Here is a 57,671-nt window from a genome sequence, read left to right on the forward strand (position 1 = left end):
TTGGCCGCCCATCCCGGTGTGACCTTGTGCTACGAGCGCAACCCGGTCGAAGGCGTCTGGCCCTATCGTCTTTATTCCATGATCCACGCACGTTCGCGCACCGAAGCTCTGGACATTCTGGCCGGGGCTTCAGCGTTACCCGAACTGTCGGGAACCAAGCACAAAGTTCTGTTCTCAACCCGTTGTTTCAAACAGACCGGCGCATTGATCCAAGCCAAGAGGTGGCCGCATGATGCTGGATGACACCGACCGCGCGATCCTGAACCGGATGCAGGATGACTTGCCGCTGACCTCGCACCCCTATGCGGCGATTTCTGATGAGTTGGGGATCGAGGAATCCGACCTTCTGAGTCGGTTGAGCCGCATGAAAGAGGATCGCGTCATAACCCGATTCGGCCCTTTCTTTGACGCGGCCGCAATGGGTGGTGCCTTTTGCCTCTGCGCCATGGCCGTGCCACCGCAGGAATTCGAAACCGTCCTGACCAAAGTCAATGCACATCCAGAGGTGGCGCACAATTATGAGCGCACACACCGGCTGAACATGTGGTTCGTTCTTGCGACCGAGACGCCCGAGGGGATCGCAACGGCAGCCGAGACCATTGAACGGGATACCGGGATCACAGTCCTGCAATTTCCCAAACTTCAGGAATTTTTCATCGGCTTCCGGGTAGCAGCATGATTGACGTAAAAGACCGAGAGATTATCGAAGCGCTGCAAGGCGGTTTGCCTTTGGTTCCCGCTCCTTATAGGCAAGTTGCCGACAATTTAGGGTTGGACGAAGACGATCTTCTGTTCCGCCTGGCCGATATGAAATCGCGTGGCGTGATCCGGCGCATTGCGGCGGCGCCCAATCACTACAAGTTGGGCATGACATCGAACGGGATGACCGTCTGGGATGTCGCGGATACGCGAGTTGCCGAACTGGGCCCGCAGATCGGACTGCTGCCTTTTGTGACCCATTGCTATGAACGCCCCCGCGCCCTGCCCGACTGGCCCTATAACCTGTTCGCCATGGTCCATGGATCGGACCCGATCGAGGTCGAGGAAAAGCGCGCGGAGATTGCCGCCATCCTGGGTGATGCCTGCCGGGCGCAGGATATCCTCTATTCCACGCGCATCCTGAAAAAGACTGGACTGCGTCTGAAACAGAAAGGCTGAGGACCATGTTCCGCCTGACCGAATACATGCATCAACTGGTCGCCCCGATCCCGGTACGCCCGCGTCGCCCCGGCCCGGTGAAGCCTGTGGTGATCTGGAACCTAACCCGGCGCTGCAATCTGAAATGCCGCCATTGTTATACCGTCTCGGCGGATGTGGCCTTCCCTGGCGAGCTCAGTCACGAGCAAGCCATGGTCACCCTTGAGGATCTGGGCCAGTTTCGCGTCCCGGCCCTGATCCTCTCGGGTGGTGAGCCGCTGGATCGGTTCGATTTCTTCGACATCTCCAAACGCGCCCGCGATCTGGTGCCGATGCTGGCCCTGTCCACAAATGGCACGCGGATTTACGATGAGACCGCCGACATGATCGCCGATGTGGGGTTCAACTATGTGGGCATCTCGCTGGACGGGATCGGGGCCACGAATGACTGGTTCCGCGGCGTTGAAGGTGCCTTTGCCGACGCCCTGCGCGGTGTGCGCGAATGCAAAAAGCGCGGCATCAAGGTGGGTCTGCGCTTCTGCCTGACCGAGGGCACCCAGCACCATCTGCCCGATCTGCTGCAACTGTGCGACGACGAAGGTGTGGACAAGTTCTATCTGTCCCATCTGGTCTATGCCGGGCGTGGCGACAAGAACCGGGGCGAAGATGCCGAACATCTGCGCACCCGCAAAGGGCTGGATCTGCTGCTGGAGCGCGCGTGGGAGGCGGCGTCTGGCGGGCGTCCGCTGGATATCGTCACCGGCAATAACGACGCTGATGCGGGTTACTTCCTGAATTGGGTGCGCGCGCGGTTCGACGCGGACAAGGCCGCCCATGTGCGGGATCATCTGGCGGCCTGGGGCGGAAACTCCAGCGGGTTGGGCGTGGCCAATATCGACAATCTGGGCCGCGTGCATCCGGACACCTATTGGTCCGATTACACGGTCGGAAATGTGAAAACCAAACCGTTTTCCGAGCTGTGGACCAGCAATGATCCGATGCTCGCCATGTTACGCACCCGCCCGCGTCCGCTGAAGGGACGCTGCGGGGCATGCACGTTGAAGGACGTCTGTGGTGGCAATACTCGTATCCGGGCTTTGCAACTGACCGGCGATCCCTGGGCCGAAGATCCGGCCTGTTACCTGAGCAATCAAGAAATCGGCGTCGAAGAAGCGGTAGAGCGGCTGCAAGTGACGCCATTCCGGGGGAAACGATATGATCCGGCGCATCAATTCTTCTGACACTCTGAAAATCAGCGCGCTGTGCGCCCTGCTACTTGCGGGCACCTCATGGGCTGACGCGCCTTCGGATTACGCGGAATACTGCGCCTCGTGCCATGGCGAGAGCCGCTTGGGCGGCGTTGGCCCGGCGCTGATCCCCGAGACGTTGAAACGGATGCGCGGCCCCCGCGTGGCTGCCGTGATTGCCGAAGGACGCACGGCCACCAGATGCCTGCCTTTGCCCATGAGCTGGATGCGTTGCAGATCGAAGAATTGGCGGGTTGGTTGAAATCCCCGTTGGAAACGGACCCTGAATGGGGTGAAACCGATATCATGGCCAGCCGTACGCTGGACGATGACTATGTGCCTGTCGATGCGCCGATCTGGGACAGTGACCCGATGAACATCACGCTGGCGGTTGAGACCGGAGACCACCATGTCAGCGTGCTGGACGGCGACACGTTCGAGGTTCTGGACCGGTTTGAGACGCCGTTTGCCGTGCATGGCGGGCCGAAATTCAGCCCCGATGGGCGCTATGTGTTCATCATGTCCCGCGATGGCTGGGTGCAGAAATACGACATCTGGGCGCTGAAACAGGTGGGGCGCGTGCGCGCGGGCCTGAACAGCCGCAACATTGCAATGTCAGGCGATGGCAAATGGGTAGCCGTGGCGAACTATCTGCCCAATTCGTTGACGTTGCTATCGACCGAGAATCTTTCGGTGGCGTCGGTTATCGAAGTGAAAAGCAAAAAGGGTGTGCCCAGCCGAGTCTCGGCCGTGTATCAGGCGCCGCCGCGTGAAAGCTTTGTGCTGGCGCTGAAAGACGTGCCCGAAATTTGGGAGGTCTTCTACGGTGCCAACCCGCCGCAATTCGGGCTGGGCCATGATTTCCGCATCGAGGGCCAGTTCAAAAATCCTGACCCGTTCCCGGTGCGCAAGATCACCACGCCGGATTATCTGGACGATTTCTTTTTCGACCAGAGCTATGAATACGTTATGGGCGCGTCGCGCGATGGCAAGGGCGGACAGGTGATTGATCTGGTAATCGGGCACAAGGTGGCTGATCTGGACCTGCCGGGAATGCCGCATCTGGGATCGGGCATCACATGGCAGCATGGCGACACAACCGTTATGGCCACACCGCATCTTACCGATGGCACGGTGTCAGTGATCGACATGAAAAGCTGGGAGACCGTCAAACGGATCAAGACCGAAGGGCCGGGGTTTTTCATGCGCAGCCATGAGAACTCGCCTTACGTCTGGGCCGATGTGTTCTTTGGCCCTAACAAGGATGTCATGCATGTAATCGACAAGCAGAGCCTTGAGATCGTGAAGACCCTGCGCCCTGCCCCTGGCAAGACCGTGGCGCATGTGGAGTTCACCAAGGATGGCAGCCACGCGCTGGTGTCGATCTGGGAGGATGATGGCGCAGTGATCGTCTATGATGCGCAGACGCTGGAAGAGGTCCGCCGCCTGCCGATGCGCAAACCGTCTGGAAAATACAATGTCTGGAACAAAATCACCTTCTCGGAAGGCACCAGCCACTGACGGGCGCTGGCCGGTCTGGAAACTGTCCATCCTGCTTTACCCGGCCACGGCTTTGACCGTGGCCATCAACCTGTTTTTGGCTGGGTTGATCGCGCATACCCTTGGTTTTGCGGTCATTCCCCGGTGACAGCGCTGATCTGGTCAGTGCCGTTGGGCGTGCCTGCAAGTTGGCTGGCGGGTCGTTGGCTGCGTGGGCTGATGGATGAGGCCGACGGCTAAGTCGCGAAAACCTTCGCACCTAACAGAAGTCAAGTATCGGTCCGAGAGATTCCCCTAGAACTCTGGAAAAGAATACCGAGTTGGATTCTCTATGCCCGCCTCTAACCCTCTGCACAACCTCCCTGTTCGCGCGTCCCGCGTGGCTTGTGCATGGGCGGGCACCCTTCTTCTGCTGTTGCAAATGCTTGGCCCGGTTCTGGCGAGTCCCGGTCAAAGCATATGGGTGGAGATCTGCTCGGAGGCGGGGGCGGTTTGGGTTCAGGTGGACCTTGAGGAGGAGACCGATGACCCGACCGCGCCCTGCCCGAAATGCGCCGATTGCACCTTGTGTGCCGTCACCACGCTGGCGCAGTTGCCCGATCAGCCTCATCTGGTCCTATCCCAGAAGGCCGGCCTCGCCCTGTACCGGTGCGCCGATCAGAACCAACCCCATGATCAGGCCCGCTTGTGGCCTGAAACCCGAGGGCCCCCGCACGCAAACCTAAAAACAACTGAACGCGCCCCGCGCGCTTCCATGGCGTCTACTCAAAGTATCGGAGGTGCGCCATGGTCGTAAGTCGCGCATTCCAAGCCCTGCTGGCCTTCACCCTGTCCTGCCTGATGGCGATCAGCGCCCATGCCGACAGCCTCGCCAGCTTTCTGCCCGAGATTGAGCCTGCCGATCTGGTGCCTGGTGCCGATGCCTTTGGCCCGGTGCGCGAGGACGTCATGGTTGCCCCCGTTCTGAAAGGAGGCGAGACGGTGGCCTGGGCGTTCCTAACATCCGATTTCGTGGGCACCACCGGATATTCCGGCAAGCCGATCCACGTGGTTGCTGCCATCAATGACGAGGCGGTGTTGACCGGGGTGCAACTGGTCAAACACTCGGAACCGATCGTGCTGATCGGCATTCCCAATGCGCACATGGTTGAGCTGACCGAAGGCTATGCCGGGCTGGACCTGAAGGTTGAGGCCGAGACGGGCGGTGAGGGGCATGACCTTGATATTATCTCGGGCGCGACCGTCACGATCATGGTGATCGACGACAGCCTTGTGCGTGGTGGCATCAAGGTGGCGCGCGCGTTGGGGTTGGGCGGATTGGCACCGGCGCAGGCCGACGGGCCCAAGCGCGAGGTCGATATGGCGCAGGACGCCATCTATGACTGGACGACACTGTCGGGGGACGGGTCAATCCGGCGACTGACGCTGGATATCGGGCAGGTCAATGCCGCGTTTGAGGCGACGGGCGATCAGCGCGCGATCAAACGCCCCGAACCCGGTGAACCCGATGACACCTATATCGACATGCATTTGGCACTGGTCTCGGTGCCGTCGATCGGCAAGTCGCTGCTGGGCGAGGCCGAATATCAGAACATGGTCGACTGGCTGGACGAGGGCGAGCAGGCCATTCTTGTGCTGGGACGTGGGGCTTACAGCTTTAAGGGTTCGGGCTATGTCCGGGGCGGGATTTTCGACCGGATTCAGCTGATCCAGGGCGACAATTCGGTGCGGTTCTTTGACAAGCAACAACGCCGTCTGGGCGAAGTTGCAGCTCCCGATGCCCCAAGCTTTACGGAACTGGACATCTTCAAAATCCCCGCCGATGCCGAGTTTGATCCGGCCGAGCCCTTCCGCCTGCAACTGCTGGCGCAGCGGGCCGTGGGTGCGGTCGAGAAAACATTCCTGACCTTTGATCTGGGCTACAAATTGCCCGAATACTATCTGCTGCCCGTTGCGGCCCCTGCGGTTGTCGATGACGCCAGCGGTGAGGCTGCGGCAAAGGCTGCGCTGTGGCAGCGCATCTGGAAAGACCGCGTGGTTGAGATTGTGATCCTCAGCGCGATGCTGCTGGTGCTGACGGCGACCTTCTTCTTCCAGTTCCACGCCACCATGAATGCACGCGTGTTCTACTGGTTCCGCATCGGTTTCCTGACCATGACGCTGTTCTTCATCGGCTGGTACGCCAACGCGCAGCTGAGCGTGGTGAACCTTATGGCGCTGGCGGGCAGTCTGCGCACGGGGTTCTCGTGGGATGCCTTCCTGCTGGACCCGCTGGTGTTCATCCAGTGGTTCGCCGTCGCCGCCGCGCTGCTGTTTTGGGGACGCGGGGCCTATTGCGGCTGGCTGTGCCCGTTCGGTGCACTGCAAGAGCTGACCAACAAGATCGCGCGGACCTTCAAGGTGCCGCAATGGATCTTGCCTTGGGGTCTGAACGAACGGCTCTGGCCAGCAAAATACATAATCTTCCTAGTGCTGTTCGGGATCAGCTTTGTCTCGATCCCGCTGGCCGAAACCTATGCCGAGGTCGAGCCGTTCAAGACCGCGATCATCCTGAAATTCATGCGAGACTGGCCTTTCGTGGTCTTTGCGCTGGCCTTGCTGGGGATCGGGCTGTTCATCGAACGGTTCTACTGCCGCTATCTGTGCCCGTTGGGCGGTGCGCTGGCGATCCCGGCCCGTATTCGCATGTTCGACTGGCTGCGCCGCTACAAGGATTGCGGCACCCCCTGTCAAACCTGCGCCAATGAATGCCCCGTTCAGGCAATCCACCCCACCGGTGAGATTAACCCTAACGAGTGCGTCACCTGCCTGCATTGTCAGGTGCTCTATCAGTCCGAGGACAAATGCCCCGTCGTTATCCGCCAGTTGAAACGGCGGGCCAAGACAGGGTCGGTGCAGATGAAGACTCACTCGGACAACCACCGGCGAACCATCCGAACGCCAAACCGCAAACCATTTCTTGATTGGAGGGACGATCATGTCAGACCAAGAAAACAAACTGAACATCACACGCCGCGGAATGCTGGGGGCGACCGCCACCGGTGCCGTTCTGGCCGGGACCGGGCTGGGCTCGACCCTGATGACCGCCCGCGAGGCAAGCGCCGCTGCGAACGCGCATCTGGAACCGGGCGAGCTGGACGAATACTACGGCTTCTGGTCCTCAGGCCAAACCGGTGAGCTGCGCATCCTGGGTGTGCCTTCGATGCGTGAGCTGATGCGGGTGCCTGTGTTCAACCGCTGCTCAGCCACCGGCTGGGGTCAAACCAACGAGTCGCTGAAAATCCTGACCGAAGGCCTGCTGCCCGAAACCAAAGAGTTTCTGGCTGCCAACGGCAAGGTCACCTATGACAACGGCGACCTGCACCACCCGCACATGTCCTTCACGGATGGCACCTATGATGGTCGCTATCTGTTCATGAACGACAAAGCCAACACCCGCGTGGCCCGTGTGCGCTGCGACGTGATGAAATGCGACAAGATCATCGAGATCCCGAACGCGCATGACATCCACGGTCTGCGTCCGCAGAAATACCCGCGCACCGGCTACATCTTTGCCAATGGTGAGCATGAGGCGCCGCTGGTCAATGACGGCCGATCCTCGACGATCCGTCGCAATACGTGAACATCTTTACCGCCATCGACGGCGACACGATGGAGATCGCATGGCAGGTGATGGTGTCGGGCAACCTCGACAACACCGACTGCGACTATCAGGGCAAATACGCGTTCTCGACCTCGTACAACTCGGAAATGGGCATGAACCTGGCCGAGATGACCGAGAATGAGCTGGACCACGTGGTCGTGTTCAACCTCAAAGGCATCGAAGACGCAATTGCTGCGGGGAACTATCAGGAGCTGAACGGCGTCAAGGTCGTAGACGGCCGTAAAGAGGCTGGCGGCAACCTGACCCGCTACATCCCGATCCCGAACTCGCCACACGGTGTGAATGCCGCGCCCGACAAGAAACACATCATGATCAACGGCAAGCTGTCTCCGACCGTGTCGGTGATCGATGTCGAAAAAGTCGACGCGCTGTTTGCCGACAACGCTGATCCGCGCTCGGCCATCGTCGCGGAACCGCAACTGGGTCTTGGCCCGCTTCACACCGCGTTCGACGGCAAGGGCAACGCCTATACCACCCTGTTCCTGGACAGCCAGGTGGTGAAGTGGGACATCGCCAAAGCGATCGAAGCCTATGGTGGCGCGGACGTCGATCCGATCCTCGACAAGGTGGACGTGCAGTATCAGCCGGGTCACAACTCGACCTCGATGGGTGAGACGGCTGAGGCTGACGGCAAATGGCTGATTTCGATGAACAAGTTCTCGAAAGACCGCTTCCTGAACGTGGGACCGCTGAAGCCTGAGAATGAGCAGCTGATCGACATCTCGGGCGACAAGATGAAGGTGGTCCATGACGGCCCGACCTTTGCGGAGCCGCATGACTCGATCCTTGTACACCGGTCCAAAGTGAACCCGGTCAATGTCTGGGATCGCAACGACCCGATGTGGGAAGATGCGCGCAAACAGGCCGAGGCCGATGGCGTCGATCTGGATTATGGCGCGGATGAGCCGATCCGGGATGGCAATAAGGTGCGCGTCTACATGACCTCGGTCGCCCCTGTGTTCAGCATGGAGAAGTTCACCGTCAAGCAGGGCGACGAAGTCACCGTCTATGTCACCAACCTGGACGATGTGGATGATGTGACCCACGGCTTCTGCCTGTCGAACTTCGGTATCGCGATGGAGGTTGCCCCGCAGGCCACCGCCTCGGTCACGTTCATTGCCGACCGTCCGGGCGTGCATTGGTTCTATTGCCAGTGGTTCTGCCACGCGCTGCACATGGAAATGCGCGGCCGGATGTTTGTTGAGCCGCGGAGCGCGTAGTCATGCGTTGGTCCCTGCTCATACCGCTCCTGCTCGGCTCGCCCCTTTGGGCGGCGGACTGGGATGTGCCCAACCGGGCGGGGGCCATCAATCAGATACTGGCGCAGGCGGCGGATGGGGATACCCTCCGCCTGAGCCCCGGCACCTATGCCGAAACACTGGTTCTGGACCGGCCCATCACGATTGACGGGCTGGGACAGGCCACGATTGACGGACAAGGCGAAGGCAGCGTTATCACCGTGACCGGACCCGGCGTGACGGTGCGCGGGCTGACGGTGATCGGCTCCGGTTCAGACCATGACGGGATCGACAGCGGCATCCAACTGACCAAAACGGCCACCGCGCCTGTGGTCGAGGATAATGTGCTGCTGGGCAATCTCTATGGCATCGACATCCACGGGGCCAAGGACGGCATCGTGCGCCGCAACCGGATCGAAGGGCGGCAGGACCGCCACATGAACGCGCGCGGCAATGGGGTCTATGTCTGGAACGCTCCCGGGGCCGTTGTCGCCGACAATGACATTCAATTTGGCCGCGATGGGATTTTCGTGAATTCTTCGAAGAAGAATTTGTTCACCGGCAACCTGTTTCGTGATCTGCGCTTTGCGGTGCACTATATGTATGCCGACAACTCCGTGGTCAGCAACAACGTCTCGATCGGCAACGATCTGGGCTATGCGGTGATGTTCACCTCGAATGTCAAAGTCACCGACAATGTGTCGATTGATGACCGCGAACATGGCGTGATGCTGAACTATGCCAACAAGAGCGTCATCACCGGCAATGTGGTCAAAGGTGCGAAAGAGAAATGCACCTTCCTCTATAACTCGAACAAGAACGAGTTCACTGACAACTGGTTTGAAGGCTGCGGCATCGGCATCCACTTTACCGCCGGGTCCGAACGCAACCGGATCGTCGGCAACGCCTTTGTCGGCAACCGGACACAGGTGAAATATGTCTCGACCAAATGGGTCGAGTGGTCAGAAGACGGGCGCGGAAACTATTGGTCCGATTTCGCCGCCTATGATGTGGATGGTAACGGCGTGGCCGATGCCCCCTATCGCCCCAACGATTCAATGGACCATGTGCTGTGGACCCAACCCGCAGCCAAATTGCTGCTCGGCTCACCTGCCGTGCAGCTGGTGCGCTGGTCGCAATCGGCCTTCCCGGCGCTGTTGCCGGGAGGCGTGGTGGACAGCAACCCCTTGATGCAAACCCCTGAACCCCCAGCTATGAAAAAGGTGCCTCATGACGAATAAGGCCCTGACGATTGACCAAGTCTGCAAAGACCGTGGCAAGACCCCCGTTCTTGACGATATCACCCTGTCTCTTGCCCCCGGTCAGCGCGTTGCGCTGCTGGGCCATAACGGTGCGGGCAAGTCGACCCTGATCAAATCCGTCCTTGGCCTGACGCCGATCCATGGCGGAGCCATTCGGATCGGAGACGTCGCCCCCGGTACGGCGCAGGCGCGGCGAGAGACAGCCTACTTGCCCGAGGCGGTATCCTTCCACCCGGCCTTGACGGGCCGCGAACAACTGAACCTTTTTGCGCAACTCTCGGGCGCGAAAGCAGACGTGCCCGGCCTGTTGGAGCGGGTCGGCCTCAGCGATGCGCTGGACCGCCGGATCGGAGCCTATTCAAAAGGAATGCGGCAACGTCTGGGTCTGGCGCAGGTGCTGCTGGGTCAGCCCAAAGTGGCGTTGCTGGACGAACCGACCAGCGGGCTGGACCCGATCTCGCGGCAGGACCTCTATGCCATTATTGACGAGCTTGCCGCGCAGGGCACTGCCGTCCTGATCGCGTCTCACGCCTTGACCGAGGTCGAGGCCCGCACCGATCGCATTGCCATCATGCGCAAGGGTGGGATGGTGGCCGATGACACGCTGACCAACCTGTCGGCGTTGGCCGGTCTGCCGATCCGCCTGAAAGTGCGCGCCAGTGCCAACCCTGAAGCGCTGGCCGCCGAACTGGGCGGAAACCGGATCAATGGGGCTTCGGTCGAACTGCTGTGTTCTCCCGAGGACAAGATGGAGGCCCTGCGTCGCATAGCCGGATTGGGCGACGCGGTGGCGGATGTGGAAATGACGCCGCCCAAGCTGGAAGACCTCTATCGCCATTACGCACAGGAGAGATCGCAATGACCCGCTTCCTTGCCATCACCCGCACCGAAATGCTGATCCTGCGCCGCAACCGCTGGCTGCTGGTCGCGACGTTGATCATGGTGCTGTTCGCCTTGGCGCTGACCTTTGCGGGCAGCGCGCCAACCGGCACGCTGGGGGTCGATATGCTCACCGTCTCGGTCGCCTCGATGACCACACTGTCGGTCTATCTTGCGCCCTTGCTGGCGCTGATGATTTCTTTCGACGCCATCGCAGGCGACGTGGACCGGGGCAGCCTTTCCCTATTGTTGTCCTATCCTGCAGGGCGCGGAGAAATCCTGTTGGGCAAGTTCACCGCCCATCTGGCCGCGCTAGCCTTCGCCATGACCGTCGGCTTTGGCACGGCAGGCGCAGTGGCCACCTTCTTTGGAGGCGCGGGGGCCGAAAGCCTGATAGCTCTGACGCGACTGATCCTCACATCCATCCTGCTGGGCGCCGTCTTTCTGGCGCTGGGATACCTGCTGTCTGCCCTGGCAAAGGGGGCTACGGCGGCAGCGGGTCTGTCGGCCGGGCTATGGCTGGTTTTTGTTGTCCTCTATGATCTGGGCCTGTTGGGGGCCGTCGTCATGGACAAGGGCGGCAGCTTCACCCAATCCGTCTTTCCGTGGGTGATGGTGGCCAACCCGGCCGACGCATTCCGTCTGTGGAACATTGCCGCGACCGAGGGTGTCGCCATGGCCTCCGGCATGACCGGGGCCGCGCAGGCCCTGCCCTTCTGGGCCGCGCCCGCCTCACTTCTGATCTGGCCGGTGCTTGCCTTCGCGCTCGCGCGACTGGCCTTCCGGAGGGTCGAACCATGAAACGCTTGTACCTGATTGCCCTGATTGCCCTGACCGCCTGCAAAGAAGAGGTTGCCGAGGCCCCCGACCCGGTGGATTTAACCCCGATGCGCTGAGTTTCTTCTGCCAGATGAACATCGCCGAACATGGCGGACCCAAGGGGCAAATCCATCTGGAAGGCTACCCTACGCCGCTCTTCTTTGCGCAGGTCCGCGACATGGTGGCTTATCTCAAAAGCCCCGAACGTGACGCCGCCATCACCGCCGTATATGTCAGCGACATGAGCGTCGCACCCAGTTGGCGACAACCCGGCATTTCCAACTGGATCGCCGCCGCCGACTCCACCTTTGTAGTCGGCGCCAACGTCGCGGGGGGAATGGGCGCGCGCGAAGTTGTGCCTTTTGGCGATGCCAGCGCGGCGCAGGCCTTTATCGACACTTATGGCGGCGCCGCCCTGACCCTGTCCGATATCCCCGATGCCGAAGTGTTGGGCCCCGTCGATTTGAACCTTGCGCTGGAGACCCCGTCATGACCGCCCTGACCCGCCGCCGGTTTCTGGCTATTTCCGCAGCCTGCGCCTGTACTCCGGTTGCCGCCGCTGCGTCTGCGCGATGGCACGGCTCAGCATTGGGCGCAAAGGCCAGCCTACGCGTGGAAGGACTAACCAACACTGAAGCAGCACCCATTTTCGATGCCGTCACGGCCGAGCTGACCAGGCTTGAGAATATTTTCAGCCTGTATCGCCCTCACTCTGAGCTGAGCCGACTGAATACTGATGGACACCTGATAGCACCGTCACCCGAACTGTTGAAAGTTCTAAGCTTGTGTTCCGCGTTGCATGACGCCTCGGACGGCGCGTTCGACCCAACGATACAACCTCTCTGGATGGCGTTCGCCAAAGGAGCGGAACTCTCTGAACTGAATCGCGCGCAGCGCGGGATAGATGGCACAAAGTGTTAGTAAACACGGATGCAATCCGCCTGCCAGATCCGGGATTTTCAGGATTGACCCTGAACGGAATTGCCCAGGGCGAAATCACTGATCGTATCGCAAGTCTGCTAAACGGGTTTGGCCTGCGCAATATTTTGGTTGATATGGGCGAGATATCAGCCCGAGGCACCCGTAGCGATGGAAGCGACTGGCAAGTCGGCCTGGCAGATCCCAAGCATATCGTAAGGGGGCGGCTTTCGCTACGTGACCGTGCTGTCGCGACCTCGGCACCGGCAATGATGAAGCTGGCTGCGGGACATCACCACATTCTTGACCCAAAAAACCGAATGGCACCGCAGAGTACTGTGTCCGTTTCTGCCGCAAATGCCGCCTTGGCAGATGGGTTGTCGACTGCGCTATGCGTGACACCAGATAGGAAGGTCAGGTCAGTCTTGTCCCACTTCCCGGACGCCAAACTTGAGATGCTCGTCCCCTAGGCTCAGGACCCATTGATTTTCGTTTTGCTGCCAACCATGGCGAAGAAAAGACGGTCAAAATCTTCCTCTCAGCAATCGCGCTCGCCGCTTTGGTCATCTATCGGCCATGAGGCCTGAGCCTAACCAGCAACTTGGGACTACGGCTGCGCTCGGTCTTGTCAGCGCATTTTTCACCGGATTCCGTTATCGGTAAGACACTGTTCAATGGGCCCGTAAGAGGCTGGCGTCGTGAGCGTCTTGCCGGAACGAGTCTCAGCACAATCAAATGAGCGCCCGGGACCTTATCCGCGGAACTTTGCTGCCGAAACCCTAGCAATCATCTCTTTCGGGCGGCCCAACGCCGATTACACTTGTCAACGCAGTGGAAAGGCATCAGGAGTGATCTGCCCTGTCTCCGCTACTGTCCAACCGCGTGTTTTTAGTGAGTCCGTCGCTAAACCGGACATCTCGTCCGAAACAAAAAGCACGATGGGACCTTCGGTCGCCTCAGTAAGATTGGCAGAGAATGCATCCAGCGTTTCGGTCCAGCTCAGGTAGTCTACTGGAGCCATGACCACGGAATTGCTACTACCTCCAACGCCAATGATTGTGCCTTGTACGCGCAACTGGGACAGTGATTCTTTGGTCACGTGATACGTCCTGAACATGTCCAAGGTCTGCACCAGGAAACGCGCCTGACCTTCCGAGCCCACACTCAGGATCAACGGAAGGATATCCGCCCGGCCTTGCACCCCCTCAAGCGATTTCAATGAATCCGCCACCACAGCTTGCATGCTGAGCGTATAGTAGCTGTGCCGCAAAAAGCGGTCGACTTGATCACGCGGCACGCCGACGGACAAAAGCGTTTCCTCAACCTGCACGCGCAGATCACCGGGGGCGGTATCCCAAACCCAGTCACTGAGCCGCGAGGATGACGACAGGACCAACCCGCCCGGAACCAAACTGGTCAAGACATTGACGCCAAGCCCCCCGGCGAAGGCCGCCCAAGTAACCTCATCCAGCCGCGTGGCGAGGAGTTGATTGGTGGTATAGGGATCGACACCCAATTCCTTGGCCAGACGGCGGCGCTGTTTGTCAAACCCAAGGATATTTACAGCAACATCTCCGCTGGCGCGCGCGAAATTCTCAGTAAAGCTGCCCTGCGGACCGGCTTGTGAATCTGCCGAGCCTCCGGGAAGGTTAGAGGTGGTCTCGGGATCAACGCCGGGCAAGTTGCCCTCTCGGACATCGCCCAGTTTTTGCAGCCCCGTCTTAGCCGACCGTCCGGTACGTTTGAGAAACCGCCCGACACCTTCGGGCACACCTTTCAGAGTTTCCTTCGGCTGCTTCGCAAATTGGCGCAGGTTTTCAAACGTCTCTCCGGCTGTGTCTTCGGCAGCGTCGATGAATTGCTGGTCATTCTGGATATGGTCCAGCGCAGCAAGAGCTCGGATTTCGGCCAACCGCGCCTGCAACATACCCGGACCAGAGGCCGAGAATTGCCCGAACTGCGTCTCGATGCGGTAGGTCGCCATGTACCCATCCGTCGGGACCTGTTCGTCGATGCGATAAATCTCGGTCGCAAGCGGAACGTCCTGAACGCTTTCCTGCGCAGACAGTATGGGCTGTGCTTCATACTCGGCACTGAACGCAACTGTTGGCAGAAACAGCAACACAATAGGAAATGCCTTAACAAAATTCATTCGTTCCATCCCTTTTCCGCGCATCCCGGCCAAATTGCACAAACACGGAACACGGGGACGCTGCAGATCTTCAATCATCCCGACAGCAAGCACCGAGATGTCTTTCTTGTCCAGTCCGGGGCTCCATACTGCGACGGGGGCTATGGCGACGGCGTAGATGTGGAAGCCCATCTTGCGCTAAAGCTGCGATCCAATAGGCAAAATGGCCAAAAACCCGGCCTTGATATGATCAAAGAAACTACCGGTGGGTTCATGTCGGTTCAGCAAGATCGCACCATCCTCGCGGTAGGACCTCCAGGTGACGCGTTTTTCCTCGTCATATTGGACCGAATAGGTGTTTTGCTTCAAAGCTTCGTCAAGCGCAGCAACCGCGCGTCGCGTCAGGTCCGGCGAGTCCACAAGCACGCCCATTTCTGTGTTTATGTTGACCGACCGCGGGTCCCAGTTGAACGAGCCCACGAACAGGTATCGCTCATCGATGGTAAATGCCTTCGTGTGCAAACCCGCGCGCGACTGACCCCAATTCACCCCCCGCTGATTGACCCGGTCTGAGTCAGGGCGCAGTTCGAACAGTTCCACGCCCCCGTCCAATAGAGCGCGGCGTTCCCTTGCATAATGCGCATAAACCGGCGCCACATCGTTTGACGCCAGCGAATTGGTGACAACACGCACCTTAACCCCGCGATCCTCGAGTTCGCTCAGCCATTTAACCCCTCGCTTACGGGGCACAAAATAGGCTGAGATGACGTCGACCGAGCTTTCAGCCTTTTGGAAATAGGGTACCAACTTCGAGGCCAGAATGGGCTGATCATTGTCGACACCGGCTGCCTTGGACGGCGGGTCGGAATACAGTTTGGCCGGAACCCAGTCTAGCCTGAGCGTCTTGAGGGTAAAAGTCTCTTGCGCGGTCTTCTTGACCGCTGCCGCATACGGTGTTTTCAGGGCTTCATCGACCAGCGCATTCAGACGCACGCGGGCATCTGCCAGACCCAGAGTCTCGGGTTCGCCAATCACCGCACGGGCAGGAACAGCAAATTCGCTGTTCCAGTATTCGTCGAAATTGTCGGACACCTCGTTCACCACAGGCCCGGCGACGAAGATATCCAGATCTGCATAGTTAAACTCTTCCTTGGCCAGGAAGTACTCATCCCCCACATTGCGACCACCAACGATGGAAATAGTGTTGTCGACGGTTATGGACTTGTTATGCATGCGTCGGTTGATGCGTTTGAAATCGGTCAAACCTGCAACCAACAGGCTTTGGTCACGCCAGAAAGGATTGAACAGCCGGATCTCGATATTTTCATGAGAATCCAGTGCGGCAGTCATCGCGTCGTAACCCGATGTATCCATGTCATCCAGCAGCAGCCTGACCCGTACACCGCGATCCGCCGCGTTCAGCAGGCTCAGCGCAAACAATTGCCCGGTCAGATCGTTGTGCAGCAGATAGTATTGCGCATCTATTGTCACATCCGCCTGCGACGCCAGAACCAGACGCGCGGCCAGTGCCTCTTCGCCGTTGCTGATCAGCTTGACACCCGACCGTCCGTCACGTGGATCACCCAGTTTGCGCACCGCTGTCGTCAACCTGCTATTGGAAGGGCTCTCGACCGCCCGCGATGGGACTTGAACAAAATCCCTAGGCCCAGCCGAACAGGCCGCCAGAGCGATCAATCCCAACAAAGGCCAAAGCAGTTTTCTCGGCATCTTCCTTCTTCCTTTAGCCTTAGTCGTTTGCCCGGATCGGTTGGGTTCGACGTCTCATTTACCGACTTACATTAGCACCTTAGTATCCTGTACCGAGCTTTTTCGCATCGACCGCAAAGTACAGTTGGGAATCTCGCCAAAATCGCTTTCACTTTGCAGGGCGATGGCGGCGTTGGTTCTTAACCGAATCCAACGCCGCAAACGCTCTGATGCCTTCTGGAAATGCGATACGACCGGATGCTGGAATCGACGCGCAGGATCAGTTCACAGGCTGCCATTCCTCAGTCGGATCAAACCCGGTTATGCCTGCCGCCTTTTCCAGCGTGTCCTCGCCCAGAACAGCCTCGAACACGACACCGTTTTCCGAAACCATGAAACTGTGCACGCCGGTCTCTCCGAATTCTGCTGGAACGGCCAAAAGGGCATGACCCGCAACCATGTGGCCATTGACGATGTAGTCCATCGCTCCGCCGGGCGCCGCATCGGTTTGCTCTGTCAGGATACGGAAATAGTAACCTGAAAAGGGCTCGGGCGCGAAGTCGGTTTCGCCGTCACTGAAGCCAAAAGCCGAAGCACGCGCGAAAAGCTCACCCAACAGCGTGTCTTCGGATGCCCAGAACAGCCCATCCCGCTGATCGGCAGAAGTCGAAATGATCTGGCTTGCGAATTCCCTGACCCCGTCGCCGTCTTGATCCTGCGACCGGAAATCGGCCTGTATTTCGACATAGGCCTCCATCAATTCGATCACGTCCAGCTCGTTGCGGCCGATTTCGCGCAGACGCACTTCTTCCCGGCCTGCGTCGTTGTCGAAAGACCATGATGTGTCCGTCTTTGCTATGGGCACCGGGAACAGCCAGCCTTCCTCACCCAGCGCAATCAGGACCGAGCCATCGTCTTGCGGCACAAGCCGATAGCCTTCTTTGTAGAGGGACAACAGTGCCAGCTTGTTGATCTTGTCCTCGACCGGGTTTCCATCGGAAAGATAGTCCGCAGCCTCTGGCCCGAAGACGGCCAGAGCAGCACCCGCCTCAGGGCTTTTCAGCGCTGCGACCATCGCCTCAAGCGCCTCTTGCGGAGAGGCATATGCGGCAGGTTCAGCCCAGGCCGGACCAGTGAGAAATGCGGTGATTGCAGTTGCTTTGATCAAAGTATTGGTCATGCTCTTATCTCCTCCGCTGGGCTTTTTGGTGGCTAGCTTTGCCCCGTTGCGAAGCCGAGCGTGCTTTTTGCCCGCTGGATTTCTTGTGGGTCGCCTTCGGCTTGCTGACCGCTTTGGGCTTAGAGGCTTTGGTGACATGGGACTTGGTCCCGGATGGTTTCTTAACCGCTGGCTTTTGGGTCGGTTTCTTCACGGCCTTATTCGGCGTGGCCCGATTAACCTTGGGCGTACCCCCATCCTTCATGGTTTTCCGAACTGCTTCCGTTTTGGCCTGCGATCCGGGCCGGGAGATATCTGGCGCACCGGATTTCTGGGACAGTTTGCTTCGCAAGGCATCCGCGCTGCTGTCGCCTTTGTCTATCGGCAGCTTGGTCTTACCCCCTGGATCCTTTTTGGAGGCAATCTTGTCTCGCGCCTGATCTTTCTTTCGATCATCCGGTTTCCAGCCATCGTCAGGACGATTGATGTTACCGTTCCCGATATTGACGTCATTGCCGATATTCACATTGCCGTCGATATCCAGATCAATATTCGGGTTTCGATAGATCGGGCCCCCACCCCAACCCCGCAATTTCGACAACCCCAGTAGTCATTCCAGTCGTCGTCATCGTCAAAAATGGCGTCGATCAGGGCGAATGTCCCAAACGCGATAGCTCCGGTGACAATGGCGTCGCCAACAAGGTTGCTGTTGCTGTCGGTATAAACGACCTGAGGGTCATATTGCGGCACATAAACAACTTCGGGATCCGCAGGTTGGATGATGACGGTTTCGTCTTCCGTGACCTCGACAAGCTGTTCTTCACCCGATACGAGCGCACCGTTGTTGATCGCCTGAGTCCGCATGGTCTGAACGGCGACCATCACCTCGTCACTTTGGGCAAGCATGGCGTCGCCCATGGTTTCGGTCCATTCGATATGGGTGGCCATATCCTCGATCACTTCAGGGAAGGCGACGGCCAGAACCTCAACGCTTTCGTCCCATTCTTCGGCTTCGACGGCAGCTTGAATGACTTCGGGTTCCTCGCTGTCCATGCTGGCCAGCAACCGGTCGCTTTTGACAACTTCCATCGGGCTGGTCGCCGCAACCAGTATCTGAATCAAAAGCGTGTCCGGAAACAAAGCAATCGGCGCGACGAGATTTTCCAGCTCGGCCTGGGTGAGCAGATCGGTGTCTGATATAGGTTCCGCGACACCCTCCTGTTCGGACTGCGCCCCCACTAACGTCGGTGTGAAAACCAGAAACGCGGATACAATCCAACGAACGATATCAGCCATATCTCCCCCCCTTTTTATCAGCAAATGTCCGAGGCCCAATTCGCCGCGGACACACGGGAAAACTCATCCCGTTATTCGAATGCTTAAATTTATCTCATGTTGTCGCGGGAGGGGCTTCTATGTAAAGGGCCTTTGGCTCAAATGTCGGAACACCTGTTTGAAGAAGAGCATGGGTACTGCTGTTTTGCCGCTGGTACCTTCGATATTGGGACCCATGCACGACCACAGGCGAAGCCGGCGAGATCTCGCTGTTTTTTACAAACCGATCAAGCGACGTTCGTAGCCCGTACGATTTTTCGAACAGCGTTCGCTGCGTCAGGCCGGTCTCACGTCCACACCCTTAGAGCAACTCAATTCGGCGCGCTCTCTTGGGGCAAATAGCGATCCAACAGGGCGTCAACCAGACCCGAAAGAAGCCGGTCACCTTCTGGCTGATCAACGCGCAGAATATCTTCCAAAATGATGAACTGCTCCATTCCTGTCGTCATCGCCAACCGCTTTTTCAGATCCTCGAAGTCTGAGGGATCCATTCGGCCACGAACAGGTTCAAGCGCTTCGCCAAATGCAGCCACGCGTCGGGCCCCCCGTATGTTTCTGCGCGCGTCCTCCAAAGCTGCCTTCAGTGACTCTGCCAGGAACTGCCGGAAATAGGCTTCGTGATCACGTGAGAAATCCAAGTAATATTGCGCAACCTTTTGCACACGACTTCGTACGTCAGCGAGATCTTCCAATAGGCGCGAAGTCGGCAAAACCTCGAAATCCAACGTCGCATCAAGCGCCAAAACTCCGGGGTCCGAAAAATACCTGTACACGGTCGCACGGCTGGTTTTCGCACGATCCGCAACTTTCGCAAGAGTAACCTCTGTACCCTCGGCCATGATGTCGCGCGCCGCTTCCAGCAACGCCTCTCGGGTCCGGTTTTTCTGATTGGTTCGTGGTGCCAATATTCAAGTTCCTAAATGTTACACTTGTCTTATAAAGAGATGTATGTATCATAAACTCACTTTGATTTTAGTAAAGGGAATCTTCAACGTGGAACAGACTCGCCCGCGCATTTATCACCTTTTCGGCAATCTCTTGACCTTTCACGCGTTCCCTGCGGAGACCGGGGACAAATACGCAATCGTCGAAATCAAGACTGCGCCCGGAGCAGGCGCGCCTCCAAACCATCATGCCGGAGAGGAAGAGAGCTTCTTTGTTTTGGAAGGCGAGTTCGAATTTATGGTCGATGGGCAGACGCTTGGCGTTCGCGCAGGTGATTTTGTGAAAGTACCCGATGGAGCGGTTCACGCGTTCACATGTAAGGGGCCCCAAGCAGGTCGTTTGCTGTGCATCAACGCGCCCGGCGCAATGCATGACACATTCTTCAGCGAAGCGGGTGAAGCAATGCCGGACGGCACGACAGAAATTCCTGAACCCGACGGCCCGCCAGACATCCCAGCAATCGTAGCTTTGGCAGATAGAATCGGCATGACAATCCTCGCGCCGGATCATGCTCCGACCTGAAGCGGGTCCTTTGTTCACGCGAGATGGGAGTACGAAAAATGAAATGCATAGGTTTGTTTTTGACCCCAATCCTTCTGCCGCTGGTCGCGATGGCTGAGCCGAGTATCGAACGCGGTGAGTACCTTGTACGAGGGCCAGCTGCATGCGGAAATTGTCATACACCGCAGGGCCCCAACGGCCCGGACATGTCCAATGAGTTCGGCGGAATGTTGGTCGAAAAGAACGAGATGATGGAGGCCTGGGCCGTCAATATAACGCCAGGTAGCCGGATCGCAGACTGGAGCGACGCAGACCTGGTGCGCGCAATTCGGGAAGGCATCCGCCCGGACGGTTCTGTCATCGGACCGCCCATGCCCATCGGGCTTTACCGCAGCCTTAGCGACGATGACGTTATGTCCATGGTAATGTTCCTGCGCACCGTCCCCGCGAGCAAGAATGAAACGCCTTTTTCAACCTACAACTTCCCCCTTCCGCCCAGCTATGGGCCGCCTGTGGGCCCGGTGACGGCCCCGCCCGCTGGACCAAGCGTCGAGTACGGAGAATACCTCGCCGGGCCAGTTGCACATTGTATCGAATGCCACACTACCTTTGGGCCACAAGGACCAATGTTCGACACGCATCTTGGCGCCGGAGGTTTTGCCTTTCACGGTCCGTGGGGGGTCTCCATTGCACCAAACATCACATCGCACGAGGATGGGTTAGCCCAATATAGCGATGATGAGTTAAAGATGATGATCGCTTCGGGTGTACGGCCCGATGGCAGCCGAATGCGACCCCCAATGGGGTACGCGCATTATGCCCAGATGTCTTCAGATGATCTTCAGGCAATTGTCCTGTACCTTCGGGCAATCCCGGCTCTACCGGACCCATGACCGGTCTGACACCGCCAGGTTTTCGTTGGGGTTAGCAGGGATCTTGTAACGCGCGCGTTGCTGAAACAGAGCACAACAAATAGGCCAAACAGTTTTCACTATTCGGCGTTCTATTGCTTCGCTTGGCGGCCATGAATGCCATGGCCACCGACCCTAGAGCGGTGCCAAGGGCGGATCGTCAAGACCATGGGAGACGGAATTCTGGTCGAATTCGCGTCTCCGGTCGCCGCGCTACGCGCCGGCCTGCAAATACAGGACAGTATGCACGCGCGGGAAGTAGGCGAACCAAAAGATCACCGTCTGCGGTTTAGTGTCGGGATAAACCTCGGTGACGTCGTAGTAGATGGCGATGACGTATTGGGCGACGCTGTGAACATAGCCGCTCGGTTGGAGAGTTTGTCGCCCGTTGGCGGCATCTGTATCTCGCGCCAAGTACGTGATCAGGTGAATGGACGCATGGACGCTGAATTCACGTCACTCGGGCTGCAAACTGTAGAGAACATTCCAAATCCGTTGGAAGTCTAGAGCGTAGACGTTGTAGGTGACGACGCCATTCCAGTGGCTCAGACCGGCCGCGACGTGACCAGTGTCGCCGGGTTGCCGTTTGAGATTGACACGGACGACTCGGATCAATTGTTTCTTGCGTCCGCATTAGTGGAAGATGTCACCGCTGCACTAGGACGTTTTCGACGGGGTGGAAACCGCTTGCGGGTCTCGTCGCGTTTGAACGGCGCAAAAGACGAAGAACAGGTTTGAGCCAACCACTGGGATGGGCCGGCAGACGATTTGTTCGCCATTCTCGATCAACTCACCGGGGCCATCGTCATGGGCGTCGAGCCCGAGATTGGCGCGCATGAGCGTATGCTTTCCCGCTGCGCACCGACCCACAGCCTTTCAGCCTAGGAGCTTTGTCAGCGCGATTTTATCATTTTGCACTCGCCACCCCCGAAGCGATGACAGAGTCACAACCTATTTTCGAAGCGGCCATCAAGGCAGATCCGGGCTATGCCCTGCCGCAGGCACTGTTGGCGCGCCAAAAATTTTTACTGCTGAGACTGGGCGTTGCGAAAGACCCTGTCGCCACGATTGCCCATGAAGAAAAAGCCCGACGCCTATACCCGTACGATCCTCTGGTTTGGGCATTTCTGACCACGCAGGCAGCGGGGCTGGTTTGCCGGGGTGATGAAAGCGACTTGGAGGCGGCAGAAGAAAGATCGCGCGAAGCGATACTTGCAAACACCAAAGTCTGGCATCCCGCAGCCATAGCTGCGCTTTCAGCGACGCGGCGCGGGGATCATGACACGGCGCAAAAGCTGGTTCAGCGGGCGAAAGAGACATTGCCAGTGTTCAGCACATCCATGATCAGGCAGTCCCTCGGCAAAGGCGCGCAGACAGAGCCCCGGTCAAGCATAGCGGCAATGGTCGAGGACATGCGTCTTCCTTGATCCACGCTCACCTCTTCGGCATTCACCGATCAAGCCAAGATTTTAACGGGCTAACGCTCCTAGACCGGAGTACCGCCAAACGGGTCACTCTTGTTTGTCTCGATGAAACTCCAACGCCATTTCGTCCAGAATACCGAACGCCACCGGATAGAATTTTTCGAACAGATCAATTACCGCAGATTCCTCTGAAGGATGATGTTTACCGTCGGCATCCGTCAGCCGCCCCATCCGATACACAATCTCGGACCCTTCTTCCACCGGGGCCAGTTCATAGGTCTCTAGATTAGTAAGGCCCTCGATGGACGAATTGTGGAGGATATCGGTCACATATTCGAATGGATTCCAATCGACGATCAGCATCTGAAAGTGAGCCGCCTCATGAATGCAGTGCAGGCGGACACCGGCTGACGTACGCGACACATCCCCTTCCCGATAGGCGTCTCTCAACATCATCCATCGCATCTTGAGTGCGGGGTCCGTAAGCATTTCCCAGGCAACCACCGGCGGGGCCTTCAGTATGTGCCGGGTTGTGAATACAGCCTCCTCATCGGTCACGCGCACAGGTCCGGCGATCTCTCGGTATTTTTGCCAAGCTGCCGCAAGGTCATAGACCCGCATGGGCACGTCACCAAAATGCTCGAACTGAGCGCTATATTGCATGAGATCCGATGTGATACCCATCGCCTGAAAAGCGTCTTCCGAGAACAGCGCATAGCTGCGTATCCCGGTCTCCTCCTTGACATCGGTCTTCGCCATACGATGGACAAGTATGACATCGGCACCCGAGATATCCTTCATCGGACCGATCGAAAGTTCTTCAAACTTTCCGTGATGCGCAAGGATTTTCAGATCAAGGTCGGCGACGTTCCTGCATGCATTGCAAGGGCAAGTCGTGTTCTGCACGATGTTCCGGCGGCGTTCGGCGAACGCTCGATACAGGCTTTCGCATATGTTGAGGAACGTTTCGCCAGATGGGAACGGCCCGCTGGAATAGGCAAGAACAGCGTCCCCTTCAAGGCCCCGCAGTTTCATCGGGTCTTTCAGCTCAATAACAATCGCCTCAAGTAAAGACCGTATGATCGGGTTGGCGTGCTCCAACTCTGACCGCGTCAGATATCCGGTATACCCGGTAATATCGGCGATTAGTAAGTAACCGGTTTGAACTGGCATTCCCGTCTTCCCATTTACGCACTGCCCGATGACTGTAGCTTCCGCCATAGTACCGGACAAGCAGATCAGCCCTGGCCCCTAGGCAGGAGCCCCGCAGAACAAAGTCCGCATAGTTGGTCAGATACGACCACTGAAGCCAAAGGCGGTCCGAGGCGGTGCCAGTCGTGGAATGGACACTGCTATCCGAGGCTTTAGTTGTTGGTCCGCTGTTCCCAGTTTCGCTTGAGCAGGAATTGGTTCTTGAAGTTTCTGAGGCCCAGCATCACTTCTGAATCCACGATGTCCTCGACCCCATGTATATGGTCTTCAAGGAAGGTCGCCAAATCGTCCGGCTCGTCGCAGACCAGTTCCACCATCAGATCGAACCGCCCCGTGACCCACAGGATATAGACAACACTGGAAACGGCGCCCAGACGCGTTGCCACCGCTTGCGGTGTCGTGCCCGGCGCCACCTTCAGACAGATCATTGCATCAGCCTTGTATTCCGTGGCGGTCGGGTCCGCGATGGCCACGATCCGCAGCAGGCCCGCCTCTTTCATCGCGTTGACGCGATTGCGCACCGTTCCCTCGGACACGTCCAGCTTCTGGGCAATCTCGGAAAACGCCATCCGCCCGTCCAGCTCAAGCATACGGACGATCTCACTGTTCAGACGCTCATCCACCGAATGCGTGCTGCGCTGACGCAAGGGTCTGTCCGCTTCTGGTTTGCGCGATAAGTTCACAGCGCGTCCTTCTTGTGTCTGTCGGCCCAGCGGCCCGTTTTGTGAACCCCGATCATAAGGTCCAACCCGCCGGGACAGCAAACCGATTTCCGGTCCGATGCATCCTGCCCGCGCCTATTGCTGCAAAAGCGCGCGGATATTGTCATCCAAAGCCGCCGTAAAACCGGCATCGTTGCCAGGATTGGCCGCGCAATGGCCCCAGGGCGAGTCATATGGACAGAAACGGGCGTTTGGCATGTGTCGGGCCTCGATCTCGTTGTCTTCGGGCGGGAAATACAGGTCCTGCGTGCAGGGCATCAGGATGGCGCGGGCCTTGATGGCGCCCAACGCGGCCTTGAAATCGCCGCTATACAATGACCCTGCCGCGATATCACCCGCTTGCCACGTGGCCAGCTTGGCCAGCAGATTGTTGGCATCCCAACCGTCGACATGATCAATCTCCCAATCCAGCAGCAGATCTTCGATCGTGTCGAACCCCAGCTGTTTATACAGTCTCTCGCGGTAGAAGGTCTGCGAGAACGCCCAGCCCGCATAGACACGGCCAAAAGCTTTCAGTCCGGCGATCGGCGGGCTGTCATAGTCGCCCCCGTTCCATGCCTGATCAGCACAGAGCGCGGCCTTCACCCCTTCGAGAAAGACGAAGTTATGCGGCGAGGTCCGGGCCGAGGCGCAAAACGGCAAGATCGCCTGCACCATGTCGGGGTATTGTGCCGCCCATTGATAGGACTGGCATCCGGCCATTGACCAACCGGCCACCAGCGCAATCCGGTCGATGCCGAGATGGTCATGGATCAGCCGGTGCTGCGCCGCGATATTGTCCCACATCTGAACCAGCGGAAAACGCGGCCCGTCCTGTGGTGCGAGCGTGTTCGTCGGGGACGAAGATCGCCCGTTGCCAAACAGGTTCGGGCTGACGATGAAATGCCGCGCCGGGTCAATCGCGCGACCCGGGCCGAAAAACCCCTCGTTTCGGGAATTGGTGCCGGTGTAGAAGGTGGGCAGAACGATCACATTGTCACGTTCGGGCGCAAGCGTGCCATAAGTCTGATAGGCCAGCTTCGCATCCCGCAACACCGCGCCGGACAACAGTGGAAAATCGCCTAGCTCAAGGATCTGATAGTCTTGCGTCATGCCCGCCTCTGGCTGTTGGACCCGAGCGACCCCAGGGCCGTCCGAGGTGGAAATCAATAGAGCCGCAGGTATTCCTGCACTTCCCAATCCGTGACGGATTGGTGGTATCGCTCCCACTCGTCGTTTTTGTATTCCAGATACGAGTTGCGCATCACCGGTCCCATCACATGCGCGGCCATGTCGTCACCACGCAGCGCCTGAATGGCGTTCCACAAAGTACGCGGCAGGCGTCGAATGCCAAGTTCAGCCAGTTCGCTTTCTGTTTTGGAATACAGGTCGAAATCCGTGGGCTTGCCCGGATCGATCTTGTTCTTGATACCCTTCACCGCGCAGCTCAGATGCATCGCCATCGCCAGATAGACATTCATGGTCATATCGCAGGCACGGTTTTCGATGCAGTGGCGGCTTTGCGGCAGACGGAACTGGGCTGAGCGGTTGTTGAACCCAAAGGTGATATTGGTCGGCGCCCAGGTCACGGTGCCACCCTCGAACCCACCCACGCGCGGGACCAGACCGTTATACGAATTCACCGTCGGACAGGTGATGGCAGTGATCGCCTCGGCGTGCTGCATCAGGCCGCCCACGGCCCAACGGCTTTCATCCGACCAGTCGCCTTCGGAGGTTTCAAAGATATTTTCACCGGGTCGGCTTTCATGCTGCATCGACATGTTGATATGCGCGCCCGAACGCCAATCGCCCACTGTCGGCTTGGGCATAAAGGTCACGAAGCAGCCATGCTTCTTGGCAACTTCTTTCAAAACAATGCGCAGAAAAGCCAGCCGATCGGACATTTCCAGCATGTTGGTATAGTGGAAATCCAGCTCAAACTGGGAATAAGCACCCTCGGCCACCACGTCGTGCAGGTTCCAGCCCAGCCCTTCGATAATATCGATCATGTCCTTGAGGAAGGGCATCGAATCCACCGAATATTCCACGTCATAGCCAAAGGCCTGACGGCGCGGGCGCAGGCCCTGTGCCGGGTCGTCGTCGAAGGCTTTCACAGGCTGACCGTTTTCATCGTATTTCATCACGATGAACTCGGGCTCGACCCCGGCATAACCAATGTAACCTTCCTGCGCGGCCTCGTGGATGGCGCGTTTCAGGGCCTGACGGGGGCAGACGTTGTACGGTGCGTCCTCCCAGTAGAGGTCCGAGAATATGATCGCCATCGATGTGTCCCACGGGCAGACATAGACCGCGTCCAAATCGGGAACCACTACTTGATCGCTGTCGGCGGGGCTCAGCTCGGGGACGTAAGAGATCGAGTGCACGGCGAATTGCGGCCCCTTGCCCAGACATAGCGCCTCAAAATCACTCATGGGAACGGGTTTGGTCTTTGGGATGCCGTGCAGGTCGATCCATGCCCCCATCACATATTTGACACCCGCATCCTCAAGGCGCTTTTTCACCTCGGGATCTTGGGCCGGTTGCGTTCGACCGCGTCGTGAAAGCTGTCGTAGTAGATTTTGGCAGTGGGATTATCTTTTGGCATCTGGGCCTCCTCCTGTCAGCGGGCCGGGGCCCCGGCAATTAGCCGGGCACAAAGTCGTCGGGGTCGATGCCGGGCACTTGCGTGATACCGGCCAGTTGCTTCCAGTTATGGGGATAGGCGGCATAGAAGATCACACAGCGTGCGTCCGCCTCATACGAGATGTGATTGTCCTTGGGGATATACAACACGTCGCCGCGGTTGCAGATATAGGTTTCGCCGTCGCACACCAGCCGGAAGGTGCCTTCCAGCACATAGATGATCTCATCACAGGTCAGATCCCACGGCACCTTGATGTTCTTGAGAACATTGATCCCACCGCACATGGTCTTGCTGAATTCGCTTGTGACCATGGGCTTGATATAGGTGTCGCTGTCGCTTTCACCGATCGCGTTATAGCGATCCTCGACCAAATCCCATTTCATAAGTTTTGGTGCATTTCCCATGGGTCACGCCCCTTCCTTGGCCAGATGTTTCAGAATGCTTTCGTTCAGCTCGACCTTGTAGCCGTCCGGGTCCTCGCAGAACGCAATGACGCGGGTGCCGTTCTTCATCGGACCGGCCGGGCGAGTGATATTCACGCCTGCGGCCGCCAGTTCTTCGCAGGCCTTATAGACATCCGGTGTCTCGATGCAGATGTGGCCCCAGCCATTGCCCTTTTCATAGGGGTCTTCCTGATCCCAGTTCGCCGTCAGCTCCAACGTCGGGAACTCAGCCTCGGGGCCGTAGCCGATGAAGGTGTTGGTGAATTTGCCCTCGGGGTAATCGGTGCGTCGCAGGACCTGCATGCCCAGAATGCCGCAGTAAAATTCCAGCGACTTCTCCATGTCCATCACTCGCATCATGGTATGCGCCAAACGGAATCCGCTGCTGATATTCTCGCTCACTTTGGTCTCCTCAATTCAGTGTTTTTCGAGTGTGGTCACATCCTGCGCCACCAGTTCCTGAAAGGCGCGCACGCTGTCTTCCCAGGCGGGCGACAACACGCCCCCGGCCTCGGAAACGGTCGAGGACCGACCCAGTTGCAGCCGCTCGGTCATCTCGTGATCTTCCTTGTGCACGTCCCACCACAGCTTTTTGAGGCCTTCGATCACGTCGGGCGTCAGGGTTTGACCTTCGGTCGTATACAGCGCCCTTTTCTGGACCATCGTCCCCGGACCCGTCGGAATGTTCAGGTAAACCCCCATCTGGTCGGGAAAATACCGCCCCAGAATGAAGTTGGGATACAGCGTCAGATAGCGCGAGCTGACGCCCAGACTGCCGGATGTCCCGATCTCTTCATCCAGATCGACCGCGCTGCCAAGGCAGTTGCCGTCAACGATGGTATAGTGGTCGGCAAGCGGCTGATCCGTGGTCGAGGCATGGACGAACTGCACGTGATAGGGTTCGATGAAGTTCTCCATGATGAACTTCCAGTTGCATGCGATCTCTCCGAAATCGAGCGTTCCGATACAGTCGACCTTATCCCAGTCGATGCCCTCTAGACGCGCCTGCATCGAGGCGGAATAGGCATCAAAATCCGGCGCGTTGCCGTCCAGATTGACGAATACCCAATCGTTCCAAACATGGCTGCGCACCGGCACAAGGCTGTTTTGCGACGCGTCGAACCCTTCGGCCTGATGCTCGTTTACACCGCCGAAATGGGGTGCGGCACGCAGTTTCCCGTCCAGATCATAGGCCCAGGCGTGATAGGGACAGCGGATCAGCTTGCCCACATTCTTAGGCGCATCTACCAGCGTCAGGCAGCGGTGGCGGCAGATATTGTGGAACGCCCTGATTTCACCCGCCATATTGCGGACCAAAAGCAGCGGATGACCGGCCAGCGTGACCGGCACCGCATCCCCGGCAGCCTGCAATTCATGGGCAAACCCGACACAAACCCAGTTGCGCGTAAAGACCGAGGCGCATTCGGCCTCCCAGAATTCCGCATCCTTATAGGCCGCCGCAGGCAAGCCCCGTTTGGGTGTGGTTTCTTCGTAAAAAGACTCAAGCAACGAAGAGATCGTATTCATCGTTCAAGTTCCTGACGCAGAGTTTCAAAACCTAAATCGCAGGTGGGCTGCGGGTGTGTGGCCAATGTGGCTGTCAGGAAGTGAACTGCGAAATAATCACTCTGTCTAGATTTTTCTGCGAATTCGTTAAGCTATATTGAAGTATCAGTAAGTTTATGTCGCAATTAGACCAATACTTTGTCGATTTCGCACCATTCTCACTAAAGAGTGACCCGACTGCCATAGGACAGCCGGGTCACGTTCTACCAATTTCGAAAGGAGGTCTGCGGTATCCGAAGAATCGCGGTGCCTGTTGCAGGCGGCGGACAACACCAAAGGCCCCTGTCCCGTCGACAGCAGGGCCAGAACAGGGCACCCTGCCCGGTCAGATATCCAACGTGTTGTCTTTTTCCCAGCGCGAGAAATGCGACACAAACGAATTCCATTCCTGATGCTTCATCTTCAGGAACGCGGATGAGAATTCATCGCCCATCATCGCCTTCAGTTCCGTGTCTTTGTCGTAGTCGCGCAGCGCGTCCAGCATGTTCAGCGGCAGTTTCGGCGCATCGGTGACGGTGTGGCCCTCGGCATACATATCAATGTCATGGCGCGGGCCGGGATCGGCCTTGAGCGCAGCCCTGACAGCCCCGCCGCGATAATCACCGCTTGCAGCAAATAGGGGTTAGCAGCCCCGTCTGCCAAGCGCAGCTCGAACCGGCCCGGACCGGGCACGCGCACCATATGGGTGCGATTGTTGCCCGTCCACGTCACGGTATTGGGTGCCCAGGTCGCGCCCGACATGGTGCGCGGCGCGTTGATGCGTTTGTAGCTGTTCACCGTGGGGTTGGTGATCGCCGCCAATGCGCTGGCATGTTTCATGATCCCGCCAAGGAAATGTTTGCCCTTCTCGCTCAGCCCCACTTCTCCGGTGGGGCCGTCACCCTCACCCGCGAAAACATTGGTCTTGGCCTCAGCCCCCGGTGCATCCCAGACCGAGATATGGGCGTGGCAGCCATTACCCGTCAGCCCTTCGACCGGTTTGGGCATGAAGGTGGCGCGGAACCCATGTTTTTCGGCCACGGATTTGGTCATGAACTTGAAGAACGAATGCTTGTCGGCGGTGCGCAGAACATCGTCAAACTCCCAGTTCATCTCGAACTGGCCATTGGCGTCCTCGTGGTCGTTTTGATACGGGCCCCAGCCCAGATCCAGCATATAATCGCAAATCTCGCGCACCACGTCATAACGGCGCATCACCGCCTGCTGGTCGTAACAGGGTTTTTCAGCGGTATCGAACGGGTCGCTGATCTGTTCTCCATCGGGGGTCAGCAGAAAGAACTCGGCCTCGACCCCGGTTTTGACATGCAGCCCTTCGGCGGCGGCTTCGTCGATTAGGCTGCGCAGAACGTTGCGCGGGGCTTGGGCGACGTCCTCGCCCTCCATCACGCAGTCGGCGGCGACCCACGCAACCTCGGGCTTCCAAGGCAGCTGAATGACCGAGGACGGATCGGGCACCGCCAACATGTCTGGGTGCGCCGGGGTCATGTCCAGATAAGTGGCGAACCCGGCAAAGCCTGCGCCTTCGATCTGCATCTCGGCGATGGCTTGTGCGGGGACCAGTTTGGCCCGTTGTCCACCGAACAGATCGGTGAACGAGATCATGAAGTATTTGACGCCTTTTTCCTTGGCGAAAGCAGCCAGATCTGTCGTCATGGTCGGCTTTCCTTTCCCTGTTGAACCCAAAAGAAAAGGCGCGGCCCCGGTCAGGGTCGCGCCCGCTTGTCTCAGAACCCCGGCTTGCCCGGATACCACTCTGTCCCCGCCAGAGGCACGCGCGCCATGGCGGCGGCCTCCATCGTCAGGGCGCACAGGTCTTCAGGCTCCAGATTGTGCAGATCGTTGTGGCCGCAGGCGCGCGCGATGGTCTGCGCCTCAAGCGTCATGACCTTGAGGTAATTGCGCAGACGCCGCCCGGCCTCAACCGGGTCAAGACGCGCCGCCAGTTCCGGGTCTTGCGTGGTGATGCCCGCCGGATCGCGGCCTTCGTGCCAATCGTCATAGGCCCCGGTGGTGGTGCCCAGCTTCTGATACTCGGCCTCCCATTTCGGGTCATTGTCACCCAAAGCGATCAAGGCCGCCGTACCGATAGCCACCGCATCCGCGCCCAGTGCCATCGCCTTGGCCACATCCGCGCCATTGCGAATTCCGCCCGAGATCACCAGCTGCACCTCGCGATGCACACCCAAGTCTTGCAACGCCTGCACGGCGGGGCGGATACAGGCCAGCGTCGGAATGCCCACATGTTCGATGAACACATCCTGCGTGGCCGCTGTTCCGCCCTGCATCCCATCCATCACCACCACATCGGCCCCGGCTTTCACCGCCAGCGCCGTGTCGTAATAGGGTCGCGTCGCGCCGACTTTGACATAAATCGGCACCTGCCAACCCGTGATTTCGCGCAGTTCGAGGATTTTGATCTCAAGATCATCCGGGCCGGTCCAGTCCGGGTGACGACAAGCAGAGCGCTGGTCGATCCCCTTGGGCAGGGTGCGCATCTCGGCTACGCGGTCGCTGATCTTTTGGCCTAGCAGCATCCCACCGCCGCCGGGCTTTGCGCCCTGACCGACTACAATCTCGATTGCGTCTGCTTTGCGCAGATCGTCGGGGTTCATGCCATAGCGCGAAGGCAGATACTGATAGACCAATTTGCTGGAATGCCCGCGTTCCTCGGGTGTCATACCGCCGTCGCCCGTAGTGGTCGACGTACCCGCAGCGGACGCGCCGCGACCCAGCGCCTCTTTCGCGGGGCCGGACAGCGCGCCGAAGCTCATGCCCGCGATGGTGATCGGGATATCCAGCTGGATCGGGTTCTTGGCAAAGCGCGTGCCCAACGTGACCGAGGTGTCACAGCGTTCGCGATAGCCTTCCAGCGGGTATCGGCTGACCGAGGCGCCCAGAAACAGCAGGTCGTCGAAATGCGGCACCTTGCGTTTCGCGCCGCCGCCACGAATGTCATAGATGCCCGTTGCCGCCGCCCGCCGGATTTCCGCATTGACCGGGTTGGAAAACGTCGCAGACTGTATCGGCATCGTGCGTGGTGTGTGATCGTCCATTACGGTCTTCCTCAGTATTCTGCCGCGTTGTCGACATCGAAATTGTAAAGCTGCCGGGCCGAGCCATAGCGTTTGAACTCTTCGGGCTTGGCATCTGCTCCTGCGCGCTCCAGCAGGTCGGCCAGAAGGGTCAGATGCTCGGGTCTCATCTCTTTCTCGATGCAATCGGCACCCAGACTTTTGACCGAGCCGCGCACGAATAGCCGCGCCTCATAGAGGAGTCCCCAACGCATCGCCCGCATCACCGCAGACCACCAGCGTACCGGCCTGCGCCATAAAGGCGGACATGTGGCCGATATTGCCATGTACCACGATGTCGATCCCTTTCATGGAAATCCCGCAGCGCGAACTGGCATTGCCCTTGATCACCAGCAACCCGCCATGGCCCGTGGCCCCGGCATACTGACTGGCGTCACCTTCGACGATCACGGTGCCCGACATCATATTCTCGGCCACGCCCGGCCCGACCGAGCCCTCAACCCGGATCGTCGCCTGTTTGTTCATCCCAGCGCAGTAATAGCCGGTCGAACCCTTGACCGTGACCTCAATTGGGGCATCCAGACCGACAGCGATGGCATGGCTGCCCTTTGGGTTCTGAACCTCCCACTGGGTCTGGTTCGTCTCGGTGCTTTGGGCCTGAAGGGCAGCGTTCAGCCCGCGCAGGCCCTGTTCTGCGACGTCATAGCTCTGCATTTTAGTGGCTCCAGAAATAGACGGTGGCGGGTTCGGGTTCCCAAACGCGGGCGTCCTCAATACCCGGCAGGTTGACCAGCGCGCGGTACTCGCTGCCGAAAGCCACGTATTGATCGGTCTCGGCCATCACCGCCGGTTTGCAGGCAATCGGGTCGCGTACCACGCCAAACCCGTCCTTGGTGCCGACCACAAAGGTGAAGAACCCATCCAGATCCTCAAGGCTGCTTTCCAGCGCCTCACCCAGAGTGGCCCCATTCTGCATCTTCCACGTCAGATAGGCGGCGCCGACCTCGGTATCGTTCATCGATTCAATCCGCACCCCTTCGCGCATCAGCTTGCGGCGCAGCGCGTTGTGGTTTGACAACGAGCCGTTATGCACCAGACACTGATCGCCGCCGGTTGAGAATGGATGGGCGCCTTCAGTGGTGACGGCGGATTCGGTGGCCATGCGCGTATGCCCGATCCCGTGGCTGCCATGCATCGACGACAGCGAGAAACGAGCCGCCACGTCCTTTGGCAGACCAACTTCTTTGTAGATTTCAATCGCATCACCATCCGACATGACGCGCATGGCGGGGCGCATCTCACGGATCGCCTGCCGCGCAGTATCGACCTTGTCAGCCTGCATCGACAGCACCGCATGCGTGTCATTGGCACGCAAATTGACTTCAGTTCCTACCGCCGCACTCAGATCTGAAGCGAGAGTTGCGAAATCGGCATCAGGGTCATCCGACTGCACCGTCATTTTTGCTTGGCCTGCCGACTGGGAACCATAGATTGCGATACCGGCACTGTCGGGGCCGCGATCGGTCATGGTGATCAGCATATCGGTCAGCATTGAACCCAGTCTGGGCTCGAGCGTTTGGTCTTTGAGAAACAACCCCACAATCCCGCACATCGTCTGAGACCTTCTCTTGTTGTGTTGCCGATACCCTAAACCACGTCCCTCAGGGAAATCTACCCTTAAGAAAATTTTTTTCCCTATGCGAAAATACGTCTAGGCAGATTCCTAAGGCGAAAGCGCTTTCATTTTCCTCATGGTAGGATAACTTCGCTGCCAAGAAAGACCGCATGAACGGGCAAACTGCGAATCGAAGCGGAAGGAAACAGGTGGCAAAACTGACCCAAGACCCGCATTCCGTAAGTTCAAGTGATCGAGAAAAGGTTCTTGAAGTCGCCATCGGCCGAGAAGTTCACGCCTTTCGCAAACAGCAGAACATCACTGTTGCGATCTTGCGCAGATGACCGGGCTGTCGATCGGAATGGTGTCGAAAATCGAAAACGGGAATACATCGCCTTCTTTGACGACGCTTCAGGCGCTGGCGGATGCACTGTCGGTTCCACTGACCAGTTTTTTCCGTCGGTTCGAAGAACGACGGCTGGCCGTTCACACCAAAGCAGGGCAAGGGGTCGAGCAGGAGCGAGAGGGCACCCGCGCTAACCATCAATACAACCTGCTGGGCACCATAGGCGCCAACACGTCAGGCGTGATCGTCGAGCCCTATCTGATCACTCTGACCGCTGAATCCGACACCTTTCCGACCTTTCAGCACAGCGGAATTGAGACGATCTATATGCTGGAAGGCGAGGTTGACTACCGTCACGGTGATCAGGTCTATCCGCTGAAACCCGGCGACACGCTGTTTTTCGAGGCTGATGCGCCACACGGCCCCGAGCGTCTGGTCACGTTGCCCCTTCGCTATCTGTCTATCATCAGCTATCCGCAGACAAACTGAAGGGCGCCAGAAATTCAGCCGTCAAATATGGTTTTCGAAATAAGTTTAGTGACCAAACCGAAATCAGCCGACATCGATTTCTCGCATTCGTAAGACTTGACCGGGCATTGGCGAGCATTGGAACGCCTTTCCCGACATTGACTTGGGATTTGTCTGACCCTTTTGAAGAAATCGACCGCTTTCAGGCCGACATGTCCTTAGGATCAGCACATCAAGTCGAAGACGACTTAATCATCAGGAACTTCTGTCAAACGACGCTCGTGCCAATAGCCCACGTACCGATAGCAGGACCGAAAGACGAAGATCCGATTTGGATCGGTTGGGTTAAAGCAGAGGGGCCTCTGAACCGGTTGTACGAAAGCCAACAAGTTCCGACAGAAGTGCGCTGAGGTCGCGGCTCAGGTATCACTTGCAACCTTCCCTGCTCTTTCTATGCTTTCATTTGGTGGGTCTGGCCCACGGCCTATGCGCCCCAAGTCAATGATTTTACGCGACCTAATAAGTTGAAGAGCAAGACTAATACACAAAGAGCTTCGTCAAGAGCCAGATATTCAGTGCTTCAGGAGGGAACACCATGAAGAGAATTATTCAAACCGCCGCATTGAGCGCGGCTGCTTTCATTTCAGCCATTGCCGCAGGCAATGCGGAAGAATGGCGATTCAACAATTTTCTACCCGAAACCCGCCCAGAAACGGCAGAGCTGGAACGCTTTGTCGAAGAGGTCAACGCGGCCCTTGAAGGTGAGAATAAGCTGAAGCTTTATAGCGGCGGATCGCTGGGTCTTCCGAACACGGACACCCTGCGGTTCCTGCCAAAGGGTGCGGTCGAGATGAGCCTGATCTGGGCGAACTATCTGGGACGTGACGCGCCAGCGCTCAGTTCAGTTGTGGTTCAAGGCACCATTGGCTCGATCGAGGAATTCGAAAAGGCGATCCCGACAGTGCGCGAGATTTATCAGGAAGAGTTTACCGATTGGGGCGTGACCTCGGTTGGGTATGTGCCGATCCCGATGCTATCTGTGTCGGTCTTCTGCCGGGATGAGCCGGTGCGCACCATTGACGCTCTGAAATCGAAAAAGCTGCGCGTCTGGGCTCGCGATCAGGTTGAAACCTTCACACGCCTTGGGGTCGCCGCGCAGATCATTCCACAGGAAGAGATGTATGTGGCGCTGAAAACCGGCGTGGTCGATTGTGCACTTTATCCTGCGCTTTATGCACACACAGTGTCTTTGCAGGAGGTCGCCAAATATGCTTCGTTCCTGTATCCGATGGCGTCCGGCCCCTATGTGATCGGGGTCGCAACCGACAAATGGGACGCTACGGATGACGCCACCAAGGCGGCAATTGCGACCGCCGCAGACGCCTTGTGGGAGCGTACCAATCAATACGAGGACGATTTCGAACGCGAGCTGGCCGCACGTGAGCAGCTGGTCGCAGATGGTGTCACCTGGGGAGAAGATTTCTCGCAGGAAGACCGCGATCTGTTTGTGTCGAACGTCACCGAAATCTGGGCTGAACTCGCGGAAGAAGCTGGCGGCAACGCCCCTGCCTATCGTGAGCGTGTCCTGACCGCCCTGGGCCGCTGACGTCAAAATGGCGCTTAGTCCGGGAAACATTATCGCGCGGGGCTGGACCGTCTGGCCCTTGCGTGCGCCGTTTCTGCGGCCCTCGGAATGATCGCCATTGTCGGCATCATTGTCACCAGCGTATTGATGCGCAAATTTGCCAATACGCCGCTGCACATCACCGAAGAAGTGGTCGGCCTATTGCTCAGCGTTTCGTTGTTTCTAGGTCTGCCGATGGTGACGTTGCGGGCCAAACATGTGCGTGTGGCACTGTTGGCGGATTTTCTGAAAGGTCGACTGCATGTCGCAATACAGATCGCCGCCCTTCTGGTCGGTATCGTTTTTTTCCTGTGGTTGATCGTCGAAACTATTCCTTGGTTCGAATTCGCCTTCAAGCGCAACCTTAAAACAGAAACCACGCGCATTCTGCTTTACCCTTGGATGGCGCTTATGCCGCTGTCGCTTGGGCTGACTCTGTCTATCTTTGTGGCACGCCTTGTCGGCATTCTGGACAGGGTGAACGACGCCGAGGCCGACATCAAATGACCCCAACGAAAGAGACCAATAAATGTCGTTCTGGCTGACGTTGACAGGCGCGCTGGTTGCCACCGCTGGCACGGGCGTGGCCCTTGGAGCGGCGCTTGGTCTGACCGGGTTGATCATTCTGCACTTTTTCTCGAACGGGGCCACGTCGCTGGCTGTGGACGCAATCTGGAGCGTCTTCAATTCGTTCACCCTCAGCGCAGTTCCCATGTTCATCCTTCTGGGCGAGGTGCTGCTGCGCAGTGGAATTAGCGAGCGGGCCTACTCCGCCTTTTCCCCGCTGTTTCGTCGCATCCCGGGGGGCTTGCTGCACACCAATATTGCAGTTTGCACCCTGTTCGGCGCGGTCAGCGGATCCAGTCTGTCTACGGCTGCGGCGGTGGGTTCGGTCGCATACCCTGAGATGTCGAAACGCGGCTATGACAAGGATACGATTGTGGGCAGCTTGGCGGGCGGCGGTACTTTGGGCCTGCTGATCCCGCCCAGCTTGTCTTTTCTGATCTATGGCGCGCTCACTGAAACCTCGATCGGGCGCCTGTTCGCCGCCGGTATTATCCCTGGTTTTCTGGTTGGTCTGATGTTCATGGCGTATCTGTTGGTCAGATGTACCCGAAATCCGGCCCTGGCCCCGCGCGACGAAGCCCCATTGCCGCTGCGGCAGACACTGGCGGGGTTCAAACAAATCTGGCCGTTGCTTGCGCTGATCATTGCGGTCATCGGCAGCATTGTCGGAGGGCTGGCGACACCGACCGAAGCGGCAGGCGTGGGCGTTGTACTGGCCGTGATCATTTCCTCCATATGGGGCGACCTGACTTGGAAGAAGCTTGTCGAAGCGGTCTATCAGTCGGTTCTGTTGTTTGCATCGGTTGGGTTTTTGGTGCTGGGCGCGACGATACTGGCGAAATCGACCAGTATTCTGGGCGTGCCGCAACAGATCCTAGAAGTCGTGGCCGAAAGCGGGATGGGCACATACAGGGTGCTGTTAATCGTGGTGCTGATCTATCTGGTGCTGGGGTGCTTTTTTGACGGATTGTCGTTGATGATCATGACCTTGCCGGTCGTATTCCCTTTGCTTACCGGGCTGGGCTTTGACCCAATCTGGATCGGGGTCATCATCACCATCGTCATCGAGATTGGTCAGGTCACACCCCCAGTCGGGCTAAACCTGTCGGTCCTAACCGCGCTGACCAACAACGAGGTTGGCTTGGGCCGTGTGGCAATTGCGACAGTTCCATACTGGCTCATCCACCTGTTGACCATCTTCATCCTGACGGTGTTCCCGGCACTAACCCTTTTTCTTCCCAACCTTTTGTTCTGAATGAGCGTAGTTGTGCTCTTGCAACGACCCGGTCCGGCCGAACAGGTTGTGTTGCAGAGTTTTTCTGCTAGCCAATGAGACTCGGCGTGTCTTCAAGTTAGACGGCCAGTTTAGCGAATTGTCGAAAGGGGCAGAGTCCAGGCGTGAATCGGCCCTCGCGGATCATCTTCGCGACTTCGATTTCAGCAACGGTTGCTGCAGTAAAACCGAAAGCTTTGAACCCCAGCATTGGTCAAGTTCGCCTTTTGATGAACCGGTGGTCCTGTCCACGATGTTGTTCTAGTGTTTCTGCCTCACCACCTCGACTGGAATCGGACATCAAAATCCCTTCAGCATTTTGTTGATGGCTTTGATACCTGCTGTTTCTGCGCCGCTTTTGTCGATGACGATCTTTCGCGGCGACCCGCGGCTTCAGCGATCACGCCGGAATACCGTGTAACGCATCGGTTCAGTGTTGTGTGGTCTACCGCAACGCCGTGCACGGGTATGATTTCTTCTATATGTCGATAGGAAACACCGTAGCTGACGAAACCAGGGTCAATGGTCAAAAGTGTGAAACGCAAGCTGGTGCAAGCGCCAGTTTCGTTTTCCTCAAGATCAAAGTGCGGTTCGGCCAGCTTCGCCTATTGGGTTACGGCCCAGACCTGTCGTTGAGCAAGCTGCACTGCGGCTTCACCAAAGCAGTCACTCAACAGCCAACCGCAATACAGCAGGGGCAGTCCACCACCCAGACATTCACTGCTTAAACCCAGTTCTTACGCCGCAAGAAGTTAGTCACGACAGAATGTTTGATAACTTACTGGTTTTTCCACCCTTCAATCAGCCCGACCGCCGCCTGGGCGTAGCTCTGCGGAAACTGATCCGAGGTTCGGGCTTTCATAATCGTATGAAGGCCCAGCAAAAGACCGATCAGCACCCGTGCGGCCTCATCCGGATCGACCTCGGAACGGATGGCCCCGTCATCCTTTGCCTGGCACAGTATCGCAGCAAACCGCCCCTCCAGTGCGGTCAGGTACCGCTCGATTCGTGCGTTAACCTCGGGATCAGAGCGGTCGAATGAACTAATCGAATTAAAGGCAAGACACCCGGCATCCTCAATCTTTGGCATTCGCTCGGTTGATGCGATGCCCCGGAACCAACCAGCCAGATCGTCCAGCGCATAGGTTTCGGGATCAGGAAAGTGCCGGGCTTCGGCATTGTCCAAATAAGCATCCAGAGTCTTTAGAAAAAACTTTTCTTTTCCCCCATAAGTGGTTTGGAGCGTGAACCGTGTCAGCCCCGTCTGCTGCTCCAACTCCCGCGTACTGGCACCGTGGTATCCCCTTCGCCAAAACAGGTCCAAGGCTCCCGCCACAGCACTGTCGTGATCCGTCTTGCGTTTTCGCGCCACAGATTTCTCCTTGCTTTTTCTATCCATGTGGATAGTAATCAATTTCTATCCACATGGATAGCATTAGAGATGCGCGGCAGCAAATGCTGCGTGATCGCACCTGAAACGGAGACCTGACATGACCGCCATCGACCCGACACCCGGCGCATTAAAACCCGTCACCCTGCGCATGATCTTCATCCTGAACGCGCTGAAAATCCTGCTGGCCTTTGGTTTCTTCGCCGGTTTCAAATTCTACGGCCTGCAGGTCGGAGAGCTAGCTGGCCCGCAAGCCGCCAACCTGATGCTCTATACGATGCTGGGTTACATCGTCACCTTTGCCTGTATCGTCGCGTCCATTCTCAAGCGCAGCATGACCGGTATCCGTGCCGCAATTGCTGTTGATTTTCTGGTCTCGATCCCGGCGACAGCGGTTGTCGGCTTTGTCATCGCGATCATTAGCATGGGCCTGACATTCACCACCACTGTCCGCGCGTATTTTGCCTATCGTGTTTGAGATGAGCTCTTTGGCGAGTCACCCAGACATGATCGACGGGCAATGTATCTGCGGCGCAGTGCGCTATCGGGTGCAAGACAACATGACCGCCTTCAAATTGTGCTATTGCAACTTTTGCAAAAAGGCCTCGGGCTCGGCCCATGTTGCGAATGCTTTCACCACGCCTGACCGGATCGAATGGCTGGAAGGTCAAGAGCAACTGACATCTTTCAATGTGCCTAATTCCCAAGTGCGCCGGGTGTTTTGCCGAAGCTGCGGGACATCGCTTCCATTCAAGACACAGAACGGCAAGTTTCTGGTTGTCCCCGTCGGCAGCCTGTCACGCCCGCCGTCCCAGCCCGTTAGCGCGATTGTCGGCTGGGCGTCCCGACCCGCATGGTATAATGAGGCGCTGGGGTTGGAAGGCGTGGTCCTCCCGTTGAACTGAGCTGGACGTCCGCGCTGGGTTTTGCATTTTGCGAACATCAGGTCTGTGGTGGATATCGGCAAAGGCATTCATTTCCTGCAGGAAGATAATCCCCATCTGATCGGAGAAAAGCTGGAGGAGTGGTTGGCGCGCCTGCCCGCATGAACCTGTCCTGCCATCTGTAGTTGTTGAACCGTATACATAAATCAGATTTCCTGATTTTATGCTCTGACTATCGCCCAACGCGTTCAAAGGCCAAGCACCGGAGGGAACCCTGTTGAATCTGACGATCCCCATTCCTTTGATCCTGGCGGCTGTCCTGCCCGCTTTTCTGGACCGGTGCTCTGGGTCCGATACCAGCATCGCTCTGGGTGTGTTGGCGCGCGACCGGGTGGCCTTGACCGCGACGGCCAGCGAAATTGTCGTCGATTTACCAATTGCCGAAGGTTCCGTGGTCAAGGTAGGCGACACGCTGGTTCAGCTTGATCCCACATTGCAAAGCGCCAAGCTGGCACTGGCGCAGGCAGAACTGGAAAAGGCACAGGCCACGCTTCTGAAACTGCAGGTCGGACCGCGCGAGGAAGAAATTGCAATTGCCGAGGCCAAAGTAGCAGGCGCTGTTGCGCGCCTTGCCGATGCCGAGGCCATCTATGACCGAAATGCCAGACTGGTCGAGAACTCGGTCGTGACCGAGGCTCAGGTGGCAAATGATCTGGCCATGCGCGATTCCGCGCGGGCTGAATTGGCCAGCGCTCAGGAATCGCTGAAAGAGCTGGAAAACGGCACCCGTCCCGAAGATCTGGCGGTCGCCGAGGCCAATGTGCGAGCTGCCGAAGCCTCGGTCGCCGCCGAACTGACATTGCTGGATGATTTAACGGTCATAGCCACCCGCGACGGCGTTTTGGATTCCCTGCCGTGGAATTTGGGCGAGCGGGTGACATCCGGCAGCCCGGTTGCCGTGATCGTCACGGGCCAGACGCCTTACGCGCGCGTCTATGTACCCGAACCACATCGCGTCAAACTGAAACCCGGTGACACGTTGGAAGTGCGCGTAGACGGGCTGGCCGATCCGTTGGATGGCGTGATCCGCTGGATCAGCGACGACGCGTCCTTCACCCCTTATTACGGGTTGAACAAGGACGACCGCACGCGCCTTGTCTATTTGGCTGAGATTGACCTGCCCAATGCCTCACCGGACCTGCCTGCCGGGGTCCCCGTACAGGTCCCCATGCCATGAACGATGTGGTCGTCTCGACGAAGGGCTTGACCCGCCAGTTCGGGGAAAACATCGCCGTCAACAATCTGGATCTTGAGATTCAAACCGGCCAGATCTACGGGTTTCTGGGACCGAATGGCTGCGGCAAAACCACGACAATGCGCATGCTGACTGGGCTGCTGACCCCCAGCAGCGGTGCGATCTCGGTTTTGGGCCGGTCAATGCCCGAAGCGGCTGAGCCGCTAAAAAATGAGATCGGGTACATGACCCAGATATTCTCGTATTACCGCGACCTAACGGTGCTGGAAAACCTCAGGTTCGCGGCGGAGATTTACGGCATTCCGGTAAAAACGGCCAAAGATCGGATCGATGAGTTGCTGCACACCTACGATCTGACAACGAATATCAATCAACTCAGCGGAAGCATGAGCGGCGGGCAACGTCAGAAACTGGCCCTTGCTGCAACCGTAATGCACCGACCTAAACTGTTGTTCCTGGACGAACCGACCTCGGCCGTTGATCCCGAAACACGTCGCAACTTCTGGGAACAACTGTTCGATCTGGTAGATCAAGGCGCAACGATGATCGTTTCGACCCATTTCATGGACGAAGCCGAGCGCTGTCACCGGCTGGCGATCCTGCAACACGGTGTGAAAAAGGCGGACGGGTCTCCGCGCCAGTTGATGGATGATCTTCAGGCCGATGTAGTTGAGGTTGAAGGGCCGGATCTGAGAAAGGTCAAACACGCGCTGGATGGCAAACCCAAGATCCTGTCGACCGCGCAAGTCGGGTCGCGGCTGCGTGTGCTTGTGGACAAATCCGAACCTCAACCGGTGGACATGTTGCGCGGCCAAATTGCTGCGTTTCCTGGCCTGTCCCTGACCCCGCAGAGGCCAAATCTGGAAGACGTGTTCGTCAGCGCCACACGGGGGCCAGAACAGTGATTTCGCCACGTCGCATCGCTGCTGTACTGAAGAAAGAACTGCTGCAACTGCGGCGGGATCGGATGACCTTTGCCATGGTCATCATGATCCCGCTGATCCAACTGCTTCTGTTTGGATACGCGATCAACACAAACCTGCGCCATGTCCCTGTCGCGGTGGTGGACCAGTCCGGAACCGAACTCTCCCGCACGCTGGCGCAGATCGTTCAAGCGACGCAGGTCGTGACCATCACCGAGCAGCTGACCACCCCGCAAGAGGCCGAACGCGCAATAACCGAGTCCCGTGTGCGTGCTGCGCTAATCATCCCCCCGGACGTGAGCCAGCGCCTTGCCCGCAGCCCGTCTGTCGGGCTGGGCCTGCCCAACGCAACCAACCAGACAAGCAGCCGACCGGTTGCCCATTGGATCGTGGATGGTTCGGACACGATGGTGGCCAGCGCGATCAAGTCCATGCGCACAATGCCTTTGACAGAACTGCTGAAACAACCACCAAACCGGCAGGTGCCCACGTTCGAGGTGACGCTTTACTTCAACCCCGAGCAACGGTCGGCGGTCAATATCGTGCCGGGTCTTGTCGGCGTGATCCTGACCATGACGATGATCCTATTCACCTCAGCCGCCATCGTCCGCGAACGCGAGCGGGGCAATATGGAAATGCTGATCAACACGCCAATCCGGTCGATCGAACTGATGATCGGAAAGATCATCCCCTACATCTTTCTGGGCCTGATACAGGTCGCAATCATCCTCGGCCTCGGGCATGTCCTGTTCGATGTGCCAATAAACGGCGGATTGGGCACTCTGCTTGTTGTGACTTTGTTATTCATCGTCGCCAGCCTGTCGCTTGGGCTGGTGATTTCCACGCTTGCGCAGAACCAATTGCAGTCGATGCAGATGACCATATTTGTCCTGCTGCCCTCAATCCTGATGTCAGGTTTCATGTTCCCTTTCGACGGTATGCCACCACCCGTCCAGATGATTGCTCAGGTCCTGCCGGCAACCCATTTCATGGACATGATCCGCGGCGTGGTCCTTCGTGACGCGTCACTATACGAGTTACGCTGGGGAATTCTCTGGATGATCGGATTTGCGATATTCGGATTGCTGGCGGCAACTCTAAGATTCAAGAAACGGTTGGGTTGAAGATCGACCCTGATCTGCCGTTCCAGATTGGTACTGAATTCTGCAGTCGCATTCTACATTGCTGACATTTGCCAGACCTTCGATCTCTTGACCGGCGACGGCGTTGGTATGTTGGCGGCTCAGATCTGATGTACAGGGGCTAGCATTTTTCTTTTGGGGCCAAAGTGCTACAGGCTTGGCCGCGCAGTGGGCCAGCCGCCCGCCGTCAGGCGGTGACAAACACCTTCATTCCGATGGTGTCGTGGAAAGGAGCGCAGTCCATATCTGCAATACTAGCACCATCTACTTTGATGCGTCCTGTGCGCTGGAGACATCAAGGTCGCAAGATAGTCGACCCAACTTTAGTGTCGCCCATTGGCAACTTCACGAACCGTATTTGTAGGGCTTATGAGGGCAGGACTATTGCCCAACGACACTTCATTGAGAAAACATCTGAAGCGGCATGAATGTCACCTCATATACGAGACGACAATTGGGTTTATGCTTTTCGCGGCTCTTGCTGCGCGTGAGGACTATTTAAAGTCACAAAAGGTTGCAAGCCTCTCGGCATCTCAGGCCAAAACAGCGCAGATGTTTAGCAAGGCTTGAATGACCGAGTTTTCAAGTCTCACCGTACCATTCGAATTGGACCTGCAGGTGCGCGGCATCTGACTGAACAAAAGGCAAGGCTTCGCTTTGAGCACTACAAACAGCAAGTCGAGCTGCGCCAACTGAGCATTGGGTGGCCGAACACGAAAGACAGTATGCCAACGGGAAAGCAGTACGGGTCCGGGCGCACAAGCGAGGACAACCAACAAGCAGGGATGTACCTACGCGCGTCATAGGCTCGAAAATGAAGAGGTGAGTTTCTGACAATTGTGTATGAAGGGTAAGCACGCAGCTACATTTTTTTGGTACGGCCCAATCCTGCCATTAAACTGTGTGCTTAAACACCGCAGCCTACTCACATTGCGGACATTCACTGCCTTCACCCAAAAATGCCTTGCAGACCTTAGTATTACAACCTGAACGGCATACACATAGAGCGCTTTGTAGTTTTCCCCCTACATTCAATCCTATTGCAGCAAGTAGAATCAAACGGGTGAGACGCCGTTTACATTCAGATAGATCGCGTAAAGGCTGCTTGTTCCCGCCGCGAACAGTCGGTTCAGCTTGGCACCGCCAAAACACACATTTCCTACCATCTCGGGCATGTGGACCTTGCCGATCAGATCTCCTTGGGGGTTCAGGCAATGAATACCGTCTGCGGCGGAACTCCAGATGCGGCCTTCACGGTCTGGCCTGAACCCGTCGAACAATCCGGCAGAGCAATTGGCGCAGACCTCACCTCCTGAAAGGGTTTTTCCGTCGTTCGATACGCGGAAACGCCGAATATGTGCCGGACCTTCGGGGTCATGCGTGATACCGGTATCCGAGATATAGAGTGCGCTCTCATCCGGTGAAAAAGCCAAGCCATTAGGCTTGACGAAATCAGTTGCAACCGCTGTGACCTCGCCCGATGTCGGGTCCACGCGATACACGTGGCACGCGCCAATCTCGCTTTCGGCGCGCTCGCCTTCATAGTCCATCATGATCCCATAGGACGGGTCCGTGAACCAAATGGACCCATCCGATTTAACAACGACGTCGTTTGGTGAGTTCAGGCGCTTTCCCTGCCATGCGTCCGCCAGAACAGTGATGGATCCATCATGCTCGGTTCGGGTGACGCGGCGCGTTAAGTGCTCGCACGACACCAAGCGTCCCTGCCGGTCTACCGTGTTGCCATTGGCGTTGTTGGAGGGTTGCCGAAACACCGAGACCGAACCATCTGTATCGTCCCATCGCATCAGGCGGTTGTTGGGAATATCCGACCAGACCAGATAACGCCCGGCGGCAAACCACGCCGGGCCTTCGGACCACCGTGCACCGGTCCACAACCGCTCGACCCGAGCATGGCCGATGAAACAGGCCTCGAATTCTTTTTCGATGACTTCAAAACCGGTTCCGTCGAGAACGCCGTACATCCGTTTTCTCCTTCGTTTTTCTGTTCTCCTGGAGTGAAAAGCTGCGCACTCCAGGCAGTACCGGGTCAGGCCAGAGATGGCCTAAAGGACCGTATAGGGGCGGTCACCTGACGATAGCGACCGTCAGGCACTCAAGCCTTTCAATTCATCCGGCAAAAGCGCGTCGGGAATGTTTTGATAACTGACCGGGCGCAGCCAGCGCACGATCGCCAGAGTCCCGACGGAGGTTGCTCGGACATCTGTGCTGGCCGGATAGGGCCCGCCATGCATCATTGATGAACACACCTCGACCCCGGTGGGATAGCCGTTTGCCAATAAACGACCTGCTTTTTCCTCGAGAATGGGCATCAGTGACTTGGCCAACGCGGCATCCGAGTCGTCCAGATGCAAGGTCAGCGTCAGCTGTCCTTCCAGACATTCCGCCAGCTGTTGCATCTGCTCTGTGTCGTCACACAAGACGATAATGCCAGCAGCACCAAATACTTCGTGCTGCAGCTTGGGGTTCGCCATCCACTCCGCCGCACTGACTTTGAACAAAGCAGGCACAGCCGCGCGTTTGCCCGTCGCGGCACTGCAAGACGTAACCTCGACCATCAGATCGCGGAATTCGCGAACCCCCTGCTCATAAGCGCCAAGGATTCCGTCTGTTAGCATTTTCTGCTCTGCCGTGTCGTTCAGCGCGGCGACACAGGCGGTTTCCAACGCATCCGCATCCGGGCCTTTCAGCATCACGGCAACCCCGGGATTGGTGCAGAACTGTCCGGCCCCCATGGTCAGAGACGCGGCCCAGCCTACGCCGATCTCGGTCGCGCGGGCACGCATCGCGTTTGGAAGGCAGAACATAGGATTGACCGAGCCAAGCTCACCATAAAAGGGGATAGGGTTTGAACGCGCATGGCATAGATCATAAAGCGCCCTGCCCCCGGCGAGTGATCCTGTAAAACCGACGGCAGTGATCTCGGGATGCTGAACAAGGGCGGAACCCACCTCGCGCCCTGATCCTTGCAAGATCTGAAATGTAGCAGCTGGCATACCGCAAATCTCGATCGCCTTGGCAATGGCTTGTCCTACAAGTTCAGCAGTGCCTGCATGAGCGCTGTGTCCCTTGACGATCACCGGGCACCCAGCAGCAAGGGCCGAGGCGGTGTCCCCGCCCGCCGTGGAGAAGGCGAGCGGGAAGTTCGACGCACCAAACACGGCCACTGGACCTATTGCTTTGTGCGTCAGGCGCAAATCCGGACGAGGGAGAGGTGTCCGGTCAGGGAGGGCGCCTTCTTTACGTATATCGAGATACCCAGTCTCTTCGATCAGATCTGCGAACATGCGTAACTGGCCCGTTGTGCGTCCACGTTCACCCACCAGCCGCGCCTCGGGCAGGCCTGTCTCGGCCATGCCGGTTTGCGTGATCTCGTCACCTAGCACATCCATCTGTTCGGCAATCGTGCGCAAGAATGTGGCGCGCTCGGTCCGCGATTTACCCGAGTAAGCGCGGAAATCGCGACGTGCGGCGCGGCACGCGTCATCCACCTGCGCGGCGGTGGCCTGAGCAAAGCTTTGGCCGTCAAGATCGTCTGAGGCACGCAGATTGTCTGACCCGACCCATGCGCCGTCGATCAGATTTTGTCCAAGTATCATTTTATTTTCCCCAATTCAGGACCATTGGGTCCAGCGGTTTTAAAAGGTCTATCAACCGGTCTCGGATGACCGGTTGCAGCGGATCAATGGGATGGCGGCAGAACTCGGACCCGATGACGCCCCCTTCGACCATCGCCGCTTTGCAGGATTGCCAGCCGCATTGGCGGTTTTCATGGTTGATCACCATCGCCACCCGGCCATAGGCCGCTGTCGCCTCGTCTACACGGCCTGCAAGGTGATGCGTGATGACCGGCTTTATCTGGTCCACGATCATGCCCGAGGTCATCGAACCCGTCGCCCCCGCATCCAGATCGGCCAGTAGGGTGATACCTTCCTCGCCATCAAAAGGTGCTTCAATCGCCTCTCCGCCTTCGGCAATCAGCGCGCGCAGCTTGTTCGCTGCCCGAGGGCATTCGATCTTGAACAGCTTCACCATTTCAATCTCTTGCGCCATGCGCACCAGCAACGGCACCGGCAGATCAACGCCCGACAAGGGCGCGTCTTGGACCATGATCGGAATGCCAACCTCGCCCACGGCTGCAAACTGATCATAGGTCTGCTGCGCGGTCCCCTTCAGAAGCGCCCCGTGATAGGGCGGCATCATCATCACGATGTCCGCGCCCAGATCTTTGGCGAATTTGGCCCGTTCCACTGCGATCTGCGTCGCAAAATGGCTGATCGTCACGATCATGGGCACGCGGCCCGCGACATGTTCAAGGCTGAGCCGGGTCAGGATCGCGCGCTCCTCATCCGAGATCAGAAATTGCTCTGAGAAATTAGCCAAAACGCAGATCCCGTCCGCGCCTTGATCGATCAGGCAATCCAGAACGCGCTTCATCCCTTCCAGATCAAGTGTTCCGTCTTCGTGGAATGGTGTCGGCGCAACGGGCCAGATACCGGTATAGCTCATGGACTACTCCGTAATCTCAAAGTGTTTCAGGTGTTTGTCTGTGATCTCAATCCCCAGACCGGGCTTATTGTCATCCAGATCAAGGAAGCCGTCCACCGCCTCGGGGTCACCTTCGAAGATGTAATAGAACAGCTCGTTACCTACCTCGACGTCGAAGACAGGGAAATATTCGCTGATCATGCAATTCGCGTTGGCCATGGTCAGATGATAATTATGCATCTGACCTGCATGCGGGATGACCGGTATCTGATGCGCCTCGGCAATCGCGTTGATCTTTTGTGCCGCCGTAATACCGCCCACGCGGTTGGTGTCATATTGCAGGACGCTGACGGCCTTTTTCTCGATCAAGTCCTTGCACCCGATGATCGAGAATTCATGCTCACCGCCCGAGATCGGGATGATGTTCATCGCATTCAGCTCGCGATAACCTTCAACATCGTCGGCAATCACGGGTTCTTCCAACCAGCGCGGTTCGAATTTAACAAGCTTGGGCAGCATGCGTTTGGCATAGTCCAGGTTCCAGCCCATGTAGCATTCGACCATCAGATCGACGTCATAGCCGATGACCTCGCGCACGGCCTCGACCCGTTTGAGGTTTTCGCGCATGCCCGCCATGCCGTCCTTCGGCCCCCAGCCGAACCGCATTTTATAGGCCGAATAGCCGTTCTTTTGCGCCTCGGCGGCCTCGGCCTGCATCACATCGATCGGGCCAGAGTAGAGCTTGGAGTAATACACCGGGATCTTTTCCTTGGTGCGGCCACCCAGCAGTTTGAACACTGGCTTACCCGCCAGTTTGCCCATCAGGTCCCAGATCGCCAGATCAACGGCCGAGATCGCGATCATCCCGATCCCCTTGCGCCCCCAGGCGTGGCTGCGGCGGTACATCTTTTCCCACAGATAGGCATAGTCGAACGGGTCCTCGCCGATCACCAATGGCGCGAACCATTCGTCAATGGCGGCCTTCACCACCGAGGGTGCGAGGGCTGCGTTGCCGATGCCGATGGTGCCGTCTTCGGTTTCGATCTCGCAGGTCAGCCATTGGTGAAACCGGAAAGACGACATCGCATCGCCTTTTTCGTACAGCACGTCCGACGTGTTGGTGCAGAAATTGCCGGTGGGCGGGACGGTCGGTCCGGTCCAGTTCCAGACGCGGGTGCGAACGGATTTAATCTTGGTCATCTTTGTCCTCTCAGTCCGCGCGGCGTTCGGCGCGATGTGTTTTGGCCATGCGCACCAGCAGGTCGAATGCCTGCCGCGTTGCGCCCGGATTGGCCTTGTTCTGTCCGGCGATATCAAAAGCGGTGCCATGAGCCGGTGTGGCAACGGGGATGGGCAAGCCACCTGCAACCGTCACGCCGCGTTCAAACCCCATCAGCTTGATCGCGATCTGGCCCTGATCGTGATACATGGTCACGACCGCATCGACCTCGCCCCGCTGCGCCTTGAGGAACACCGTGTCCGAAGGCCATGGGCCCGTTACATTCAACTGTTTTTCCTGTGCTTGGCGCACAGCGGGTTCGAGGATGTCAATCTCCTCGCGGCCAAACTTGCCGTTGTCCCCCGCATGCGGGTTCAGCGCCGCGACCGCGATGTTGGGGCGCGCCTTACCCGCCTTGCGCAGCGTGTCATTGGCCAGATTGACCGCCTTCATAACACCCTCTTCGGTGATATTGGCCGCGACATCCTTGAGGCCGATATGCGAAGTTACACGGGTCGTCATCAGCTCATCCAGAACGTTGAGTTCCGAGTGATAACCAGTATGTCCCATATAGCGCGCCATATAGCGGTGCTCATCCTCGGCATTCAGCCCTGCGGCGGTCATTGCCGCCTTGTTGAATGGCCCAAACAGAATGCCATCGACCTGTCCCTCCATCGCCAGATCCATGGCCTTGTCCAGACAGCGTAACGCGGTCGTGCCGCCCTCAACCGTTACTTCAGCAAGCTGGACATCCCCGGGCGAGATCGTGTCCATCTCAAGATGGATCAGGCCCGGCTGGTCCGACACTTCGTTTATTGTATTTAGCGGCACATCTAGTTCCGCATGCGCGGCACCGCGCTGCCAGAGGTGACTGTCACCAACCAGCACGATATCGGCAGCGTCCTGCACCCCCTCCTGATTAAGCAGTTTGGCGATCAGTTCCGGCCCGATACCCGAAGGGTCGCCGGGAACAATTGCAATGCGGGGTTTGGTCATGCCGCTTTCTCCCAATGTCTCGAAAATCCATCGGGCAAGATGACCATGACGTCTGGCTCGTTACCCGTGTCGAAAGTTTGAACCACCTCGAATGTATCAAGGTCGAACCGCTGCACCTGTTCGCAATCAACTGCGATGTAGGCAAAGTCCGCTTCGTCGTCGATGCACAGGGCCAATGGGTTCGCTGGTGTTTTCTGTTCGTGCAGCAGTTCGCCTGTCGCTTCGTCAAAAACGGAAAACGACCTGCCAAAATGGTTCATTGTCAGAAGGCGGTTGCGCTTTTCATCGTAGTAGATGCGACAGGGATCGTTGGGCGTCGGAAACATGCGTTCGATCTCAAGCGTCTGCGTGTTGATCACGGCAACCGTGTTCGAAATGCGTTGCGAGGTATAAAGCGTCGCTGTTTCTTCACGCAGGCAGCGCCCTTCGGGCTTTTGTCCGGTCTTGATCGAGATAGGCTCGATCGAGGCGTCGTAAGGATTGAACTTGGTGACATCACCCGAGGTCAGGTTCATCGCAAAAGCCGTCAGGCCGTCTTTGGTCAGCGCAAAGAGGTGCCCTTTGGTGCCCCCTGTTGGCGTGATGTGATCCCAACCCTGGTCGAAAGCGCGAGGATTCTCCTTGACCAGCAAGTGACCCGACCATTCCGACAGGACGTAGAGACGCCCCTGCCCATCCAGCCCAATCCCGTGGGGACGCGCGTGTTCACCCAGATCGTAGACGTGAACGATTTTTCTCTCTCGGATATCAATCACGATGACCGATCGGCCGTGATTGCCGGCTATGTCTGAATTCTGCACACCGTAGTGACCCACATAGGCATAACGAAATTCGTCATCCACGACGAACTCGTGGGGGAATTGCGGCAGCTCCAGACACCCCTGCGATGCGCCGGTGTCTATGTCGTACCAGCTTATTCGATGGCTGCATTTTTCAACCAACATCATGGACTGCGCCATGTAGACCTCATCTGAATAGTAAATTGTCGAGGTGTCTGTGGCCGACCACTCACATATCGGCCACAGACGCGCTCCTTAGCGTTCCAGCGCCCCGACGCCTGAGAAGCGGAAGGCTTCCTGTTCCAGCGCGTCAAGTTCTTCGGCACTCATCTGATCATGAGCAACCGTGATCCGGCCAAGGAAAACAAAGGGCAGTTCGTCTTGACGTCCTTCCAGATGCGCCTTGATCGCCTCGGCCGTGGCGGCCCCAACGTCATCGCCCATACGCATCGGCGTAGCATCCAGCTCACCCCGGCGGATGGCATCCAGTTCAAGGCCTGTGCCGCCCCAGCCGGTTGAGAACACGTCTTTCTCTTTGCCGACCGCGACCTGAGCCTCAACCGATCCCATCGCCATTGCAGTGTTGGCGTTGTGGATAATTGTAGCCTCGGGATAGGCTTGCAGGATCAGGCTGGTGCCTTCGAACCCGCCTTCACGCTGATACTCGCCGTAGTGTTCGTAAACGGTGTTCCAATTGCCTTTCTCCTCGACGCAGGCCTTGAAATCACCCGAGCGCTGATCGTCCGTGATGCCCGGAATACCCCGGTTCATCGCCATGGTCACATCATTGCCAAGACGCTCCAGCATGTAGTCGCACATGGTCAGTGCGCCCGCAGCCGAACTGAAGTCGAACCACGCATCGGGCTGATTGGTCAGGTCTTTGGGCGGTGTGTGGAAGGCCCAGACAAAGGTCGCAAAGCCGTCATTGCCTGCCATCTTGTCAATATTGTCGGCCTGAATGGCCAGTTCTGACGGCCCGAAGATCACGAAGTCATACAGATCTGCATCCTGAACCACCTGGTTGGCATAGGTCGATTGCAGGCTGTGCTCAATCTGGCGGCTGGCGAACTCGGTCGTCTCGTATTCAATACCCAGCTCTTCCAGACGTTTTGTCATCGCCAGATAATTACGCGCCCAGAAATCGGACGTATCCGCAGACGGATAGATCAGCGCAATCTGCAACGGCGCATCCTGCGTACCGGTGTATTTCACGGCTTCCGCGCCAGTCGTTGCCTGAAGCGCCTCAAGCTTGCCCTCGGCATTCACTTCGCCGGGCACCCAGTAATCTCGGTCGCCGATGCCGGGCAGTTCCTTCAGAGGCAGCTTGGTTTCCGCCATGGCCGAAGCGGCACACAGGCAAAACAGGCTTGTCGTCAGTAGTGCTTTGTTCAATTGTTTCACGGTAAGTCCTCCCTTTCGCGAACATTGTGGGGTCTTGCAGGTGCGCCAGGACTCCTACCTCCGGGCGCACCACTTTGATTGCCTTAGCCGCTTGGCGCAGGCTCGGTTGCCAGTCCCGCCCCAAGGGCCAGCAATAGGATCAGGGCGCCGATCAGCGCTGCAGAGAAGCGGATGAGTTTCTGCGCCTCCTTGCTGCGCAGAGCCGCCATCAGGCCATGCGCCCCGTCCCGGTCTTTCTTTTGCATCCAGGTGTACAGTGCGACCGAGCTGACTATCACCACACCCGAGGCGACGGATTGCCAGAAGAATTCGATCCGCAGGGTCACCAGCGCGTTGATCATCATCGACAGCAACAACACCCCGGCCAAAGATCCAATCATCGAGGCACGCCCGCCGAACAGGGACGTACCGCCGACAACAACCGCAGCGATGACGTGTAGATTGAAATAGGGGGCCGAGGTTGCCTGAATGGCGTTCAGCTTTCCGGTCAGCATGACTCCAGCCATGGCTGCCGCAGCGCCCATCAGAACATAGGCATAGATCTTGTGGCGATCGACGGCGACACCGGTCATCTCGCTGGCCTCGGGGTTCGAACCGATAGCAATGGTGTAGCGCCCGAAATAAGTGCGGGTCAGGACCACGTAGCCGATGGCCATTGTAATCAGCCCCAGGACCACCGGGACTGGAATAAAGCCCGGGATCTGACCCCGTCCAATTTCCGTGATTAGGTCCGGGAAACGGGCCAGAACCAGACCTTTGGCAATCACCAGCGCCAGACCGCGATAGACCAGGTCCATCGCCAGCGTGCCGATCAGGTCGGGAACTTTAAACCGGGTGATGACCAGACCATTGATCAGACCCATCAGCGCCCCAAGGACAATTGCCAAAGGAACAGCGACCCAGGCGGGAAACCCGTATTGTTTGACCAAAAACGCCATGAGGATCGCGGACAGCGCGGCGATTGAGCCAATAGATAAGTCGATCCCACGCTGGGTGATAACGAAAGTCATCGCCATGGCCATCGGCATATAGAGCGCCGCGTCCAGCAGGATCAGGTTCAGGTTGGTCAGACGGAAATATCGCGCCGGTTCAGCGATGCCCATAAAGATGAGGATCGCCAGGATCATCACCATTGGACCAATGAACGCCAGATAAGGCTCGAGCCGGTCCATGATGGTCTTTTGTTCGGGATTTGTGGTGGTTGCGGACATACCGTTCTCCTTCACGCGGCCGCATCCTGGGCGCCGACGATCAGGCCCAGTACGTCTTGAACGGAACTATCCGCAGTTTTGACAACGCCAACGGCGCGCCCTCGGCGTTGCACATGAACGCGGTCGGCGACCTCGAAGACGTCGTCAAGCGAGTGTGAAATCAGTATTACGGCCAGACCTTGTTCGCGCAGCGCCTTGATCAGTTTCAACGTCCGCGCGGTTTCCTGCGGACCCAAAGCTGCGGTGGGTTCATCCATCACCAGCAAGCGAAGGTCTTCGTGGTAGACCGCACGCGAAATAGCAACCGCCTGACGCTGACCGCCCGAAAGGCTTTCCGTCATGACATCCATTGACCGCAGCCGGACACCAAGGCGTTCTTCCAAAACCCGCGCGGCCTCGGACTTCATGCGTTTGTTGTCCAGAAACGGAATGCCGAAAACGTTCTTGGTCAACTCATTGCCAAGAAACATGTTCGCTGCTGGCGACAGATGATCAGCCAACGCCAAAGTCTGATAAACCGCATCAATGCCATGCGCGATTGCGTCAGAGTGGCTGGCCATCTCCAACGGTTTTCCATCCATCAGAATATACCCTTCGGTGGGCTGATACACTCCCGTCAAAATCTTGATCAGGGTGGATTTGCCTGCCCCGTTATCTCCAACAATAGCGAGCACTTCGCCCGCATACGCGGTCAGATCAACATCCTGCAGCGCCGTCACGCCGCCAAAACGTTTGGTTATTCCTTGCATTTGAACCAATGGCTGGTCGCTCATGGTTTCCTCCTCTGCGCAAAGCTCCGCCATGGCGGTCAAAAGACCGCTGAGTTGGCTGTGCGCTGTGTCATTTTTTGAACGGGGCTCCTACCGATTCAGGCAGGGGCCGCCGGTTCGCTTACTTGCCCCAGATCTTTGCGTAAGCTTCGCGGTAGGGGCTGTCGGGATCGAACTGATTGCTGTCGCCCAGTTTTGCCAAACCTTCCTCGGTCACCAACGCAGGCGACGTGACATAGCCCGAGCATGGCTCGCCTTGAATGGCACGGTTCAACTCGTCGACCAATTGCCAGCCCTGCAGGTTCAGCGGCTCGGCCACTGTAATTGTCTGGTAGTTGCCGCTGCGGATACGTTGGAAAGCGGCCTCTGATCCATCACCAGCAGACCCAGCCTGCGGCCCATCTTCGGACGAGATACCCGCCGCCGCCAATGCAGGCCCCATGAAGTCGAAGTATAGATCGTTGATTGCAAGCGCATGGGTCCACTGATCACCATATTTCTGCAACAGGCTGGTGGTCAGCGGCCCCATCCGCGCCGAGGTATCGGCGATGGGCGTGTCGACGTATTCAAGCACCGTACCGCCGGCAGCCTCAATGGTTTCCTTGATCCGGTCCGCTTTGTCGATGGCGATCTGATAGGTCGAATCGGTGAAGATGATGGCACCAACACCATCGGCGCCGTCATCCATCGCCCATTCCGCGGCCACCTCAGAGACGGTCATGGCATCGGTCGAGACATTGGCGAAAATTCCTCCGGGTGCGTCACACCCGATCTTGGGACCGGAGTGCCAGGCCACCATCGGAATGCCTGCGTTCACCACGCCTTCCAACGCGGCCTGCTGTTCGATGGCATCGAAGCCGTTGATGATAATCCCGTCAGGTTGCAAAGCCAGTGCTTGGCCAATGGCCCCGGTCCGGCCCTGAATAGAACCCGCACCATCCAGAACGCGCACGTCCCAGCCAATGGTTCCGACAGCTTCCTCGACGCCATTGGTTACGCCCAGAATACCGCCGTTTTTCAGATCGCCCGCGACGACGACAATGGATTTGCCCTCGGCGGCTTTGGGTCCACTGGTGGGGCCGTCGAACGCCGTCTCGGCGGTCACCGGAAGTCCCAAACCAGTCAGAAGCGCAGCAGCGGATACTGCCATGAAAGTCCGTTTCAGCATAATCTCCTCCCTTATGCTGTTTACTTGTTGGCGCCTTTGCGACGCTGAGCGTAACCGGCAATACCGATTGCAATCAGCAGCGTGACACCGTTGAACATCGGCTCGACCCAGAAGGATCCTCCGAATTGCTGAATGCCCGAGATGCCAACAGCCAGGATCGCGACACCCACGACTGTTCCCCAAACATTCACGCGTCCCGGCTTGATGGTCGTGGACCCAAGAAAGGCCCCAACCAAAGCAGGTAACAGGAATTCAAGACCGACCGAGGCTTGCCCGATCCGCAATTTCGACGCCAGCAGCACTCCGGCAAAAGCCGTGATCAGCCCCGAAGACATGAAAGCGCCGATGACGAATTTCCGGGTCGGAATACCGTTTAGTTGCGCAGCGCGCTGATTGGCCCCAATCGCATAGAGATACCGGCCAATCGGCGTGTATTCCAGGATCAGCCACATCGCGACCGTGATACCCAGCACATAAAACCCCGTGATTGGCAGGCCGAACACGAAGGTGCCGTTGATTGCGTAGAAACTATCCGGCAACGCCCCAACCATCTGACGTCCGCCCGTGTGCCACAGTGCCAGAGCGTACAGCACCGTGCCCGTGCCCAAGGTCGCAATGAAGCTGTCAATTTTGGCAACCTCGACCAGCAGTCCGTTCAGGAACCCGGTTAGCAAACCCAGCGACAGGACGATTGCCACGGCAATCGGCCATGGAATTCCAAACGTGGTTTGCAACGAGATCGCAAGGATATGCCACAGCACGATCCCATATCCCACGGTTAGATCGATACGACCCGCCGCCATTGGGATCATCGCCCCCAGCGACAAAAGCGCGATAATCGCCTTGTCCGAGATAATCGCCCGTAGATTCAAAAGGGTCGGGAACGTGTTTGGCAGCAGGATGGAAAATAGGATGATCAGAAAACCTGTCAGCAAAACCAGGCCATAGACCGGTAGGAACCTGAGGATCCGTGTCTTTAGCGAGACATCTTTCAGCTCGGCCTTGGTTGGTTCCAGCGCATTGGATTCAAGCGATTGCATTCTCGTATTCCTTAACTCGCGACGGCGTTCGAGGCCGAAGCAGCTTGTATCAGGTTTTCAGTGGTCAGTTCGGTTCCGGTCAATTCGCGCACGATCTGACCCTGACTGAAGACAATGGCGCGATGGCAGATGGCTGCAACTTCCTCGAAATCGGTGGAAACGACGATGATGCCGACGCCCTCTTCCATTGCGCGGTTCAACAGCGCGTAAATTTCTGCTTTCGCACCAACATCAACCCCCGCCGTCGGGTCTTCGCAGATCAACAGCCTGCGCTTGGTTTCCAGCCAACGTCCGATGACCACTTTTTGCTGGTTTCCACCCGACAAGCTTTCAATCGCCATGCTTTGATCATTGGGAGACAAGGCGACGTCCGCTCCGATCCGGGTGGCGCTCTCTGTTTCAGCTTTGTGGCTCATGAACGACAACAGCGACCGCCCGATCGCGGCAGGGTTCAGGAACGTGTTCTCTCGAATGGTCAGTGACATGGCGACGGACTCTTCGGTTCTGTCCCGCGCAACCAGCCCGATCCCTGATGCCATCGCAGTTTGCGGCGTGCTCAGGTCAGGCGTTTCACCATGCAGGGTTATCTGGCCGCTAAACCCTTCCGACCCGAACAGCGCGCGCGAGACGTTTTCGTGACCCGCCCCGCGCAGCCCCACCAGCCCGACGATTTCATTTGTCTTCAACTGGAAACTGACGTTGTGCGCTGCTTCCAT

54 protein-coding genes and 7 pseudogenes (1 of these 61 running past the window's edge) are annotated in these 57,671 nt (G+C 57.7%); 29 read left to right on the forward strand and 32 right to left on the reverse strand.

Annotated features, from left to right (window positions below):
* From ACR3E7_RS18480 to ACR3E7_RS18550, 15 genes and pseudogenes are all read left to right on the forward strand, one after another.
* Positions 1-243: pseudogene (locus ACR3E7_RS18480) on the forward strand (siroheme decarboxylase subunit beta); the annotation flags it as partial.
* Positions 230-679 carry an Lrp/AsnC family transcriptional regulator gene (locus ACR3E7_RS18485; protein WP_480503903.1) on the forward strand — a complete coding sequence of 150 codons (450 nt, stop codon included), beginning with the start codon at positions 230-232 and terminating at the stop codon, positions 677-679. The pseudogene ACR3E7_RS18480 and the gene ACR3E7_RS18485, both read left to right, overlap by 14 nt.
* Entirely contained in the window at positions 676-1,158 is a 483-nt protein-coding gene (ahbB, locus tag ACR3E7_RS18490; protein WP_480503904.1) for a siroheme decarboxylase subunit beta, read from the forward strand. Before ACR3E7_RS18485 ends, ahbB begins: the two co-directional genes overlap by 4 nt.
* A gap of 5 nt (positions 1,159-1,163) precedes the next feature.
* Positions 1,164-2,378, forward strand: coding sequence for a heme d1 biosynthesis radical SAM protein NirJ (nirJ, locus tag ACR3E7_RS18495; protein WP_480503905.1), 1,215 nt, complete (start codon positions 1,164-1,166; stop codon positions 2,376-2,378).
* Complete coding sequence (locus ACR3E7_RS18500) at positions 2,353-2,646, forward strand: c-type cytochrome (RefSeq protein WP_480719491.1); 294 nt, start codon at positions 2,353-2,355, stop codon at positions 2,644-2,646. Before nirJ ends, ACR3E7_RS18500 begins: the two co-directional genes overlap by 26 nt.
* On the forward strand, positions 2,586-3,905 hold the full coding sequence (locus tag ACR3E7_RS18505; protein WP_480719494.1) for a cytochrome D1 domain-containing protein: 1,320 nt from the start codon (positions 2,586-2,588) through the stop codon (positions 3,903-3,905). Before ACR3E7_RS18500 ends, ACR3E7_RS18505 begins: the two co-directional genes overlap by 61 nt.
* A gap of 400 nt (positions 3,906-4,305) precedes the next feature.
* Positions 4,306-4,680, forward strand: coding sequence for a hypothetical protein (locus tag ACR3E7_RS18510; RefSeq protein ID WP_408015515.1), 375 nt, complete (start codon positions 4,306-4,308; stop codon positions 4,678-4,680).
* Positions 4,671-6,847, forward strand: a pseudogene (locus tag ACR3E7_RS18515) (4Fe-4S binding protein). The gene ACR3E7_RS18510 and the pseudogene ACR3E7_RS18515 overlap by 10 nt, the downstream one beginning before the upstream one ends.
* A 14-nt stretch (positions 6,848-6,861) precedes the next feature.
* Positions 6,862-8,768 (forward strand): annotated as a pseudogene (gene nosZ / locus ACR3E7_RS18520) (TAT-dependent nitrous-oxide reductase).
* Between the two features lie 2 nt (positions 8,769-8,770).
* Positions 8,771-10,027: a nitrous oxide reductase family maturation protein NosD gene (locus ACR3E7_RS18525; RefSeq protein WP_480503909.1), complete on the forward strand. Its 1,257-nt coding sequence runs from the start codon at positions 8,771-8,773 to the stop codon at positions 10,025-10,027.
* Entirely contained in the window at positions 10,017-10,910 is an 894-nt protein-coding gene (locus tag ACR3E7_RS18530; protein WP_480503910.1) for an ABC transporter ATP-binding protein, read from the forward strand. Before ACR3E7_RS18525 ends, ACR3E7_RS18530 begins: the two co-directional genes overlap by 11 nt.
* Entirely contained in the window at positions 10,907-11,728 is an 822-nt protein-coding gene (locus tag ACR3E7_RS18535; RefSeq protein WP_480503911.1) for an ABC transporter permease, read from the forward strand. The genes ACR3E7_RS18530 and ACR3E7_RS18535 overlap by 4 nt, the downstream gene beginning before the upstream one ends.
* A 109-nt stretch (positions 11,729-11,837) precedes the next feature.
* Positions 11,838-12,239 carry a nitrous oxide reductase accessory protein NosL gene (locus tag ACR3E7_RS18540; protein WP_480719496.1) on the forward strand — a complete coding sequence of 134 codons (402 nt, stop codon included), beginning with the start codon at positions 11,838-11,840 and terminating at the stop codon, positions 12,237-12,239.
* Positions 12,236-12,667: an FAD:protein FMN transferase gene (locus ACR3E7_RS18545; RefSeq protein ID WP_480719498.1), complete on the forward strand. Its 432-nt coding sequence runs from the start codon at positions 12,236-12,238 to the stop codon at positions 12,665-12,667. Before ACR3E7_RS18540 ends, ACR3E7_RS18545 begins: the two co-directional genes overlap by 4 nt.
* Complete coding sequence (locus tag ACR3E7_RS18550; RefSeq protein WP_480719500.1) at positions 12,661-13,134, forward strand: FAD:protein FMN transferase; 474 nt, start codon at positions 12,661-12,663, stop codon at positions 13,132-13,134. The genes ACR3E7_RS18545 and ACR3E7_RS18550 overlap by 7 nt, the downstream gene beginning before the upstream one ends.
* Before the next feature lie 353 nt (positions 13,135-13,487).
* Here the strand turns inward: ACR3E7_RS18550 and ACR3E7_RS18555 are convergent, their stop codons facing one another.
* From ACR3E7_RS18555 to ACR3E7_RS18580, 6 genes are all read right to left on the reverse strand, one after another.
* Positions 13,488-14,816: a hypothetical protein gene (locus ACR3E7_RS18555; RefSeq protein ID WP_480503914.1), complete on the reverse strand. Its 1,329-nt coding sequence runs from the start codon at positions 14,814-14,816 to the stop codon at positions 13,488-13,490.
* 177 nt (positions 14,817-14,993) lie between these two features.
* Complete coding sequence (locus ACR3E7_RS18560) at positions 14,994-16,523, reverse strand: phospholipase D family protein (protein WP_170783268.1); 1,530 nt, start codon at positions 16,521-16,523, stop codon at positions 14,994-14,996.
* A 259-nt stretch (positions 16,524-16,782) separates the two neighbouring features.
* Positions 16,783-17,682 carry a DUF2950 family protein gene (locus ACR3E7_RS18565; RefSeq protein WP_480503916.1) on the reverse strand — a complete coding sequence of 300 codons (900 nt, stop codon included), beginning with the start codon at positions 17,680-17,682 and terminating at the stop codon, positions 16,783-16,785.
* 4 nt (positions 17,683-17,686) lie between these two features.
* Positions 17,687-18,187 carry a hypothetical protein gene (locus ACR3E7_RS18570; protein WP_480719503.1) on the reverse strand — a complete coding sequence of 167 codons (501 nt, stop codon included), beginning with the start codon at positions 18,185-18,187 and terminating at the stop codon, positions 17,687-17,689.
* Entirely contained in the window at positions 18,184-18,957 is a 774-nt protein-coding gene (locus ACR3E7_RS18575; protein ID WP_480719505.1) for a DUF3300 domain-containing protein, read from the reverse strand. Before ACR3E7_RS18575 ends, ACR3E7_RS18570 begins: the two co-directional genes overlap by 4 nt.
* A 350-nt stretch (positions 18,958-19,307) precedes the next feature.
* A complete protein-coding gene (locus ACR3E7_RS18580) occupies positions 19,308-19,901 on the reverse strand; it encodes a TetR/AcrR family transcriptional regulator (protein ID WP_480503918.1) in 594 nt (197 codons plus the stop codon).
* Positions 19,902-19,989: 88 nt separating this feature from the next.
* On the opposite strand from ACR3E7_RS18580, the gene ACR3E7_RS18585 reads away from it, so the two are divergent.
* The 3 genes from ACR3E7_RS18585 to ACR3E7_RS18595 all read left to right on the forward strand — a co-directional run bounded on the left by ACR3E7_RS18585 (position 19,990) and on the right by ACR3E7_RS18595 (position 21,860).
* Entirely contained in the window at positions 19,990-20,463 is a 474-nt protein-coding gene (locus ACR3E7_RS18585) for a cupin domain-containing protein (protein WP_480503919.1), read from the forward strand.
* Positions 20,464-20,522: 59 nt separating this feature from the next.
* Positions 20,523-21,335 carry a c-type cytochrome gene (locus ACR3E7_RS18590; RefSeq protein ID WP_480503920.1) on the forward strand — a complete coding sequence of 271 codons (813 nt, stop codon included), beginning with the start codon at positions 20,523-20,525 and terminating at the stop codon, positions 21,333-21,335.
* 135 nt (positions 21,336-21,470) lie between these two features.
* The gene (locus ACR3E7_RS18595) at positions 21,471-21,860 is read left to right on the forward strand and encodes an adenylate/guanylate cyclase domain-containing protein (RefSeq protein WP_480503921.1); all 390 of its coding nucleotides are present in this window, start codon (positions 21,471-21,473) and stop codon (positions 21,858-21,860) included.
* 150 nt (positions 21,861-22,010) lie between these two features.
* Here ACR3E7_RS18595 and ACR3E7_RS18600 read toward each other — a convergent pair whose 3' ends face one another.
* Positions 22,011-22,190, reverse strand: coding sequence for a hypothetical protein (locus ACR3E7_RS18600; protein WP_170789323.1), 180 nt, complete (start codon positions 22,188-22,190; stop codon positions 22,011-22,013).
* A gap of 98 nt (positions 22,191-22,288) precedes the next feature.
* Here ACR3E7_RS18600 and ACR3E7_RS18605 point away from each other — a divergent pair, with 98 nt between their 5' ends.
* Positions 22,289-22,780, forward strand: coding sequence for a hypothetical protein (locus ACR3E7_RS18605; protein ID WP_480503922.1), 492 nt, complete (start codon positions 22,289-22,291; stop codon positions 22,778-22,780).
* Positions 22,781-22,864: 84 nt separating this feature from the next.
* Here the strand turns inward: ACR3E7_RS18605 and ACR3E7_RS18610 are convergent, their stop codons facing one another.
* The 11 genes and pseudogenes from ACR3E7_RS18610 to ACR3E7_RS18660 all read right to left on the reverse strand — a co-directional run bounded on the left by ACR3E7_RS18610 (position 22,865) and on the right by ACR3E7_RS18660 (position 33,987).
* Positions 22,865-23,950, reverse strand: a complete 1,086-nt coding sequence (locus ACR3E7_RS18610) for a DUF2652 domain-containing protein (RefSeq protein WP_480503923.1) — start codon at positions 23,948-23,950, stop codon at positions 22,865-22,867.
* Between the two features lie 191 nt (positions 23,951-24,141).
* The gene (locus tag ACR3E7_RS18615) at positions 24,142-24,672 is read right to left on the reverse strand and encodes an Lrp/AsnC family transcriptional regulator (RefSeq protein ID WP_480550863.1); all 531 of its coding nucleotides are present in this window, start codon (positions 24,670-24,672) and stop codon (positions 24,142-24,144) included.
* 114 nt (positions 24,673-24,786) lie between these two features.
* Positions 24,787-25,803: an alpha/beta fold hydrolase gene (locus ACR3E7_RS18620; protein ID WP_480503925.1), complete on the reverse strand. Its 1,017-nt coding sequence runs from the start codon at positions 25,801-25,803 to the stop codon at positions 24,787-24,789.
* Positions 25,804-25,856: 53 nt separating this feature from the next.
* Positions 25,857-27,212, reverse strand: coding sequence for a glutamine synthetase family protein (locus tag ACR3E7_RS18625; RefSeq protein WP_480719506.1), 1,356 nt, complete (start codon positions 27,210-27,212; stop codon positions 25,857-25,859).
* Between the two features lie 121 nt (positions 27,213-27,333).
* Positions 27,334-27,738 carry a cupin domain-containing protein gene (locus ACR3E7_RS18630; protein ID WP_480503927.1) on the reverse strand — a complete coding sequence of 135 codons (405 nt, stop codon included), beginning with the start codon at positions 27,736-27,738 and terminating at the stop codon, positions 27,334-27,336.
* Positions 27,739-27,741: 3 nt separating this feature from the next.
* Entirely contained in the window at positions 27,742-28,179 is a 438-nt protein-coding gene (gene gloA, locus ACR3E7_RS18635; RefSeq protein ID WP_170771832.1) for a lactoylglutathione lyase, read from the reverse strand.
* Between the two features lie 15 nt (positions 28,180-28,194).
* Entirely contained in the window at positions 28,195-29,304 is a 1,110-nt protein-coding gene (locus ACR3E7_RS18640) for an aromatic ring-hydroxylating oxygenase subunit alpha (RefSeq protein ID WP_480503928.1), read from the reverse strand.
* Positions 29,305-29,668: 364 nt separating this feature from the next.
* Positions 29,669-30,996 (reverse strand): annotated as a pseudogene (gene glnT, locus ACR3E7_RS18645) (type III glutamate--ammonia ligase).
* Between the two features lie 71 nt (positions 30,997-31,067).
* A complete protein-coding gene (locus ACR3E7_RS18650) occupies positions 31,068-32,396 on the reverse strand; it encodes an FMN-binding glutamate synthase family protein (RefSeq protein ID WP_170789331.1) in 1,329 nt (442 codons plus the stop codon).
* Between the two features lie 11 nt (positions 32,397-32,407).
* Positions 32,408-33,089 (reverse strand): annotated as a pseudogene (locus ACR3E7_RS18655) (protein GlxC).
* 1 nt (position 33,090) lies between these two features.
* Positions 33,091-33,987 carry a class II glutamine amidotransferase gene (locus ACR3E7_RS18660; RefSeq protein WP_170789333.1) on the reverse strand — a complete coding sequence of 299 codons (897 nt, stop codon included), beginning with the start codon at positions 33,985-33,987 and terminating at the stop codon, positions 33,091-33,093.
* Positions 33,988-34,160: 173 nt separating this feature from the next.
* Between ACR3E7_RS18660 and ACR3E7_RS18665 the strand changes: the two are divergent.
* The 4 genes and pseudogenes from ACR3E7_RS18665 to ACR3E7_RS18680 all read left to right on the forward strand — a co-directional run bounded on the left by ACR3E7_RS18665 (position 34,161) and on the right by ACR3E7_RS18680 (position 38,250).
* A pseudogene (locus tag ACR3E7_RS18665) lies at positions 34,161-34,825 on the forward strand (helix-turn-helix domain-containing protein).
* 574 nt (positions 34,826-35,399) lie between these two features.
* Positions 35,400-36,410 (forward strand): TRAP transporter substrate-binding protein DctP, encoded by a 1,011-nt coding sequence (gene dctP, locus ACR3E7_RS18670; protein WP_480503931.1) that lies wholly within the window; start codon positions 35,400-35,402, stop codon positions 36,408-36,410.
* Between the two features lie 87 nt (positions 36,411-36,497).
* Positions 36,498-36,935, forward strand: coding sequence for a TRAP transporter small permease (locus ACR3E7_RS18675; RefSeq protein WP_480719508.1), 438 nt, complete (start codon positions 36,498-36,500; stop codon positions 36,933-36,935).
* Positions 36,936-36,957: 22 nt separating this feature from the next.
* On the forward strand, positions 36,958-38,250 hold the full coding sequence (locus ACR3E7_RS18680) for a TRAP transporter large permease (protein ID WP_480503933.1): 1,293 nt from the start codon (positions 36,958-36,960) through the stop codon (positions 38,248-38,250).
* 97 nt (positions 38,251-38,347) lie between these two features.
* Here ACR3E7_RS18680 and ACR3E7_RS18685 read toward each other — a convergent pair.
* A pseudogene (locus ACR3E7_RS18685) lies at positions 38,348-38,813 on the reverse strand (DDE-type integrase/transposase/recombinase).
* Between ACR3E7_RS18685 and ACR3E7_RS18690 the strand changes: the two are divergent.
* Positions 38,709-38,996: a hypothetical protein gene (locus ACR3E7_RS18690; RefSeq protein WP_480719528.1), complete on the forward strand. Its 288-nt coding sequence runs from the start codon at positions 38,709-38,711 to the stop codon at positions 38,994-38,996. The pseudogene ACR3E7_RS18685 and the gene ACR3E7_RS18690 sit on opposite strands and share 105 nt — an antisense overlap.
* Before the next feature lie 50 nt (positions 38,997-39,046).
* Here the strand turns inward: ACR3E7_RS18690 and ACR3E7_RS18695 are convergent, their stop codons facing one another.
* The gene (locus ACR3E7_RS18695) at positions 39,047-39,640 is read right to left on the reverse strand and encodes a TetR/AcrR family transcriptional regulator (protein ID WP_480503935.1); all 594 of its coding nucleotides are present in this window, start codon (positions 39,638-39,640) and stop codon (positions 39,047-39,049) included.
* Positions 39,641-39,758: 118 nt separating this feature from the next.
* Here ACR3E7_RS18695 and ACR3E7_RS18700 point away from each other — a divergent pair, with 118 nt between their 5' ends.
* From ACR3E7_RS18700 to ACR3E7_RS18720, 5 genes are all read left to right on the forward strand, one after another.
* Positions 39,759-40,136 carry a hypothetical protein gene (locus ACR3E7_RS18700; RefSeq protein WP_480503937.1) on the forward strand — a complete coding sequence of 126 codons (378 nt, stop codon included), beginning with the start codon at positions 39,759-39,761 and terminating at the stop codon, positions 40,134-40,136.
* A 10-nt stretch (positions 40,137-40,146) separates the two neighbouring features.
* A complete protein-coding gene (locus ACR3E7_RS18705; protein ID WP_170783246.1) occupies positions 40,147-40,563 on the forward strand; it encodes a GFA family protein in 417 nt (138 codons plus the stop codon).
* Positions 40,564-40,819: 256 nt separating this feature from the next.
* Positions 40,820-41,779 (forward strand): HlyD family secretion protein, encoded by a 960-nt coding sequence (locus ACR3E7_RS18710; RefSeq protein ID WP_480503938.1) that lies wholly within the window; start codon positions 40,820-40,822, stop codon positions 41,777-41,779.
* On the forward strand, positions 41,776-42,702 hold the full coding sequence (locus tag ACR3E7_RS18715; protein WP_480503939.1) for an ABC transporter ATP-binding protein: 927 nt from the start codon (positions 41,776-41,778) through the stop codon (positions 42,700-42,702). Before ACR3E7_RS18710 ends, ACR3E7_RS18715 begins: the two co-directional genes overlap by 4 nt.
* The gene (locus ACR3E7_RS18720) at positions 42,699-43,844 is read left to right on the forward strand and encodes an ABC transporter permease (protein ID WP_170771806.1); all 1,146 of its coding nucleotides are present in this window, start codon (positions 42,699-42,701) and stop codon (positions 43,842-43,844) included. The genes ACR3E7_RS18715 and ACR3E7_RS18720 overlap by 4 nt, the downstream gene beginning before the upstream one ends.
* Positions 43,845-44,917: 1,073 nt before the next feature.
* On the opposite strand, the gene ACR3E7_RS18725 is transcribed toward ACR3E7_RS18720, so the two are convergent.
* From ACR3E7_RS18725 to ACR3E7_RS18780, 12 genes are all read right to left on the reverse strand, one after another.
* A complete protein-coding gene (locus tag ACR3E7_RS18725; RefSeq protein WP_480503940.1) occupies positions 44,918-45,847 on the reverse strand; it encodes an SMP-30/gluconolactonase/LRE family protein in 930 nt (309 codons plus the stop codon).
* A 123-nt stretch (positions 45,848-45,970) separates the two neighbouring features.
* Complete coding sequence (locus tag ACR3E7_RS18730; protein ID WP_480503941.1) at positions 45,971-47,482, reverse strand: aldehyde dehydrogenase (NADP(+)); 1,512 nt, start codon at positions 47,480-47,482, stop codon at positions 45,971-45,973.
* Position 47,483: 1 nt separating this feature from the next.
* Positions 47,484-48,392 carry a dihydrodipicolinate synthase family protein gene (locus tag ACR3E7_RS18735; RefSeq protein WP_480503943.1) on the reverse strand — a complete coding sequence of 303 codons (909 nt, stop codon included), beginning with the start codon at positions 48,390-48,392 and terminating at the stop codon, positions 47,484-47,486.
* Between the two features lie 3 nt (positions 48,393-48,395).
* A complete protein-coding gene (locus ACR3E7_RS18740; RefSeq protein WP_480503944.1) occupies positions 48,396-49,571 on the reverse strand; it encodes an L-rhamnonate dehydratase in 1,176 nt (391 codons plus the stop codon).
* A gap of 10 nt (positions 49,572-49,581) precedes the next feature.
* A complete protein-coding gene (locus tag ACR3E7_RS18745; protein WP_480503945.1) occupies positions 49,582-50,586 on the reverse strand; it encodes a 4-hydroxythreonine-4-phosphate dehydrogenase PdxA in 1,005 nt (334 codons plus the stop codon).
* Positions 50,583-51,545: a hypothetical protein gene (locus ACR3E7_RS18750; protein ID WP_480503946.1), complete on the reverse strand. Its 963-nt coding sequence runs from the start codon at positions 51,543-51,545 to the stop codon at positions 50,583-50,585. The genes ACR3E7_RS18745 and ACR3E7_RS18750 overlap by 4 nt, the downstream gene beginning before the upstream one ends.
* 75 nt (positions 51,546-51,620) lie before the next feature.
* Positions 51,621-52,766, reverse strand: coding sequence for a substrate-binding domain-containing protein (locus ACR3E7_RS18755; RefSeq protein ID WP_331252101.1), 1,146 nt, complete (start codon positions 52,764-52,766; stop codon positions 51,621-51,623).
* 83 nt (positions 52,767-52,849) lie between these two features.
* Positions 52,850-53,977: an ABC transporter permease gene (locus ACR3E7_RS18760; RefSeq protein ID WP_170783242.1), complete on the reverse strand. Its 1,128-nt coding sequence runs from the start codon at positions 53,975-53,977 to the stop codon at positions 52,850-52,852.
* An 11-nt stretch (positions 53,978-53,988) separates the two neighbouring features.
* The gene (locus tag ACR3E7_RS18765; protein ID WP_480503948.1) at positions 53,989-54,750 is read right to left on the reverse strand and encodes an ATP-binding cassette domain-containing protein; all 762 of its coding nucleotides are present in this window, start codon (positions 54,748-54,750) and stop codon (positions 53,989-53,991) included.
* A 118-nt stretch (positions 54,751-54,868) separates the two neighbouring features.
* Positions 54,869-55,915: a substrate-binding domain-containing protein gene (locus tag ACR3E7_RS18770; protein WP_170771789.1), complete on the reverse strand. Its 1,047-nt coding sequence runs from the start codon at positions 55,913-55,915 to the stop codon at positions 54,869-54,871.
* Between the two features lie 20 nt (positions 55,916-55,935).
* Positions 55,936-56,955 carry an ABC transporter permease gene (locus tag ACR3E7_RS18775; RefSeq protein WP_170356573.1) on the reverse strand — a complete coding sequence of 340 codons (1,020 nt, stop codon included), beginning with the start codon at positions 56,953-56,955 and terminating at the stop codon, positions 55,936-55,938.
* Between the two features lie 11 nt (positions 56,956-56,966).
* Positions 56,967-57,671, reverse strand: the final stretch of a protein-coding gene (locus ACR3E7_RS18780) for a sugar ABC transporter ATP-binding protein (protein WP_480503949.1). Its footprint extends 801 nt past the window's final position; 705 of the gene's 1,506 nt are visible here — the last part of the coding sequence; its start codon lies off the right edge, out of view — the gene reads right to left on this strand; it ends in the stop codon at positions 56,967-56,969.

The organism is Ruegeria sp. BK1, from assembly GCF_056535645.1.

Excerpts from the sequence above, each read along its gene's own strand:
- ACR3E7_RS18485 (WP_480503903.1), top strand. The coding sequence starts at position 230 with ATGATGCTGGATGACACCGACCGCGCGATCCTGAACCGGATGCAGGAT.
- ahbB (WP_480503904.1), top strand. The coding sequence starts at position 676 with ATGATTGACGTAAAAGACCGAGAGATTATCGAAGCGCTGCAAGGCGGT.
- nirJ (WP_480503905.1), top strand. The coding sequence starts at position 1,164 with ATGTTCCGCCTGACCGAATACATGCATCAACTGGTCGCCCCGATCCCG.
- ACR3E7_RS18500 (WP_480719491.1), top strand. The coding sequence starts at position 2,353 with ATGATCCGGCGCATCAATTCTTCTGACACTCTGAAAATCAGCGCGCTG.
- ACR3E7_RS18505 (WP_480719494.1), top strand. The coding sequence starts at position 2,586 with ATGCCTGCCTTTGCCCATGAGCTGGATGCGTTGCAGATCGAAGAATTG.
- ACR3E7_RS18510 (WP_408015515.1), top strand. The coding sequence starts at position 4,306 with ATGCTTGGCCCGGTTCTGGCGAGTCCCGGTCAAAGCATATGGGTGGAG.
- ACR3E7_RS18525 (WP_480503909.1), top strand. The coding sequence starts at position 8,771 with ATGCGTTGGTCCCTGCTCATACCGCTCCTGCTCGGCTCGCCCCTTTGG.
- ACR3E7_RS18530 (WP_480503910.1), top strand. The coding sequence starts at position 10,017 with ATGACGAATAAGGCCCTGACGATTGACCAAGTCTGCAAAGACCGTGGC.
- ACR3E7_RS18535 (WP_480503911.1), top strand. The coding sequence starts at position 10,907 with ATGACCCGCTTCCTTGCCATCACCCGCACCGAAATGCTGATCCTGCGC.
- ACR3E7_RS18540 (WP_480719496.1), top strand. The coding sequence starts at position 11,838 with ATGAACATCGCCGAACATGGCGGACCCAAGGGGCAAATCCATCTGGAA.
- ACR3E7_RS18545 (WP_480719498.1), top strand. The coding sequence starts at position 12,236 with ATGACCGCCCTGACCCGCCGCCGGTTTCTGGCTATTTCCGCAGCCTGC.
- ACR3E7_RS18555 (WP_480503914.1), bottom strand. The coding sequence starts at position 14,816 with ATGAATTTTGTTAAGGCATTTCCTATTGTGTTGCTGTTTCTGCCAACA.
- ACR3E7_RS18560 (WP_170783268.1), bottom strand. The coding sequence starts at position 16,523 with ATGCCGAGAAAACTGCTTTGGCCTTTGTTGGGATTGATCGCTCTGGCG.
- ACR3E7_RS18565 (WP_480503916.1), bottom strand. The coding sequence starts at position 17,682 with ATGACCAATACTTTGATCAAAGCAACTGCAATCACCGCATTTCTCACT.
- ACR3E7_RS18575 (WP_480719505.1), bottom strand. The coding sequence starts at position 18,957 with ATGGCTGATATCGTTCGTTGGATTGTATCCGCGTTTCTGGTTTTCACA.
- ACR3E7_RS18595 (WP_480503921.1), top strand. The coding sequence starts at position 21,471 with ATGCCATGGCCACCGACCCTAGAGCGGTGCCAAGGGCGGATCGTCAAG.
- ACR3E7_RS18600 (WP_170789323.1), bottom strand. The coding sequence starts at position 22,190 with ATGCGCGCCAATCTCGGGCTCGACGCCCATGACGATGGCCCCGGTGAG.
- ACR3E7_RS18605 (WP_480503922.1), top strand. The coding sequence starts at position 22,289 with ATGACAGAGTCACAACCTATTTTCGAAGCGGCCATCAAGGCAGATCCG.
- ACR3E7_RS18610 (WP_480503923.1), bottom strand. The coding sequence starts at position 23,950 with ATGCCAGTTCAAACCGGTTACTTACTAATCGCCGATATTACCGGGTAT.
- ACR3E7_RS18620 (WP_480503925.1), bottom strand. The coding sequence starts at position 25,803 with ATGACGCAAGACTATCAGATCCTTGAGCTAGGCGATTTTCCACTGTTG.
- ACR3E7_RS18630 (WP_480503927.1), bottom strand. The coding sequence starts at position 27,738 with ATGGGAAATGCACCAAAACTTATGAAATGGGATTTGGTCGAGGATCGC.
- ACR3E7_RS18640 (WP_480503928.1), bottom strand. The coding sequence starts at position 29,304 with ATGAATACGATCTCTTCGTTGCTTGAGTCTTTTTACGAAGAAACCACA.
- ACR3E7_RS18650 (WP_170789331.1), bottom strand. The coding sequence starts at position 32,396 with ATGGACGATCACACACCACGCACGATGCCGATACAGTCTGCGACGTTT.
- ACR3E7_RS18660 (WP_170789333.1), bottom strand. The coding sequence starts at position 33,987 with ATGTGCGGGATTGTGGGGTTGTTTCTCAAAGACCAAACGCTCGAGCCC.
- dctP (WP_480503931.1), top strand. The coding sequence starts at position 35,400 with ATGAAGAGAATTATTCAAACCGCCGCATTGAGCGCGGCTGCTTTCATT.
- ACR3E7_RS18675 (WP_480719508.1), top strand. The coding sequence starts at position 36,498 with ATGATCGCCATTGTCGGCATCATTGTCACCAGCGTATTGATGCGCAAA.
- ACR3E7_RS18680 (WP_480503933.1), top strand. The coding sequence starts at position 36,958 with ATGTCGTTCTGGCTGACGTTGACAGGCGCGCTGGTTGCCACCGCTGGC.
- ACR3E7_RS18700 (WP_480503937.1), top strand. The coding sequence starts at position 39,759 with ATGACCGCCATCGACCCGACACCCGGCGCATTAAAACCCGTCACCCTG.
- ACR3E7_RS18715 (WP_480503939.1), top strand. The coding sequence starts at position 41,776 with ATGAACGATGTGGTCGTCTCGACGAAGGGCTTGACCCGCCAGTTCGGG.
- ACR3E7_RS18725 (WP_480503940.1), bottom strand. The coding sequence starts at position 45,847 with ATGTACGGCGTTCTCGACGGAACCGGTTTTGAAGTCATCGAAAAAGAA.
- ACR3E7_RS18730 (WP_480503941.1), bottom strand. The coding sequence starts at position 47,482 with ATGATACTTGGACAAAATCTGATCGACGGCGCATGGGTCGGGTCAGAC.
- ACR3E7_RS18735 (WP_480503943.1), bottom strand. The coding sequence starts at position 48,392 with ATGAGCTATACCGGTATCTGGCCCGTTGCGCCGACACCATTCCACGAA.
- ACR3E7_RS18740 (WP_480503944.1), bottom strand. The coding sequence starts at position 49,571 with ATGACCAAGATTAAATCCGTTCGCACCCGCGTCTGGAACTGGACCGGA.
- ACR3E7_RS18745 (WP_480503945.1), bottom strand. The coding sequence starts at position 50,586 with ATGACCAAACCCCGCATTGCAATTGTTCCCGGCGACCCTTCGGGTATC.
- ACR3E7_RS18750 (WP_480503946.1), bottom strand. The coding sequence starts at position 51,545 with ATGGCGCAGTCCATGATGTTGGTTGAAAAATGCAGCCATCGAATAAGC.
- ACR3E7_RS18760 (WP_170783242.1), bottom strand. The coding sequence starts at position 53,977 with ATGTCCGCAACCACCACAAATCCCGAACAAAAGACCATCATGGACCGG.
- ACR3E7_RS18765 (WP_480503948.1), bottom strand. The coding sequence starts at position 54,750 with ATGAGCGACCAGCCATTGGTTCAAATGCAAGGAATAACCAAACGTTTT.
- ACR3E7_RS18770 (WP_170771789.1), bottom strand. The coding sequence starts at position 55,915 with ATGCTGAAACGGACTTTCATGGCAGTATCCGCTGCTGCGCTTCTGACT.
- ACR3E7_RS18775 (WP_170356573.1), bottom strand. The coding sequence starts at position 56,955 with ATGCAATCGCTTGAATCCAATGCGCTGGAACCAACCAAGGCCGAGCTG.